Origin of the sequence: Stenotrophomonas sp. CASM106 (assembly GCF_049384825.1) — a bacterium.
GTDB lineage: Bacteria > Pseudomonadota > Gammaproteobacteria > Xanthomonadales > Xanthomonadaceae > Stenotrophomonas > Stenotrophomonas muris.
On the sequence record NZ_JBMRFS010000010.1, the window covers coordinates 57,672 to 113,725 of the forward strand.

Genomic DNA, 56,054 nt, shown 5'->3' on the forward strand with positions numbered 1-56,054 from the left:
GCTGCCCTTCCGGGTTCAGTGCCCAGGCCATGGCAACCGCGTCGGCGGTGTACCAGCGGCCGCCCTTGCTGTCTTCGGACAGGCCCCGGGTCTTGCGCGAAATCAGCTCGTAGAAGCGGGCGCGATCGGAATCGGCCTGCAGCCATTTCTCGGCTTCTTCCAGTGGCAGGCCGTGGGCGACGGTGGCCTCCCAGTCCGACACCAGCAGATGCTTGAACGAGGTGAACACCACATGCGCCGCTTCCGGATCGAAGGCGATGTTGAATTCGGCCGCCGGGGTGATGTTGCCGTGGCAGGTGACCGCGCCGCCCATCACCACGATGCGCTTGATGCGCTGGGGCAGGGTCGGGTCCAGCTTCAGTGCCAGCGCGAGGTTGGTCAGCGGGCCAAGCATCACCAGCATCAGTTCGCCGGCATGCGCGTGCGACAGGCGCAGGATGGCCAGCGCAGCATGCTCGGCTTCGGCCTGGCGGCTCGGCGGCGGCAGGTCCACGTCGCCATAGCCATCACGGCCATGCACGTGGGCAGCGTCTACGGAAGGATGCAGCAGCGGATCCGGGCTGCCGGCAAACACCGGCACGTCGGTGCGGCCGACGATGTCGCAGAGCTTGATGGCGTTGCGGACGGTGTACTGCAGGCCGACATTGCCGGCGGCGATGGTCAGGGCGACCACGTCATGCCGTTCATCGGCAAAGGCCATCAGCAGGGCCAGGGCGTCGTCCACACCGGGGTCGGTGTCGATCAACAGGGGGATCTTGTGGGTCATCGTTGCCGTCTTCAGATCGGCAACGAAGTGTGGACCGGGATGATGACCGTTGCAAGTATGGGGGGCGGCAGGGCTGCGACCTGCACCCGCGGTAGTGCCGGCCGCTGGCCGACAACTTCAACAGCAACGCCGAAAACGGGTTTCCCGCGGATGGCAGGGAAGAGCTCTCTGTAGAGTCGAGCCATGCTCGACTCCCGCGCGCAACGCGCACAGCAGCCGAGCGTGGGCTCGGCTCTACAGTGGATCTACGCCGTGCGTGGATGAGCGTCCCGGGGATGGGGTCAGAGCCCCTTGCTGTGCAAAGGGGCCTGACCCCGCCACTTACGCCGAGGCGTAGCGCACGGCGGTGCCGATCCAGCGCTGCACCACGCGATCGGCCAACGCGGGCTGCTGGGCCAGCAGCCGCTCGGCCAGGTCATGCACGCCGGGCAGCAGGCCGGCATCGCGGGCCAGGTCTGCAATGCGGAAACCGGCCAGGCCGGTCTGGCGGGTGCCCAGCAGTTCGCCGGGGCCGCGCAGTTCCAGATCCTTCTCGGCGATGACGAAACCATCGTTGGTTTCGCGCATGGTCTGCAGGCGCTCACGCGCCATCTGCGAAAGCGGAGCCTGGTACAGCAGCACGCAGCGCGATACCGCCGAACCACGCCCCACGCGGCCGCGCAGCTGGTGCAGCTGGGCCAGGCCGAGGCGTTCGGCGTTCTCGATCACCATCAACGAAGCATTGGGTACGTCCACACCTACTTCGATGACCGTGGTCGCGACCAGCAGGTCGATCTCGCCGGTCTTGAACGCCACCATCGTCGCCAGCTTTTCGGCGGCTTTCAGGCGTCCGTGCACCAGCCCCACGCGAACGCCGGGCAGCAGTGCCTGCAGCGATTCGTAGGTGGCCTGCGCCGGGGTGGCATCCAGTTCTTCGCTTTCCTCGATGAGCGTGCACACCCAGTACACCTGCCGCCCTTCCTCGCAGGCCAGCGCAATGCGCTCGATCAGTTCCGGGCGACGGTCATTGTTGAGGGCGACGGTCTGCACCGGCGTGCGTCCCGGTGGCAGTTCATCGATGGCCGACACATCCAAGTCCGCGTACTCGGACATCGCCAGCGTGCGCGGAATCGGCGTGGCGGTCATCACCAGCTGGTGCGGCACGCTGTTGCCGCCCGCGCCCTTGTCGCGCAGCGCCAAGCGCTGGTGCACGCCGAAGCGGTGCTGTTCGTCGACGATGGCCAAGGCCAGATCCTGGAACACCACCGCCTCCTGCATCAGCGCGTGGGTACCGACCACCACCTGCGCTTCGCCGCTGGCGACCTGCTCCATCACCTTGGCGCGCGCCTTGCCGGTGACCTTGCCGGCCAGCCAGGCGATACGCACACCGAGCGGCTCCAGCCAGCCGCGCAGGTTGTTGAGATGCTGTTCGGCCAGCAGTTCGGTGGGCGCTGCCAATGCGACCTGCTTGCCCTGCTCCACCGCCAGCATCGCCGCCAGTGCGGCCACCACGGTCTTGCCGGAACCGACGTCGCCCTGCACCAGCCGCAGCATCGGGCTGGGGCGCGCGAGGTCTTCACGGATCTGCTTGAACACGCGCGCCTGCGCGCCGGTAAGCGCGAACGGCAGCTGCTTCAGCAGCGCCTTGGCCAACTTGCCAGGACCAGCCAGCGCCGGCGCATGGTGTGCCTGCAAGGCAATGCGCTGGCGACGCAGGCTGAGGTGGTGGGCCAGCAGTTCTTCCATCGCCAGGCGGCGCTGCGCCGGGTGGGTGCCGGCGGCCAGCGCGGCGAGGTCGGCATCCGGCGGTGGCCGGTGCACGGTCAGCAGCGCGCTGCGCAGCGACGGCAGGCCCAGGCCATCGAGCCAACCGCTGGGCAGCAGTTCCAGCGTGCTCTCCTCGGGCAGGCGATCCAGGGCCTGGCCGATCAGCTTGCGCATCGTCATCGGGCCCACGCCTTCGACGGTGGGATACACCGGGTCGAGGCGGTCGCCGAGTTCGGGATCATCGTTGCGGCCCAGCACCTGGTAGCTGGGATGGACGATTTCCAGGCCGAGGTGGCCGGGCTTGGGCGTGCCGAAGCAGCGCAGCCGGTTGCCGACCGCGAACTGGCCGACCTGCTGCTGGCGGAAATGGAAGAAGCGCAGCACCAGGGTGCCCTGCCCTTCGTCCTCCACCGCGACCTTCAGCATCGGTCGATAGCGCATGCCGCGCTCGACCGCGACCACCCGCCCTTCCACCTGCGCCGGCACGCCGTTGCGCAGGTCTTCGATGCGGGTCAGCCGGGTCCGGTCTTCATAGCGCAGGGGCAGGTGAAGCCAGAGATCCTGCAGGGTGGCCAGGCCACGCGCCTGCAGTTTGGCGGCCACGGCCGGACCGACGCCGGCGAGCATCGCCAGGGATGCTTCGCCGGACGGTGACAGGACCGGGGTGACCGCCGCCTTGCGTGCCACGTGGTGGTCAGTCGATGACCATCACCGCGTCGACCTCGAAGCTGGCGCCCTTCGGCAGGCCGGAGACTTCGATGGTGGAACGGGCCGGGTACGGGGCCTGGAAGTAGTCCTGCATGACCGCGTTGACCTTGGCGAACTCGCCCAGGTCGGTCAGGTACAGGCCCAGACGCACGACCTTGTCCAGCGAGCCGCCGGCGGCTTCGGCCACGGCCTTGAGGTTGTCGAAGGCGCGACGGGCCTGCGCTTCGACGTCGCCAGCGCCGACGATGTCGCCGGTGGCCGGGTCAAGCGGGATCTGGCCGGAGAAGTACACGGTGTTGCCGGCGCGCACGGCCTGCGAGTACGGGCCGATGGCGGCGGGGGCCTTTTCGGTGTTGATGATCTGGCGGGACATGGGTCGCTCCGGTGCTTTGGGGGAAAACAGAGCGGTGATTGTACCGGGTGGGCGCGGCATCGGCTGGGGGTCGGATCCGTTTCCCGGCGGGAAACGGACCCGACCCCGTATGTCGTGTGCGCGGAACGTCATCCACGCATGGCGTGGACCTACTGGCGGCGTACCGACTGCACGACCGACAGGCGGCGCAGGCGGCGCATCACTTCGGCCAGGTGGTTGCGGTCGCGCACCTGGATGTTGAACGCCAGCACCGCGGCGTTGAAATCGCGATCCAGGTAGTCCACGCGCTCGATGTTGGAGTGGCTCTGCGCGATGGCAGCGGCCAGCTGTGCCAGCACGCCGGTGCCGTTCTCCACTTCAACCACCAGCGAGGTGTCGTAGTCGCCGGAGACGGTGGTGTCCCAGCCGATCGGCACCCAGCGCTCGGGCGACTTGCGCAGCTCGGCCAGGTTCGGGCAGTCCATGCGGTGCACCACGATGCCCTTGCCGGCGGTGTGGTAGCCCATGATCTCGTCGCCGGGAATCGGCTGGCAGCAGCCGGCGAAGGTGACCACGCCACGCTCGCTGCCGTTGATCAGGATCTTTTCCTGCGAGTGGTGGCGCGAATGCGGGCCGCCACGCAGTTCGGCGTAGGCCATCAGCGCCTGCGCGGCCTGGGTCGGCATCCAGTTGCCCAGTGCGACCTCGGCCAGCAGGGCTTCTAGGCGCGGGAAGCGGTGTTCGGCCAGGAACGCATCCAGGCGCCCCTTCGGCAGCCGCTCCAGCGACGAATCCATCGCTTCCAGCGCACGGTCGAGCATGCGGTGGCCCAGCTGCACGGCATCCTCGTGCTCCAGCTGCTTGAGCTGGTGGCGGATGGCGGTGCGCGCCTTGCTGGTAACCACGAATTCCAGCCACTGCGGTTTCGGCGTGGCCGAGCGTGCGGTGATGATCTCCACCGACTGCCCCGACACCAGCTTGGTGCGCAGCGGCACCAGTTTCTTGTCCACGCGCGAGGCCACCGCCATGTTGCCGACGTCGGTATGCACGGCGTAGGCGAAATCGAGCGCGGTGGAGTTGCGCGGCAGGGCCAGGATCTTGCCCTTTGGCGTGAACAGGTAGACCTCGTCCGGGAACAGGTCGACCTTGACGTTGTCCAGGAACTCCAGCGAGGAACCGGCGGCACGCTGCGAGTCGATCAGTTCGACGATCCACGCGTGGGCACGGCTCTGTGCGCTGTTGGGCGAATCGCCGCCGAACTTGTAGGTCCAGTGCGCGGCCACGCCGCGTTCGGCGATCAGGTCCATTTCCTCGGTACGGATCTGCACTTCGATCGGCGAGCCATACGGCCCGAACAGCACCGTGTGCAGCGACTGGTAACCGTTGGCCTTGGGAATGGCGATGAAGTCGCGGAAACGGCCATCCAGCGGCTTGAAGGTGGCATGCACCGAACCCAGCGCGTGGTAGCAGCTGGGCACGCTGCGCACGACCAGGCGGAAGCCGAACACATCCATCACCTGGTCGAAGGATTTGTTCTCGTCGCGCATCTTGTTGTAGATGCTCCACGGGGTCTTGATGCGGCTGATCAGCCGATGCTCGATCCCCTCCTTGGCCAGGCGCTGCGACAGCTGCACTTCCACCTGCGCCATCGCCTCGCGACGCACCACCGGCTGGCTGCGGATGTGCTTCTCGATGATGGCGTGGCGCCACGGGTACAGCGCCTTGAAACCGAGGTTCTGCAGCTCGCTCTTGACCAGGCTCATGCCCAGGCGCTGGGCGATGGGCGCGTAGATCTCCAGCGTCTCGCGGGCGATGCGGCCGCGCGCTTCGCGGCTCTGCGCACCCAGCGTGCGCATGTTGTGCAGGCGGTCGGCCAGCTTGATCATGATCACGCGCAGGTCGCGCGACATCGCCAGCAGCATCTTGCGGAAGCTCTCGGCGGCCGCCTCCTGGCGGTCGCGGAACTTCAGCTTGTCCAGCTTGGTGACGCCGTCGACCAGTTCGGCCACGGCTTCGCCGAACTCGGCGGCCAGCGCCTCGCGGGTCAGCGGCGTGTCTTCGATGGTGTCGTGCAGGATCGCGGCGATCAGCGCTTCCACGTCCAGGCCGAGCTCGGCCAGCACCTGGGCCACCGCCACCGGGTGGGTGATATAGGGCTCACCCGACTTGCGCGTCTGCCCAGCGTGCGCGGAGGCTCCGACTTCCCAGGCACGGCGCAACAGCGGCAGCTGTTCCGGCGGCAGGTAATGGGCGGCGCGTTCAAGCTGGAGGACGTAGTCGGGTACGGCGGCAGTGGGGGCTGCGGCGACCTTGGCAGTGGGGCCTGGGTTCATGCCCGCAGCCTATTCCAGCGCGACGTTTACGGCAAATCCTGAATGCGAAACAGCCCGCACGGGGCGGGCTGTTCGGTGTATCCAACGATTACGTTGATCGATGCGATCAATCGTCGTTCTTGGACATGTCTTCGTCAGCGACCACTTCGGCGGCAGCCCACTCCAGCGCTTCGCGCTCGGCGCGCTCACGCTCGGCCTTCTCGACTTCGTCGATCAGCGCGTTGTCGATCTTGCGGGCGGCGATTTCGCGCAGCGCCAGCACGGTCGGCTTGTCCTCGGTCTCGCTGTTGTCCAGCGTGGCCTGCACGCCGTTGGCGAGCTGGCGGGCACGCTTGGATGCCATCATGACCAGTTCGAAACGGTTGTTAACGACTTCCAGGCAATCTTCTACGGTGATGCGGGCCATACGGGCTCCCGGCGACCGGTCGGCCGCTCAGTCGAATGAGGGAAAGGGGACGGAGTGTACTGGCAGGGGCTGGACAAAATCAAGCCAACCCCTACCCGATTCTTTTGGAATCAGTCAGTTGCGCCCGGATCGGGAGTCAGCAGGGCCTGGATCAGGCCGGCGTGGCGGACCTTCTGGGCCTCCCGGCGCAGGCGGCTGGCGGTGAAGATGGCGCACAACTCGTCCACGGCGGTGTCGAACACCTCGTTGACGATGACGTAGTCGAACTCGTTGAAGTGCAGCATTTCATCGCGCGCCGCGCCCAGGCGCTGGGCGATGACCGCCTCGCTGTCCTGGCCGCGGTTGCGCATGCGATCCTGCAGGGCCTGCTTGGACGGCGGCAGGATGAACACGGTGACCGTGCCCGGCACCAGCTGGCGCACCTGCTGCGCGCCCTGCCAGTCGATTTCCAGCAGCACGTCCTGGCCGGCGGCCAGCTGCGGCTCCACCGACTGCCGGGCCGTGCCCTTCCAGTCGCCGTGCACCCACGCATGCTCGAAGAAGTCGCCGGCGGCGATCATTTCTTCGAACCTTTCCGCAGAGACGAAATGGTAGTGCTGGCCGTTCACTTCCCCCGGGCGCATCGCGCGCGAGGTGAAGGAGATCGACAGCGCGATCTGCGGGTCACGCGCCAGGGTGGCATTGACGATGCTGCTCTTGCCGGCGCCGGAGGGGGCGGCAACGATGTACAGCGTGCCGCGCGCAACGGCGTCCGACGGCTTCGACGGGGCGCTCATGCGCGGAACCCAACTGGTTGATTTCGCAAAATTTTTCCTCGGTGTTCCAGATCCGGCGCGGAGGATCGCGCCAGGACGGCGGGGGCTGCGCGGAACATCCTGGAACCAGGCCCGGCAGACGCTTCCCCGGGGGGCGGGCACGCAACTTTACCAGAGCGGCCCCGTTGCGCGCCCGCCCCGCCGGCGCCGGGCCTTGTGCCACATGGGCGTGCGGGGGCCTGTGCTATAACCGGGCCGTACCCAACGACAGCCCGGAGGCCCGTGCCTCCCCGCCATCCCAGGAGAACGGCATGCCATCGATGAGCCGCCGCCAGTTCCTGAAAGTGACCGGGACAACCCTGGTCGGCTCCAGCCTGGCATTGATGGGCTTCGCGCCCGGCATCGCGCTCGCGGAGGTCAGGCAGTACAAGCTGACCCGCGCGACCGAGACCCGCAACACCTGTACCTACTGTTCGGTGGCCTGCGGCATCCTGATGTACAGCCTCGGCGACGGCGCCAAGAACGCCGAGCCGAGCATCTTCCATATCGAGGGTGACCCGGACCATCCGGTCAACCGCGGCACGCTGTGCCCGAAGGGCGCCGGCCTGGCCGACATCATCCACAGCAAGTCGCGCCTGCTCTACCCCGAGTACCGCGCGCCGGGCTCGAACGAGTGGAAGCGGCTGAGCTGGGACGATGCGCTGGACCGCATCGCGCGGCTGATGAAGGAAGACCGCGATGCCAACTTCGTGCAGAAGAACGAGGCCGGGCAGACGGTCAACCGCTGGCTGACCACCGGCATGCTGGCGGCCTCGGCCACCAGCAATGAAACCGCGGTGCTGACCCACAAGGTCGTGCGCTCCCTTGGCATGTTGGCATTCGACAACCAGGCACGTGTCTGACACGGCCCGACGGTGGCAGGTCTTGCCCCGACGCTAGGCCGTGGTGCGATGACGAATCACTGGGTCGACATCAAGAATGCCGACCTGATCCTGATCATGGGTGGCAATGCCGCCGAGGCGCACCCGTGCGGGTTCAAATGGGTGACCGAGGCCAAGGCACACAACAAGGCGCGCCTGATCGTGGTCGATCCGCGCTTCAACCGCTCGGCCGCGGTGGCCGACGTGTACGCGCCGATCCGCACCGGTACCGACATCGTGTTCCTGGGGGGCCTGATCAACTACCTGTTGACCGAGGACCGCATCCAGCACGAGTACGTGCTGAACTACACCGACATGTCGTTCCTGGTGAAGGACGAGTTCGCCTTCAAGGACGGCCTGTATTCGGGCTACAACGAAGAGAAGCGCAGCTACGACCGCTCCAGCTGGGACTACGCCTACGGTGACGATGGCTTCGTGCGCAGCGACCCGACGCTGAAGGACCCGCGCTGCGTCTACAACCTGCTCAAGCAGCACTATGCGCGCTACACGGTGGAGATGGTCGAACGCATCTGCGGCACGCCGGCCGACAGCATCCGCCAGATCTGGGACATGATCGCGTCCACCGCCGGCAAGGACAAGGCGATGACCATCCTGTACGCGCTGGGCTGGACGCAGCACTCGATCGGCGCGCAGAACGTGCGTGCCGGCACCATGGTGCAGCTGCTGCTGGGCAACATCGGCGTGGCCGGTGGCGGCATGAACGCCTTGCGCGGGCATTCCAACATCCAGGGCCTGACCGACATCGGCCTGATGTCCGACCTGCTGCCCGGCTACCTGACCCTGCCGAAACAGGACGAGCAGGACTACGAGGCCTACATCGCCAAGCGCACGCAGAAGCCGCTGCGCGCCAACCAGATGTCGTTCTGGCAGAACTACCCGAAGTTCCACGTCAGCCTGATGAAATCGTGGTGGGGCGACGCCGCCACCGCCGACAACAACTGGTGTTTCGATTACCTGCCCAAGCTCGACAAGCCGTACGACATGCTGCAGGCGTACGAGCTGATGAACGAAGGCAAGATCCACGGCTACATCTGCCAGGGTTTCAACCCGCTGGCCTCGGCGCCGAACAAGGGCAAGCTGATCAGCGCGTTCTCCAAGCTGAAGTTCATGGTCAGCATGGACCCGCTGGAAACCGAGACCATCGCCTTCTGGCAGAACCACGGTGCGTTGAACGACGTCGACCCGAGCACGATCCAGACCGAAGTATTCCGCCTGCCGACCACCTCCTTTGCCGAGGAGAACGGCGCGGTGGTGAATTCCTCGCGCTGGCTGCAGTGGCACTGGAAGGGTGCCAACCCACCGGGAGAAGCGCGCAGCGACATCGAGATCATGTCCGAGCTGTTCCATCGCATCAAGGCGATGTACGAGAAGGACGGCGGTGCGTGGTGGGAGCCGGTGCGCGACCTGGCCTGGAAGTATTCCAACCCGGAGCTGCCGACGCCGGAAGAGCTGGCGATGGAATACAACGGCAAGGCGCTGGCCGACGTGTTCGATCCGAAGGATCCGACCAGGCTGGTGCGCAAGGCCGGCGAGCAGTTGGCCGCATTCGGCGACCTGCGCGACGATGGCAGCACCGCGTCGGGCTGCTGGATCTACATCGGTGCCTGGGGCCCGACCGGCAACATGATGGCGCGGCGTGACAACAGCGACCCCACCGGCATCGGCAACACGCTGGGCTGGGCCTGGGCGTGGCCGGCCAATCGCCGCGTGATGTACAACCGCGCGTCGTGCGACGTGGCCGGCCAGCCGTTCGACCCGCGCCGCACGCTGCTGGCCTGGAACGGCAAGAACTGGGGCAGCGTGGACGTACCGGACTTCAAGGCCGACGAAGATCCCGCCGGCGGGATGGGCCCGTTCATCATGAACCCGGAAGGCATCGCCCGCTTCTTCGCCAAGGCCGGCATGGCCGAAGGGCCATTCCCGGAGCACTACGAGCCATTCGACACGCCACTGCGCAGCAATCCGCTCAGCCCCGGCCAGGCACTGACGCTGAACAACCCGGCCGCCCGCGTATTCGCCAGCGATCGCGCACAGATCGGTTCGCCGGACGAGTTCCCGCATGTGGCCACCACCTACCGCCTGACCGAGCACTTCCACTTCTGGACCAAGCACGGCAAGTTGAACGCCATCATCCAGCCCGAGCAGTTCGTCGAGATCGGCGCGGCCTTGGCCGACGAGCTGGGCATCAGCAACGGCAGCCGCGTGCGGGTCAGTTCCAAGCGTGGCCACATCGAAGCGGTGGCGATGGTGACCAAGCGCATCAAGGCCCTGCAGATCGATGGCCGGACCGTGCACCAGGTGGGCGTGCCGATCCACTGGGGTTTCCTCGGTGCGGCCAAGCCTGGATACATCGCCAATACGCTGACCAACGCCATCGGTGACGGCAACTCGCAGACGCCCGAATCGAAGTGCATCCTGGTCAAGGTCGAGAAGGTGTAGGAGACACGCCATGTCACTGCAATCGCTGGACATCATCCGCCGCTCGGCCACCACCACGCCCTCGCCGGAAGCGCGCGGTGCGCACACCGGCCAGGTCGCCAAGCTGATCGATGTGAGCAAATGCATCGGCTGCAAGGCCTGCCAGGTCGCCTGCATGGAATGGAACGACCTGCGCGACGAGGTCGGCAGCTGCGTTGGCAGCTATGACAACCCGCCCGACCTGAGCGACCAGTCGTGGACGGTGATGAAGTTCCGCGAGTACGAGGACGAGAAGGGCAAGCTGGAGTGGCTGATCCGCAAGGAGGGCTGCATGCACTGCAGCGACCCGGGCTGCCTGAAGGCCTGCCCGTCGCCGGGCGCGATCATCCAGTACGCCAACGGCATCGTCGACTTCCAGGAAGAGAACTGCATCGGCTGCGGCTACTGCGTGACCGGTTGCCCGTTCGACGTGCCGCGCATTTCCAAGAAGGACCACAAGGCCTACAAGTGCACGCTGTGTTCGGACCGGGTGGCGGTGGGCCAGGAACCGGCCTGCGTGAAGACCTGCCCGACCGGCGCGATTACCTTCGGCAGCAAGCAGGCGATGACCGAGCATGCGGCCGGACGCGTGGAAGACCTGAAATCGCGCGGCTACGGGAATGCCGGCCTGTACGACCCGCAGGGCGTGGGTGGCACCCACGTGATGTACGTGCTGCAGCATGTGGACAAGCCGGAGCTGTACGCCGACCTGCCCAAGGACCCGCGCATCAGCCCGATGGTGGAGGTGTGGAAGGGCGTGGCCAAGCCGCTGGGCGTGCTGGCGATCGCCGCCACCGCCTTCGCCGGCTTCCTGCATTACATCGGCATCGGCCGCAACACGGTCAATGACGAGGAAGAAGAGGAAGCCGAGCACGAGGCGAAGAAGATCGAAGAGGAGCAGCGGCCATGAAGTACGCCCCGCACCCGCGCCAGATCATCCGCTACCGCGCACCGACCCGCATCAACCACTGGATCGTGGCGATCTGCTTCGTGCTGACCGCGCTGTCCGGGCTGGCGCTGTTCCACCCTGCCCTGTTCCCGTTGACCCAGCTGTTCGGTGGCGGCCCGTGGACGCGCATCCTGCATCCGTTCATCGGGCTGGCCATGGTGGTGGGCTTTGCGCTGCTGGCGTTCCGCATGTGGCGCGACAATCTGCCGACCGCCGACGATCGCGCATGGATGCGCGGCATGCGCGATGTACTGCGCAACGAGGATGAGAAGCTGCCGCCGGTGGGCCGCTTCAATGCCGGCCAGAAGCTCCTGTTCTGGGCGATCATTGGTTGCCTGTCGGCACTGCTGCTGACCGGCTTCGTGATCTGGCGGCAATACTTCAGCCATCTCTTCCCGATCGGGCTGATCCGCTTCTCGGTGCTGGCCCATGCGTTGTTCGGTTGGGTGCTGGTGTGCGCGATCGTGGTGCACATCTATGCGGCGCTCTGGATCAAGGGCTCGGTGCGGGCGATGACCCAGGGCAAGGTGACCTATGGGTGGGCGTACAAGCACCACCGGCAGTGGTTCCGCGACATCCTGCGCGGACGTCGGGAAGAGGGATAACGGCTGGGCCTGCGGCCCTGCACCTGCAGAGGCGCCTTCGACAGTTCCCCGGTGCTTTTGGTAGGTGTCGACCTTGGTCGACACGATGAACACGGCAACAACCGATGGGGTCAGATCCGTTTTCCTGTGGAAAACGGATCTGGCCCCGACCATTTCAAATGGCCTACAGTGCGCTGGACGCCAGCGCTGACAACGGCGAGGATGGAGGCTGGTTCTTCTGGCTGGCCCTGCATGGCGCAACGCATCCTTGAACCCGGTGAGATCGAGACGCTCGCCTCGCGCGACGTGCCGCGCATCATCCTGCCTGATACCAGGTCGCTGTTCGCCACACGCGCGGCGCGCCTGCGCAGCCTGGCCGCGTACAGCGCCATCGGCGGTTACCTGCAGCTGCTGGCGGCATTGGCCGATGCACAGCAGGCGCTGCTGGAGGAATTGACACCCCAGCAACGCGAGGCGCTGCAGGACCACGCGCGCGCGCAGCAGTCCAGCGCGGCCGCCAGTGCCGGCATGCCGTTGCGGCCCGCCAACACGCTTCATCTGGACGGGCGCTGGCGCGACTGGCTGCGCACGCTGTGCCGGCACTGCGCCGACGAAGCGGGGCTACCGGCGGAAACACGGCAGGAATTGCTGCGCGTCGCCGCCGCCGACGACACCTGGCTGGATGCGCAGGCCCACGCCGTGCTGGAACGCGCTGACGCGCCCCCGGTCGACGCGGTCGCTGCGCTGCTGGTGATGAATGCGTTGCAGGTGTATTGGGCAGTACTGGCGGCCAGCTTCCGCCCCAGCGACCTGAAGCCGCTGGCCGATGCGCCAGGGCTGTGCCCGCTGTGCGGCACCCTGCCGGTGGCCAGCATGGTGCAGGCCCGCCCGCCCTATGCCTCCTACCGCTACCTGTCGTGCTCGTTGTGCGCCTGCCAGTGGCACTACGTGCGCGTGCAGTGCAGCCAGTGTGGCGCCGCTGGCAAGGACATCGCCTATCGCGCCCTGGCTGATGCCGACGGCGATACCGGCCAGGCGGTGCGCGAGAGCGCGGTACGTGCAGAAACCTGCGACCACTGCCACAGCTACCGCAAGATCCTGTATCTGGAAAAAGATCCGTCGCTGGAACCGGTGGCTGATGACCTTGGCACGCTGGCGCTGGACCTGCTGCTGGGCGAGGAAGGCTATGCACGCGCCAGCCAGAATCCGCTGCTGTGGCAGTCCGACGGCGAGTGAGGCGATGACAGCCACGCCCCCCACCCCGGCATCGGCTTCCGCGCTGCCCTCGCTGGACCGGTTGCTGCGCCTGCCTGCCTTGGCAACACTGATCGAGGGCCACGGCCGCAGCCGCATCACCCAGTTGCTGCGCGTACATCTGCAGGCGCTGCGTGAGCGCATCAGTGCCACGCAGCTCTCGGCCGAGCAGTTGCATCAGGCCATTGAAGGCCCGGCACTGGTCGCGGCGCTCGACGCCGCACTCATCGCCGATGCACGGCTGAACCTGCAGCCGATGTTCAACCTGACCGGCACCGTGCTGCATACCAACCTGGGTCGCGCCCTGCTGCCCGAGGCCGCGGTGCAGGCCGTCACCCGCGCGATGACCGCACCGGTTGACTTGGAATTCGACATCACCCGCGGCCGCCGCGGCGACCGCGATGCACGGGTGCAGGCGCTGGTCCGCGAGCTGACCGGTGCCGAAGCCGCCACCGTGGTCAACAACAATGCGGCGGCGGTCCTGCTGCTGCTCAACAGCCTGGCCAACCGCCGCGAAGTGGTGGTGTCGCGCGGCGAACTGGTGGAGATCGGCGGTGCCTTCCGCATTCCCGATGTGATGCGCAGTGCCGGCGCGCGGCTGCTGGAAGTGGGCACCACCAACCGCACCCACCCGGCCGACTTCGCCCATGCCATCGGCGCGCGTACCGCACTGCTGATGGAGGTGCACGCCAGCAACTACGCGATCACCGGCTTCACCGCCAAGGTCGACACCGCGGCGATGGCAGCGATCGCGCACGACCATGGCCTGCCGTTGGTGGTGGACCTGGGCAGCGGCAGCCTGTGCGACCTGGCGGCCTTCGGCCTGCCACACGAGCCGACCGTGCAGGAAACACTGGCGGCCGGTGCCGACCTGGTCTCGTTCAGTGGCGACAAGCTGCTGGGTGGGCCGCAGGCCGGCATCATCGCCGGCCGCGCCGACCTGATCGCGCGGATCAACCGCAACCCGCTCAAGCGTGCGCTGCGCATGGACAAGATGGGCCTGGCCGCGCTGGAGGCGGTACTGGCGCTGTACCGCGAGCCGGAGCTGCTGGCGCAACGGCTGCCGACACTGCGTACGCTCTCGCGCACGCAGCAGGACGTGGATGCGCAGGCCCAGCGCCTGCTGCCGCCGCTGCGCTCGGCGCTGCCGACCGGCTACATGCTTGAACAGGCACGGATGCACAGCCAGATCGGCAGTGGTGCGCAGCCACAGGCGCAGCTCGGCAGTGCCGGCTTGCGCATCACCACTGCGCGACGTGGCGGCCTGGACCGCCTGGCCAAGCGCCTGCGCCAGCTGCCGCGACCGGTGCTGGGCCGCATCGGCGAGGACGCATTGTGGCTGGACCTGCGTTGCCTGGAACCGGCCGACGAAGCGGACTTCCTCGCCCAATGGAGCACGCTGCAACCATGATCGTCGGCACCGCCGGGCATATCGACCATGGCAAGACGCGCCTGGTGCGGGCACTGACCGGCATCGAAACCGATCGCCTGCAGGAAGAACGCACGCGCGGCATCTCCATTGAACTGGGCTATGCCTATGTCCCGGTGGAAAGCGCGAACGGCACGGGCCCCGCCGCAACGCTGGGTTTCGTCGATGTGCCGGGTCATGAGCGCTTCGTCCACACGATGGTGGCCGGCGCCACCGGTATCGATGTCGCCCTGCTGGTCGTCGCCGCCGACGACGGCGTGATGCCGCAGACCCGCGAGCATCTGGCGATCCTGCAGCTGCTGGGCGTGGATCGCGGCGCGGTGGCGCTGACCAAGATCGACCGCGTGGACGCCGCGCGCATCGCCCGGGTCGAAATCGAGATTGCCGCTTTGCTGGCCGGAACGCCGCTGCAGGATTCCCCCGTATTCGCCTGCAACAGCACGTCCCCCGATGACGCAGGCATCAACGCCCTGCGCGCCCACCTGCACGCATGGGCCGCCGGCGAGGCCAACGCGCGCCAGGCCGCGCTGCGCAGCGAGCTGTTCCGCATGCCGGTGGACCGCGTGTTCTCGCTGGCCGGGCACGGCACATTGGCGACCGGCGCGGTACATGGCGGTGTCGCCGCGGTGGGCGAGCATCTGCAGCTGATGCCCGCCGCCACTGAAGTGCGCATACGCAGCATCCACGCGCAGAACCAGGCCAGCGAACACGCGATGGCCGGACAGCGCTGCGCGTTGAACCTGGCCGCCATCGCCCGCGACGAGATTCATCGTGGCGACTGGATTGCCGACCCGCGCGCGCTGCTGGCCACCACCCGCGTCGATGTGCGCCTGCGCCTGTCCGCACGGGCAGCACCACTGCGCGACTGGGCACCCCTGCACATCCACTGGGGCACGATGCACCGGCAGGCCCATGTGGTGCTGCTGGAGGACCGTGACCAAGGTGATGGGCAGTTGGTGCAGCTGGTCTTCGATGCACCGGTCTGTGCGATGTGTGGTGATCGCTTCATCGCCCGCGATTCCGCCGCGACCCACACGCTGGGCGGTGGCGTCGTGCTCGACCCGGACCCGCCACAGCGGCGCCGGCGCAGCCCGGCACGGCTCGCCTGGCTGGGCGCACTGGAGCAGCTGGCCACAGGTGCGGGAATCGGCCCGCTGTTGCAGCAGGCGCCCTTCGGCATTGCCATGGCCGCGCTGCAACGCTACTGCCGGCGCGCGGCCGACCGGATCGATCTTCCTCCAGACGCACAGCGCATCATCACCCGCGAGGACACGGTGGTCATCCTTGCCTCGCACTGGCAGGTGCTGCGCGAGCAGGTGATCACATCGCTGCGTAGCTGGCATGAGCGACGCCCGGACGAACCCGGTGTCGACAGCGGGCGCCTGCAGCGCAGCATCCTGCCCGCGCTTGCGACGGGGCTCTGGAATGCGCTGCTGCAGGAGCTGCTGGACGACGGCAGCGTGCAACGCGTGGGCGCCTGGTGGCGCCTGCCCGGCCATGACCATGCGCCACCGGAACGCGAGCGCCTGCTGCTGGAACGCGTGCTGCCGCAACTGCACGCCGGTGGCTTCGATCCGCCGTGGGTGCGCACCCTTGCTGTCGAGATCGGCTTGGCCGAGGACGAAGTCCGCACCCTCCTGCGCCGCGCCGCCGCACGTGGCGAACTGTTCCAGGTGGTGCCGGACCTGTTCTATGCACCCGCGCGCATTGCGGAACTCGCCGCGATCGTCGCGCAGCTGTCACAGGCCAGCGGCGCGGTGGATGCGGCGGCCTTCCGCGATGCCATCGGCCTGGGCCGCAAACGCAGCATCCAGATCTTGGAGTTCTTCAATCGCGTTGGCTACACTCGACGCGTCGGTGACCAGCATCGGCCGCGCGGCGACCTGCAGTGGAACGCAGCCCGCGACTGAGCCCACCGGTACCGCCGTACTTTCGGAAGGCATGCGCATCCGGGCATGCGGCTGGGCTTCAAACCCAGTAGGGGGCGTCGATCGTTCCCTGGTAGGTTCGACTCCTGCTGCCTTCCGCCATTCGTGTTTCCGCAGGAGATGTCGGCATGGCCACGCACGCGCAGTCACCCGCCCCATCCACGGCCGATGCCCCGCAACGACTGACCTCTCTCGCGCATGGCGGCGGCTGCGGCTGCAAGATCGCGCCGGGTGCGCTGTCCGAACTGCTGCGCGGCGTTCCAGCACTTCCCGCACCGGCCGAACTGCTGGTCGGCCGCGAGACCAGCGACGACGCCGCGGTGTACCGCCTCGATGATCGCCAGGCAATCGTCGCTACCACCGATTTCTTCATGCCCATTGTCGACGACCCGTTCGACTTCGGCCGCATCGCCGCCACCAACGCGTTGTCGGACCTGTACGCGATGGGCGCGCGGCCGCTGTTCGCGCTGGCCATCGTCGGCATGCCGATCAACACCCTGCCGCAGGACACCATCCGCGGCATCCTGCAGGGCGGCGAGCGTGCCTGCGCCGACGCCGGCATCGTGGTGGCCGGCGGCCACAGCATCGATTCGGTGGAACCGATCTATGGTCTTGCCGCGATCGGCGTGCTCGATCCGCAGCGGCTCAAGCGCAATGCCGATGCCCGCGCCGGCGATGTGCTGGTGCTGGGCAAGCCGTTGGGCGTGGGCGTGTACTCGTCGGCGCTGAAGAAAGAAGTGCTGGATGCAGAGGGCTACCGGCAGATGATCGCGTCGACCACCCGCCTGAACAGCGTGGGCGTGCCGCTGGCCGCGCTGGACGGCGTGCACGCGATGACCGACGTCACCGGCTTCGGCCTGCTCGGCCACCTGCTGGAAGTGTGCCGCGCCAGCGGCGTCGCTGCCGAAGTGGACAGTACACAGGTGCCGCTGCTGCCGCAGGCGCTGGAGCTGCTGCAGCGCGGCTGCGTGACCGGCGCCTCCAACCGCAACTGGGCCTCGTACGGCGCCGAAGTGCGCTTCGCCGAGCGCTTGGCCGGCCACTGGCAGCCACTGCTGACCGATCCGCAGACCAGTGGCGGGCTGTTGGTGTCCTGTGCACCGGAGGCAGTGAATGCGGTGCTGGCCTGCTTCCACGACGCAGGGTTCGGCCAGGCGGCCGTGGTCGGGCGATTGGGTGAAGGAGCGCCGGGCGTCAGCGTGCGCTGATGCGCTGGAACGACAAGGGCGCCCGAAGGCGTCCCTGCTGTATCGCTGGATGCAACATCATTCGATGTTCTGCACCTGCTCGCGGATCTGGTCGATCAGCACCTTCAGCTCCACCGCGGCATTGGACGTGCGGCTGTCCACCGACTTCGAGCCCAGCGTATTGGCTTCGCGGTTGAACTCCTGCAGCAGGAAGTCCAGGCGGCGGCCGACCGGCTCGCGCTGCTTGAGCACGCGGCGGATCTCGACGATATGGCTGCCGAGCCGGTCCAGCTCTTCATCCACGTCCAGCTTCTGCAGCCACAGGACCAGCTCCTGCTCCGCACGGCCCGGGTCGACAGGGTGCGGCAGGTCAGCCAGACGGGCGGCCAGCTTGGCGCGCTGGCCGTCGCGAATGGCCGGAATCAAGGTGCGCACTTCGGTGGCGATGCGTTCGATGCCGTCCACGCGTTCGCTGATGGCCGCAGCCAGCTTGCCGCCTTCGCGCTCACGCGCTTCGACGAAGCCGTCCAGCACCTGGTCCAGCAGGGCCAGCGCCTCGACCTGCAGGGCGGCGGCATCCGTGGCCTCGCCGCGGGTCACGCCCGGCAGCTGCAGCAGATCGGTGAAGCTGACCTGCAGGTTCGGGAAATCGGAGGTCAGGCGGTGGGCCAGGCGGCCCAGCTGGCCCAGCAGGGCCTCGTCCACCTGCAGGTTGGCAGCCGCCTCCGGCGCGCGCAGGCGCATCACCAGATCCAGCTTGCCGCGGCTCAGGCGCGCGGCGATACGCTCGCGCAGCTGCGGTTCGAGCGCCCGCAGTTCCTCGGGCAGGCGGGTGCCGACCTCCAGGAAGCGGTGGTTGACCGAGCGCAGCTCGCAGCCCAGCGTGCCCCACGGGGTGACCCGCTCGCCGCCGGCATAGGCGGTCATGCTTCGAATCATGGAATGTGTCCGGTGCGTGCAAAGGGGGAATGGTACCCTAGCGCCCTCACCAGAGCCCCCTTGCCCGCCCCGTGAAGGCCGCGGGCGTGGCGGCGTACTCCCTCGCCATTACGGAACCCGCACCATGTCCGATTCCCGCCCCAGCGGCCGCCAGCCCGACCAGCTCCGCCCGGTCGTCATCCAACGCGGCTTCACCCGCCACGCCGAAGGTTCGGTGCTGGTGTGCTTCGGCGAAACCCGCGTGCTGTGCACCGCCAGCGTCGAGAACCGCGTGCCGGGCTTCCTGCGCGGCAAGGGCGAAGGCTGGGTCACCGCCGAGTACGGCATGCTGCCGCGCGCCACCCATACCCGCAGCGACCGCGAAGCGGCCCGTGGCAAGCAGGGCGGCCGCACGCTGGAGATCCAGCGCCTGATCGGCCGCAGCCTGCGTGCCTGCGTGGACCGCAATGCGCTGGGCGAACGCACCATCACCCTCGACTGCGACGTGCTGCAGGCCGACGGTGGCACCCGCACCGCCGCCATCACCGGCGCCTATGTGGCCCTGGTCGATGCGGTGAACGTGCTGATGAAGCGTGGCGACATCAAGCGCAACCCGGTCCTGGGCGCAGTTGCAGCGGTGTCGGTGGGCGTGTACCGCGGCACCCCGGTGCTGGACCTGGACTACGCCGAAGACAGCGACTGCGACACCGACATGAACGTGGTGATGAACGACGGTGGCGGCTTCATCGAGCTGCAGGGCACCGCCGAAGGCCACGCCTTCCGTCGCGATGAACTGGACGCGCTGCTGGGCCTGGCCGAGAAGGGCGTGGCCGAGCTGCTCGCCGCGCAGCAGGCGGCGCTGTCGGCATGAACCGGCGCATCGCCCTGACCACCCTGGTGGTGGCCGACTATGACGAAGCCATTGCCTGGTACACCGGCAAGCTCGGCTTCGCATTGCTCGAAGACATCGACCAGGGGCACAAGCGCTGGGTGGTGGTCGGCCCGACCGACGGCAGCGCCGCCGCCCTGCTGCTGGCCCGTGCCAGCGACGAGGAACAGCGCAGCCGCATCGGCAACCAGACCGGTGGCCGCGTTGCCTTCTTCCTCAACACCGACGACTTCCACCGCGACCACGCGGCGATGCTGGCCGCCGGCGTCGAGTTCCTGGAAGCACCGCGCGAAGAACCCTATGCAACGGTCGCGGTATTCCGCGACCTGTATGGCAACACCTGGGACCTGTTGGAGCCCCGTCAATGAAGAAACTGGTACTGGCCAGCCACAATGCCGGCAAGCTGGTGGAGATGCAGGAGATCCTCGCCGACCTGCCGCTGCAGATCACCTCGGCCGCCGAGCTGGGCCTGGGCGACGTGGAAGAGACCGGCCTGACCTTCGTCGAGAACGCGCTGCTGAAGGCACGCGCCGCCTGCGAAGCGACCGGCCTGCCGGCGCTGGCCGATGATTCCGGCCTGATCGTCGATGCCCTGGGTGGTGCACCGGGCCTGTACAGCGCGCGCTATGCCGGCCACCCGACCAACGCCGCTGCCAACAACGCCAAGCTGCTGGACGCGATGGCCGGTGTTCCCGATGGCCAGCGCAGTGCCCGCTTCTATGCGGTGATCGTGCTGTTGCGCCACGCCACCGACCCGCAGCCGCTGATCTGCGAAGGCCGCTGGGAAGGGCAGATCATCCGTGAGCTGCGTGGCACGAATGGTTTCGGCTACAACCCGGTGTTCCTGGACACCACCCACGGCCTGACCGCCGCGGAAATGGAGCCGGCGCTGAAGAACGCCATCAGCCACCGTGCCATTGCCCTGCAGCAGCTCAAGCAGCAGCTGGCGACGCTGTACTGACGCCCGACCTGATCGAACCAGGGAAGCCGGCCAACGGCCGGCACTACCGATGAAGCCCATGCCGCACGCCCACGACCACTGCAACCACCTGCCCGGCGAAGCCTGCTCCGCTGACCACGACGGCGCACCGCGGCTGGTGCCGCCACCGCTGTCGCTGTACGTGCACCTGCCGTGGTGCGTGCGCAAATGCCCGTACTGCGATTTCAATTCGCACCAGGCCAGGGGCGAGTTGCCGTTCGAGGCCTACATCGATGCACTGCTGCGCGACCTGGACCAGGACCTGCCGCTGGTCTGGGGCCGGGTGGTGCACAGCGTGTTCTTCGGCGGCGGTACGCCCAGCCTGTTCCCGCCGGAGGCGATCGACCGCTTCCTGCAGCAGGCCAGCGCGCGCCTGCGCTTTGCCCCCAATGCCGAGATCACCCTGGAGACCAACCCGGGCACCGCCGAGCATGGCCGTTTCGACCGCTACCGCGCGGCCGGCGTGAACCGCCTGAGCTTCGGCATCCAGAGTTTCGACGACGCCATGCTCAAGCGCCTCGGCCGCATCCACGACAGTGGCGAAGCCGAGCGCGCGGTGAAGATGGCGCAGGACGCGGGCTACGACAATTTCAACATCGACCTGATGTATGCGCTGCCGGAACAGACCCTGGCCGGCGCCGAGGCCGACCTGGAGCGTGCGTTCGCGCTGCAGCCGGCGCACATCTCGCACTACCAGCTGACCCTGGAACCGAACACGGTGTTCTTCGCGCGGCCGCCGCAGGGCATTCCCGACGAAGACAACGCCTGGGACATGCAGGAACACTGCCAGGCATTGCTGGCACAGGCTGGTTTCGGCCAGTACGAGGTCAGCGCCTATGCGCGCCCCGGCCGGCAAAGCGCGCACAACCTGAACTACTGGCGTTTCGGCGATTACCTGGGCATCGGTGCCGGTGCGCACGGCAAGATCAGCTCGGGCGCCGAAGAACACGTGCTGCGCCGCTGGAAGCTGAAGCATCCGCAGGCCTACCTGGACAGCGCTGGCACGCCGGCCTCTTTCGGGGGTGACGATGTGATCGCAGCCGAGCGCCTGCCGTTCGAGTACATGCTCAACCTGCTGCGCCTGCACGAAGGGTTCGGCCTTCGCGATTTCGAGTCGCGCACCGGGCTGCCGCGCGGCGTGCTGGACGCTCCGTTGGCCGAGGCCGTCCAGCGCGGCTGGCTGGAGGTGGCGGAGGGTCATGTGCAGCCGACCGAGCTGGGCCGCCGGTTCACCAACGATGTGGTGAGCCTGTTCCTGGAGGAATAAGCCTTCCGCCATACCGGGTAGTGCCGGCCGCTGGCCGGCACTCTGGTAAAGACAGCGCTGCCGGCCAGCGGCAGGCACTACCGTTCATCCGTCGGCCCTGCCCGATGAACGTGAGACACGTTCAGCCTAAAGTAGCGCCGACTGCGGCCGACACGGTAGATTCACAGGATCGATCCGCGGGAATCCGGGTACCGCTCGCCGATGTCAGCTGTCTTTTCCATCACCTCTGCCGACAAGGCACGCCTGGCCGCCAGCGACCTGCCACCGCGGGTGCGTGAGCTGCTGGGTGCGTTGATCGGCCTGTGCCGGCAAACGCTGGCCGCGCCCCTGATCCTGACCGTCGAAGCGCTGGAGCAGACGCTGCTGCACGACGCCGACCGCGCACGCAATCCGATGCAGCAGGCGGACCTGATGGCCCAGCGTGGCCAGCTGCACGCCTTCGCCGGCCATTTCGCCGACCGCATGCTCGATGCCGTGGCCGAAGCGCTGGCGGGCCTGCGCGAGCCGTCCACCGCCGCTGCGGCGCCTGCTTCGCCGCCGCCGCTACCGGGCACGCTCGGCCTGTCGCTGGTCGATGAGCACGAGGTGGATCGCGACCTGCTGCTGACCGAAATGATCCGGCGCGAGACCCTGCGTTCAACCAATACGTTGAACCTGCTGGGACAGCGCCTGGGCGTGCTCGCGGCGGCGCCGGCGTTCGAGGCCGACACCCTGCCACTGGCACCGCAGGCCCTGTGCGCGATGGTGCGCCGGATCGCCGAACAGGACGCCCTTGGCGTGGAGGTGCAGCTTGCGCTGTACCGCAGCTTCGAGCGGCAGGTGCTGGAACGCCTGGGCGATGTGCTGGACCGCGCCAATGCGCTGCTGGCCCAGCATGGCGTGCTGCCGGGCCTGGTCTACACCCCGTACCTGGCACGCTCGTCGAGCACCCGGCGGATCATCACCCAGTCGGTGGGCGGCGGCCGCACGACCCAGCCTGCCAAGCGTTCCGCCGCGCCGTTGACCGGCTGGAACGGCTCCGCTCCGGCCGGTTCCTGGTCGAACCTGGTGCAGGACGCATTCAACAACGCGGGTACGCCGGGCGCAGCCACCGCTGGCGTGACCACGTCCACCGGCAGTGCGCTGCATGAATTGCTGCAGCAGGCCCGCCATGCCACTGCCCCTCCTGCGGACACCGCTGCCGTGCCCAGTGCGGCCGTCGATGCGGTCCTCGCGCGACTGCAGGCCCAGTCCAGCGCGGCCACCGGCGTCGCCGACCTGCAGGCTGCGGTGGTCGCCCAGCTGCGCAGCGAGCACGGCGCGCAGGCCCAGCTGGGCAGCCACGACCGCGACAACCTCGACCTGCTGCGCCTGCTGATGCAGCAGGTGCAGCAGCAGCAGCGCCCCGACCCGGTGCCGGCCGCCCTGCTGGCGCGCCTGCAGGTACCACTGGCGCGTGCGGCGATGGCCGACCCCGGCTTCTTCGTGCGCGACGAACACCCTGCACGCGAACTGCTCAACCAGATTGCCGAAGTCGGCGCCAACTGGCTGGGCGACGATGACGTGGATCCCCAGCTGCTGCAGCGCATGGCGCAGAGCGTGCAGGGTCTGCTCGGCCAGGATGCACGCTCGCCCGAGGCCTTCGCCACCGCCAACGAGGACGTGCAGCAGCATCAGCGCGCGGCGGCCCATCGCGCCGAACTGGCCGAGCGCCGCCACGTCGAGGCCGCGCGTGGCAAGGAACGGCTGGAACTGGCGCGTCGCCAGGCCAATGCGCAGATCGACCAGTGCTGCGAGACACAGGCGCCGCCGCGCTTCGTGCAGACCCTGCTGCGCCAGGCCTGGGCCGATGCACTCACCCTCACCCGCCTGCGCCATGGCGAAGATTCGCCGCAGTGGCAGGAACGCCTGCTACAGACCGAGCGCATCGCCGCGGTGACCGCGCAGGCCGTCGATGCCAACGGTGGCACCGATGCAGTGCTGGCCAACGAGGTGGAATCGGCGCTCGTGCAGGTCGGCTATCACGCCGAGGAAGCCGCCGCCGTTGCGCGCCGCCTGGCCACGCCAGGAGGCGAGGATGAAAGCACCTCGCGCACCGAGCTCAGTGCGCGCCTGAAGGCACGTGCACGACTGGGCGAACATGCTGCCAGCGGCAGCGCCGACGCCCCGCGCACGCCGCGCAGCAGCGCCGAAGAGGCGGCCTACCAGCAGCTCGTGACCCTGCCCTTTGGCAGCTGGTTCGACATCGACAACGGTGACGGCACCCTGCGCCGCCAGCGCCTGTCCTGGTACAGCCTGCTGACCGGCCACGCCCTGTTCGTCAATCCGCGCGGGCAGAAGATCGCCGATACCGACCTTGATACGCTGGCCCGGCAGCTCAGCGCTGGACGTGCGCAGCTGGTCACCGAAGACAAGGGGCGGCTGGTCGATCGCGCATGGCAGGCCAGCCTCGGTGCGCTGCGTGCGCTGGCCGGCGGCCGTTACAGGGAGGCGTCCGTTTGAACGTGCAACCGCCGCAGGACACCCGCCGCGCGCCGCGTCGCCAGGTCTCGGACCTGGTACCGGTCACCGACCAGATGCGCGAATGCGTGGTGGGCCGGCTCGGCAATGTCTCCGAGACTGGCATGTTGATGCTGGCCAGCACCCCGCTGCGCGAGGACGCGCTGTACCAGTTCCGCTTCCCGTTGCCGATCGGTGACGGCCGCCACGAGGCCATTGACGTGGGCGTGCACCTGCTGTGGAGCGAGCCGGCGCATGTGCCCGGCCAGAGCTGGACCGGTTTCCGCTTCCTCACCCTGTCACGCGAACATCGGCAGCTGCTGCGCCAGTGGATAGGCGAAGACAGCGACGAGGCACCGGTTTCGACGGCCTGAGTGCCGGTTCCAGCACAGCGGTTTTTCCCGGTATGCGGCAGAATCTAGGGCCGTTTTCCGTGTCGAGCCACCGCAATGATCCAGCAAAACCCCGGCGCCCTGTACCCCGACCACCTGGCCGTGCTGTGCCGACGTGCCGAACAGGCGTTGGCCCGCGGCGGCTTCGACCATCTGGTCGTGCCCAGCGGCACCCTGCACTACCAGGTGTTCGACGATCGCGACTACCCGTACGCGGTCAATCCGCAGTTCAAGGCCTGGCTGCCGCTGACCCGGGTGCCCAACAGCTGGATCGTGTTCACCCCGGGCAAGCGCCCGGCGGTGATCTTCCACCAGCCCTTCGATTACTGGCACGTGGTACCGGACGCACCGAGTGGCTGGTGGGTGGAGCACTTCGACATCCACATCATCCGCAAGCCCGAAGAGGCGCTGGCCCTGCTGCCGGCCGACCCGTCGCGCTGCGCGATCCTCGGCGAGCCGCAGAGCGCGCTGGGCAGCTACGTGCCGAACAACCCGGCACCGGTGGTGAACTACCTGGAATGGCACCGCGGCAGCAAGACGCCGTATGAGATCGCGCTGATGCGCCAGGCGCAGGTGCTGGGCGTGCGCGGCCACCGCGCCGCCGAGGCCGCGTTCCGCAACGGTGCCGACGAATTCAGCATCCACATGGCGTACTGCCAGGCCGTCGGCCAGGATGCCAACGAGCTGCCCTACGGCAACATCGTGGCGTTGAACGAACACGCCGCCGTGCTGCATTACACCGAGCTGGGCCGCAAGGCACCGCAGCCGCTGCGCAGCTTCCTGATCGATGCCGGCGCCAGTGCGCACGGCTATGCCAGCGACATCACACGCACCTACGCCGCGCAGGGCCACGACGAATTCGCCGCGATGATTGCTGCCGTCGACGCCGCCCAGCAGCAGATGTGCGCAGCGGTGCGCCCGGGCTTCGACTACAGGCAGCTGCACGTGGACGCACATCTTTCGCTGATGGGCGTGCTGAAGGACTTCGGCGTGATCAAGGTCTCGCCGCAGACCGCGCTGGAGACCGGCGTCAGCGCCGCATTCTTCCCGCATGGCATCGGCCACCTGATCGGCCTGCAGGTGCACGACGTGGCCGGTTTCGCGGCCAGCGACGAGGGCGGCCGCATCGAGCGCCCGGCGGGCCACCCGTACCTGCGCCTGACCCGTGTACTGGAACCGGGCATGGTGGTGACCATTGAACCGGGCCTGTACTTCATCGACATGCTGTTGAACGAAGTGAAGGATGCCGGCCATGGTGATGCGATCAACTGGGACCGCGTGGATTTCTTCCGTCCGTATGGTGGCATCCGCATTGAAGACGAAGTGCTGTGCACCGAGGGCGAGGCGGACAACCTGACGCGGCCGGCGTTTGCGGCGGCGAACGGCTGAGCCCCTCGTGGTTGGGCGCTGATATCAAAGGCCGCGCTTGGCCGGGCGGGGTGGGTTTGCAGGACACGCCGTAAACCCATCCATGGGGGCTCGATGGCGCCATCCATGGCGCCAACGGTCCTGCAAACCCACCCCGCCCGTCCTTTGACAGTTTCCTGCTGCGTCCAACCACGGAAAAAGAAGAAAGAAAAGCAGAAGCGGGTCGCTCGCTGCGCTCGCTCCGTGTCGACCAAGGTCGACACCTACCAACAGCCGCGCGTGCCAATAACCGCGGTTGCCAACAGCCGCGTGAACCTGTCGAAGGCGGGGTACTGTGGGTTTGCGGGGTGTGAGCGGCATGGATGCCGCGACCAAGCCCCCATGGATGGGTTCACGGCGTCCCCGCACACCCACAGTGCCCCGCCATCCCACGGAATGCGCGCTGTTGCTGTTGCTCTTGCTGTTGCCTCTGCGGGTGCAGGGCTGCAAGCCCTGCAGAACACCCCTTACCCCGCCATCACCGCTTCGATCTCGTCGGCGCTGCGCGCCAGGCCTTCGGTCAGCACGCGATGACCGTCATCGGTGATCAGCACATCATCCTCGGTACGGATGCCGATGCCGCGCCAGCGCGGTTCCACCGTCGTATCGTCCACGCCGATGTACAGCCCCGGCTCGATGGTGAATGCCATGCCCGGCTCCAGCAGCCGCGAATCGCCCGCCAGGCGGTAATCGCCCACATCGTGCACGTCCAGCCCGATCCAGTGCCCGGTCTTGTGCCGGTAGAAACGCTGGTACAGGCCTTCGGACAGGTTCTTTTCCAGCGTCCCCTTCAGCAGGCCCAGCCGCAGCAGGCCCTCGGTCAGGGTCTGCACCGCGGCCAGGTGACCGGCCTCGTACGGCACGCCCGGCCTGGCCTGGGCCAGCGCGGCGGCCTGTGCATCGCCGACCAGGTCGTGCAGTGCACGCTGCTCGGCGCTGAAGCGGCCATTCACCGGAAACGTGCGGGTGATGTCGCTGGCGTAGCCACGGTACTCGGCACCGGCGTCGATCAGCACCAGCTCGCCGTCGCGCGAACGCGCGTTGTTGTCCCGGTAATGCAGGATGCAACCGTTGCGGCCCGCACCGACGATGCTGCAATACGCCGGCACCGCATCGCTGGCGCGGAACACGCGTTCCAGCTCGGCCTGCAGCTCGTATTCGTGGATGCCGGCCCTGGCAGCCTTCATCGCCGCCAGATGTGCACGCACGCTGATCTGGGCGGCGTGGTGCATCAATGCAACTTCCGCACCGGACTTGAACAGGCGCTGCTCGTGCAGCAGATGGCCCAGTTCAAGGAATTCATGCGGCGGCTGCGCGCCGTGGCGCACCTGCGAACGCACGCGGTTGACCCAGCCGATCAGCTTCAGGTCGAAATCGGCGTCGCGACCGAAGTGGTAGTAGACGCGCGAACGGCCTTCCAACAGGCCCGGCAGGATGTCGTCCAGATCATCGATCGGGTACGCATCGTCCATGCCGTACTGCGCCACCGCGCCTTCCTGGCCGGCACGGCTGCCGTCCCAGGCTTCGCGCTCGGCATCACGTTCGCGGCAGAACAGGATGGCCTCGCCGTGGCGCCGGCCCGGGATCAGCACCAATACCGCCTCCGGCTCCGGGAAACCGCTCAGGTACTGGAAGTCCGAGTCCTGGCGGAACGGGTAATGGGTATCGAGGCTGCGCACCTTCTCGGCCGCGGCCGGCAGCACCAGGATCGCGTCCTCGCCGGCCATGTCCATCAGCTGGCGGCGCCGACGCTTGTATTCGCCGGCCGCGATGCCGGTGCGCTGCTTGATGTCCATCAGTTCAGGCGCTGCCGATGGCGCGAGGCCAGCACCACGTCACCGTGCAGCAGCAGTACCGCCACGCGGATGAACTCCTCGATCTCCGACAGTGCTTCGTCGTCATCATCGCCACCCGCTTCGAAATCCTCGCTGGAGGCGCGTGCCAGGCTGGCCATGTCGGTCAGCGCTTCTTCACCCTCTTCGGACAAGGTCGGGCGACGGCCGCCGCTGCCCAGGCCGAAACCACCCAGGAACGAGCGGGTCCAGCTGAACATGGCATCGGCCTGCGCGGACACATCGTCGCCGTCTGTCAGCAGCAGTTCGAAGGCGAAGTCGCGGTCTTCCAGCTGCTTGATGGTCGCCTGCAGCAGCTGCCCCAGCACGCTGTCGGCAGCCACCGGCGGCAGGTTGTCGTCGGCCAGCACCCGTGCCGGCCAGTCGTTGCCGGGGGCGCCACCGGCGGCCAGCCAGCCACACAGCGCACCGTGCAGCTCGGCAGCGGTAGCGCCCAGGCCCAGTTCCTGGCTGGCGCGGGTAACGTCGTCGACGGAGGGAAGTTCGGTCATCGTGCGGCTCGTTCGGAAAGGAAACCCGGGGCGCGCACGCGCGCGCCCGTGAGACCCCGTAGTGTAGCAACCCGGCGGCGTCCTCTCTGCGGCCGCCAGGCCTTGCTGCGACAACGCTTGACCGCCCTTGCCCGGCTTGCCTATCGTGCCCGCATGGAACCCGCCGATCCCCTTGCCCAGCTGCAGGACTTCGCCGCCCGCGTGGAAGCGTTGCTCGAACGCAACCAGCGCCTGGCCGAGGAGAACCGCAGCCTGCGCCACCAGCAGGAACAGCTGGTGGCCGAGCGTTCCACGCTGCTGGCCAAGAACGAGCAGGCACGCTCGCGGGTGGAAGCAATGATCAGCCGGCTCAAATCCCTGGAGCAGCACACATGAGCGCCGAACCGGTCAGTGTCCGCATCCTCGATCGTGAATACACGGTGGGTGTCGGCGGCGATGAACGCGACAGCCTGATGGCCGCCGCGCGCCTGCTCGATGCGCGCATGCGCGAAATCCGCGGCAGCAACCGCATGGCCGCCGTCGACCGCGTCGCCGTGCTGGCCGCACTGAACCTGGCCCACGAACTGCAGCTGCTGCGCGACGAGAACGCCCGCCAGGCCGTGGCCCTGCAGCAGACGCTGGCCGACCTGAACAGGCGCCTCGACCGCGCGATCGACGGCACCCCCTAGAAAAAGGGGACGGAGGGGATTAAGGCGCATTCGCCCCATCCGTGCCGGAAACGTCTTAATCCCCTCCGTCCCCTTTTCGCATATCTGAATTGGCACGGACTGTTGCCGACGAACGGCCTATCCAGATCCTGCACGCTGGCTATAATGGCCACGCGTTCTCTGCGGTACTCGACGGCATGTGCAAACATTCGCCTTGTCCCTTAAGAACGACACCGGGAGCGCGACAGCGCCGGGAGTGCAGGTCCGCCTTGTAGCGGGAAGCCCGATGGTTCTCCAGCGTTCCCACTTGAGCCCCCGGGTTCAAGGTCGTTTCGCATGCATCGACATTGCGGAGAATGCAATATTCCAGCAAGGGCGGCGTCTTCGGGCGTCGCCCTTGTTCTTTCCGGCACAATGGCGGCTGATCCTTGCCGCACGCTGCCATGACCGACCCGCGCCAGGCCCTGCGCCACGACCTGCGGCAACGCCGCCGCGACCTTTCCGCCGGTGAGCGCATTGCTGCCGCCGAATCCCTTGCCGATGCCCTGCTCGCCCTGCCGTTCGCCCCGCGCGAAGGCGCCGTGGCCGGCTACTGGGCGCTGGATGGCGAAATCGCCCTGCACCGCTGGCAGCTGCAACTGCCCGAAGGCCTCACCTACTGCCTGCCGGTGCTGGCCGGCGACGTGCTGCGCTTCGCGCCGTGGCGGCCGGGGCAGGCGCTGACCAGCAACCGCTACGGCATTCCCGAACCGGACGTAGCGCTGGACGATACGCTGGAACCGGCGCAGATGGCGCTGGTGGTGGCCCCGCTGGTGGGCTTCGACGCACAGTGCCGGCGGCTGGGCATGGGGGGCGGCTGGTATGATCGCAGCTTCGCCTTCCGCCATGACCGGCCGGCGCCGCCCTGGCTGGTCGGTGCTGCGTTCGCGGTGCAGCAGGTCGAGTCCTTGCCGGTGGCGTCGTGGGACGTGCCGGTGGATGCGATCTGCACCGAAGACGGCACCCTGTTCCCCTCCGCTGCCCCCGTGAACGCATGACCGCCCGCAAGCGCTACTGGCTGATGAAGTCCGAACCGGACGCCTTCTCCATTGATGACCTGGCCAAGGTCAAGGTCGAACCCTGGAACGGGGTGCGCAACTACCAGGCGCGCAACTTCATGCGCGATGGCATGCAGGTGGGCGACGGCATCCTGTTCTACCACTCCAATACCAAGGTGCCGGGCATCGTCGGCCTGGCCACGGTGGCCAGCACCGCCTATCCGGACGACACCCAGTTCGATCCAAAATCCGACTACTACGACCCCAAGAGCACGCGCGAGAACCCGCGCTGGATGCTGGTGGACGTGGCCTTCGACCGCAAGCTGAAGCAGGTGATCGCGCTGGACGAGATCAAGCTGCACGCCGAGGAACTGGGCGAAGGCTTCCCGCTGGTTGCCAAGGGCAACCGCCTGTCGGTGTTCCCGGTGACTGCCGCGCAGTGGAAGCTGCTGCTGTCGCTGGAAAAGAAATCCTGATTCCCTGCCTGAGAGTTCTCCCATGTCCGAAGCCAAGCGCCTGGCCGCCGAGAAAGCCATCGAATACGTCGAAGACGGCATGATCGTCGGTGTCGGCACCGGTTCCACCGTGGCCTATTTCATCGATGCCCTGGCCCGCATCCAGCACCGCATCAAGGGCGCCGTGTCCAGCTCCGAGCAGAGCACCGCGCGCCTGAAGCAGCACGGCATCGAAGTGATCGAGCTGAACCACAGCGGCAACCTGTCGCTGTACGTGGACGGCGCCGATGAGTGCGATCCGAACAAGTGCCTGATCAAGGGCGGCGGGGCCGCACTGACCCGCGAGAAGATCATCGCCGAGGCCAGCGAGCGCTTCATCTGCATCGTCGACCCGAGCAAGCAGGTGCCGGTGCTGGGCAGGTTCCCGCTGCCGGTGGAAGTGATCCCGATGGCGCGCAGCCTGGTCGCCCGCCAGATCCGCGACATGACCGGCGGCCAGCCGACCTGGCGCGAAGGCGTGGTCACCGACAATGGCAACCAGATCCTGGACATCCACAACCTGCAGATCACCGATCCGGAAAAGCTGGAGCGCGAGCTCAACCAACTGCCGGGCGTGGTCTGCGTGGGCCTGTTCGCGCGCCGTCGCGCCGACGTGGTGATCGTCGGCGGCGAGCCGCCGGTCGTGCTCTGACCCTTCCGAAGGATCCTGACGATGTCGCTGTTGCGTTCGCTGCTGATGCTTCCGCTGCTGGCCCTGGCCGGCTGTGCCACCGACGCGGCCCGCCATTGGGTCGAACTGGATGGCGCCCGCTACCAGGTGGAGCTGGCCACCAACGATGAAACCCGCGCGCGCGGGCTGATGTTCCGCGACCAGATGGCGGCCGACCACGGCATGCTGTTCATCCACGACCGCGAAGAAATGCAGGCGTACTGGATGAAGAACACCAGGATCGCGCTGGACATCCTGTACTTCGACAGCCAGCGCAGGCTGGTCAGCCAGCAGCGCGACGTACCGCCGTGCTCGGCCGGCGACATGTGCCCGCCCTACCCCAGCGGTGGCCCGGCGCGCTACGTGCTGGAACTCAACGCCGGCCAGGCCGAGAAGCTGCAGTTGAAGGACGGCACGGAGCTGAAATTCGGCCCGGGCATCGAAAAGTAAGGTACGGCCGGGCTGCGCCCGGCACCCGCAGTAGTGCCGGCCGCTGGCCGGCAACCCTGCAGGGGTCAGATCCCTTTCGCACGCGAAAGGGATCTGACCCCTGCATTTTTCACGCGGCACCGCTTGAAACGGCCTGCGAATGACGCCAGTCTGTGGCCATGCAGGACCGGATCACACTCCCCGACTGGGATGCACTGGCCGACCTCGAAGACGAGGCGCTGCCACTGTTGCCGACCGCGCTGCTGATCGCGCGCGATGAATACCCCGATCTGCAGCCGTCGACCTACGATGCGCTGATCCAGAGCCATGTCGACCACCTCCGCTCGGAAGTGGAGAGCATCGACAACAGTCCATTGAAGATGGCGGCGATCAACCGCCACCTGTTCGACGAGCTGGGCTACAGCGGCGACCACGACGAGTATTACGACCCGCGCAACAGCTACCTCAACCAAGTATTCGAGCGCCGGCTGGGCAACCCGATCTCGCTGGCGCTGGTGCAGATGGAAGTCGCGCGGCGGCTGGGCATTCCGCTCGACGGCGTATCCTTCCCCGGCCACTTCCTGGTGCGCCTGCCGGTGGACGACGGCGTGCTGGTGATGGACCCGTTCAATGGTGGTCGCCCGCTGGACGTGGACGAACTGCGCGAACGCGCCAAGTCACACCTGGGCGGGCAGATGCCCGACGACCAGGTGCTGGCGCAGATTCTGGACCCGGCGCCGGCGCGCGCGATCCTGATGCGCATGCTGCGCAACCTGCACGGCGTGTATGCCGAAGCCGGCGAATGGGACCGCGCCGCGCGCAGTGCCGACCGCCTGCTGAAGCTCGCCCCGGAGCAGGACGATGCGCTGCGTGACCGCGGCCTGGCCTACCTGCAACTGGAGTACCTGGCCGGTGCCCGCCACGACCTGGGGCAGTACCTGAAGCGCAACCCGGAAGCCAGTGATGCGCAGTGGCTGCGCGAGAAGCTGATCGACCTCGGCGGACCGATGCCGCGGCTGCATTGAGGGTGTCGGTGTGTGGACCAACGGTCCACACCTACCCTCATCAATCGACCTCGACCATCTCGAAATCGGCCTTGGTGACCCCGCAGTCCGGGCAGGTCCAGGTCTCCGGAATGTCCTCCCAGCGCGTCCCCGGCGCGATGCCCTCCTCCGGCAGGCCCTCCGCTTCGTTGTACAGGAAGCCGCAGACCACGCACATCCAGGTGCGCAAGGTGGTGGGGGTGGCATCGCTCATCGGATAATCAGGGCTGGATTCACGGGCCGCCATTGTCCCATCGCGGTCCACTCACCGGTAGCCATCGATGACTTCTGCTTCCCCGGCGCCCCGCGGCGTCTACCTGATCACCCCGGACGAGCCCGATACCGCATGCCTGCTGGCCCGTACCGCGCCGCTGCTGGCCGCTGGCGCCACCTGGCTGCAGTACCGCAACAAGACCGCCAGTGACGCGCTGCGGCGGGAGCAGGCCACCGCCCTGCAGGCGCTGTGCGCGGAACACGGCGTGCCGCTGATCGTCAACGACGACCCGGCGCTGGCCAAAGCCGTTGGCGCGGCGGGGGTGCACCTCGGCGGCACCGACGGTGACATCCCCAGCGCACGCGCCCTGCTCGGTGCCGAGGCCATCATCGGCGCCTCCTGCTACGACCAGCTGGCCAATGCAGAGAAGGCCGTGGCCGCCGGCGCCAGCTACGTGGCCTTCGGCGCGTTCTTCCCGACCACGACCAAGGTCACCAGCAGCCGCGCGCATACCGACCTGCTGCGGCAAAGCGCCGCACTGGGCGTGCCGCGGGTGGCGATCGGCGGCCTGACGCCGGACAATGTCGGTCCCATCATCGACGCCGGCGCCGATCTGGTCGCCGTGGTCAGCAGCGTGTTCGCCGCCGAAGACCCGGTCGCGACCCAGCGCGCCTACCTCGCCCAGTTCGCGTAACGCCCAGGAAAGCCCCATGAACCACGACCAGTCCCACGCCCTGTTCTCCCGCGCCCAGCAACTGCTGCCGGGCGGCGTCAATTCGCCGGTACGCGCGTTCAAATCGGTCGGTGGCGAACCGTTCTTCGTCGAGCGCGCCGACGGCGCCTACCTGTACGACGTCGACGGCAACCGCTACATCGACTACGTCGGTTCCTGGGGCCCGATGATCGTCGGCCACAACCACCCGGCCGTGCGCCAGGCGGTGAAGAAGGCGATCGACAACGGCCTGTCCTTCGGCGCGCCGTGCGCAGCCGAAGTGACCATGGCCGAGACCATCACCCGCCTGGTGCCGTCGTGCGAGATGGTGCGCATGGTCAACTCCGGCACCGAGGCCACGCTGTCGGCGATCCGCCTGGCGCGTGGTGCGACCGGCCGCAACCGCATCGTGAAGTTCGAAGGCTGCTATCACGGCCATGGCGACTCGTTCCTGGTCAAGGCCGGCAGCGGCATGCTGACCCTGGGCGTGCCGACCTCGCCGGGCGTCCCGGCCGGGCTGAGCGAACTGACCCTGACCCTGCCCTACAACGATTTCGAAGCGGCCACTGCGCTGTTCGCGCAGCAGGGTGACGACATTGCCGGCCTGATCATCGAGCCGGTGGTCGGCAACGCCAACTGCATCCCGCCGCGCGAGGGCTACCTGCAGCACCTGCGCGAACTGTGCACGAAGCATGGCGCGCTGCTGATCTTCGACGAGGTGATGACCGGCTTCCGCGTCGCCCTCGGCGGTGCGCAGGCGCACTACGGCATCACCCCGGACCTGACCACCTTCGGCAAGATCATTGGCGGCGGCATGCCGGTCGGGGCCTACGGCGGCCGCCGCGAGCTGATGCAGCAGATCGCCCCGGCCGGCCCGATCTACCAGGCAGGTACGCTGAGCGGCAACCCGGTGGCGATGGCCGCCGGCCTGGCGATGCTGGAACTGATCCAGCAGCCGGGCTTCCACGCCGACCTGGCCGAGCGCACCGCGCGCCTGTGTGCCGGCCTGGAAGCGGCCGCCGCCGAAGCCGGCGTGGCCGTGACCACCACCCGCGTGGGCGCGATGTTCGGGCTGTTCTTCACCAGCGAGAAGGTGGAGACCTATGCGCAGGCCACTGCCTGTGACATCCCGGCGTTCAACCGCTTCTTCCATGCGATGCTGGACCAGGGCGTGTTCCTGGCGCCGTCGGCGTACGAAGCCGGTTTCCTGTCCAGCGCGCACGACGATGCGGTGATCGAGGCCACCCTCGCCGCTGCACGCGTGGCGTTCAAGGCCACCAAGGGCTGATCGCAAAAAGGGGACGGAGGGGATTAAGTCGTTTGTGCACAAACGACTTAATCCCCTCCGTCCCCTTTTTTTCTAACCGAAGAGGAACTTGCCCTTCATCATCGCGAAGTGGCCGGGGAACGAACAGAAGAAGGTGTAGTCGCCACCTTTCTGCAGGCCCTGGGTAGAGAAACGCACGCGCGTGGTCTCGCCGCCGCCGATCACCTTGGTGTGCGCCAGCACGCGCTTGTCGGCCTTCGGCAGGTAGCTGTCAGCCAGGGTCATGCGCATGCCCGCCATCGCCACCGGCTGGTAATCAGCGCTGCGGGTCAGCACCCAGTTGTGGCCCATCGCGGTGACCGCCAGCTTGCCGGTATGGCGCAGGGTCAGGTCCACGGCGGTGCAATCAGCGGCAACCTTGATCTCGCGGCTGCTGAAGCTCATCTGGTCGGTGCTGTCGATGCTCACCGCACACACCCGCGCCATCGCCGACGGCGCCAGCATCAGCGCACCCAGTCCCACTGCCACCCTCCAAGCCTTCATCATTGCATCTCCTGCGGATTCAAGCGCCATTCTAGGCAGCCCCCTGCGGCGCCGTCTGCGACCGTCTGTCGCATGCCAGCTCCAGGGTTTCCCGCGCACTCATCGCAATGGCATGCTCAGCCGATGCGGATCGACCTGTTGCTGCTGGATGTGGATGGCGTGCTGGTGCAGTACCAGCGCGGGCAACGCGTGCTGCATCTGGCCCGGACACTGCAGGTTCCGACGCACGCCGTACAGGCCGCGCTGTACGACAGCGGTCTGGAAGCAGCGCATGACAATGGCACGCTGGACGGCCCGGCCTATCTGGCGCAGCTGGGAGAGCTTCTGGGCACGACTGTCGATGTGGCTGCATGGACCGCGGCGCGACGGGCCGCCAGCCATCCTCAGGCGGCCGTGTTGCAACGATTGCAGGCCCTGCAACTGCCAATCGCGGTGCTGACCAACAACGGCGCGCTGATGCAGCAGGCATTGCCCACCCTGCTGCCGGAACTGTTTCCTGCCCTGCAGGCGCGCGTGTTCTGCAGTGCGGATTTCGGCCTGCGCAAACCTGCGCCGGCGGTGTTTCTGCGCACGCTGGAAGCGCTGGGCGTGGCACCTTCGCGCACGCTGTTCGTCGATGACCTGTTCGCCAATGTGCGTGGCGCGCGCGCTGCCGGCCTGCACGCGGAAACCGTGCGCGATGGCCGGGGATTGGGCAAGGTGTTGAAGCGCTACCGGATTGCGTGAACTACTGTAGAGCCGAGCCCATGCTCGGCTGCTGTGGCCTGGCATCGCGATGAACCGAGCATGGGCTCGGCTCTACGGGCATTCCTCAGCAACGGGGTCAGAGCCCTCTCCGCAGAAGAGGGATCCGACCCCGGCACGATGGCCTCAGCGCGCGGCGATGAACGCGGCAATCGCCGCGCGCAGGCGCTTCAGGCCTTCGGCCACTTCTTCGTCGGTGATGTTCAGCGACGGCACGAAGCGCAGCACGTCCGGGCCGGCCTGCAGGGTCAGCAGGCCCTGCTCGGCGGCGTGGTCGAGGATCGCACCGGCCTGGCCGGCGAAGTCCTTGCTCAGCACCGCGCCCAGCATCAGGCCACGACCACGCACGTCGCTGAACACACCGAACTCGTCGTTGATGCGGGCGAAGCCATCGCGCAGCGCCTTGGACTGGCGACTGACGTTGGCGGCGATCTCCGCCGAGGCCAGCTTGCGCAGCGCCACGCGGGCCACCGCAGCAGCCAGCGGGTTGCCACCAAAGGTGGTGCCGTGCGCGCCGAACTGCATGGTCTCGGCCACCTTCGGGCCGGCCAGCATCGCGCCGATCGGGAAGCCGCCACCGAGTGCCTTGGCCAGGGTAACCATGTCCGGCACCACGTCGTCCTGCCAGTGCGCGAACAGCGTGCCGGTGCGGCCCATGCCGGCCTGGATCTCGTCCAGCACCAGCAGTGCGTTGTGCTGGTCGCACAGTTCGCGCACGCGCTTGAGGAAACCGGACTTGGCCGGCATCACGCCGCCCTCGCCCTGGATCGGCTCCAGCATCACCGCCGCCACGTCGCCGGCGGCCATCGCGGTTTCCAGCTGTACTTCATCGTTGAAATCGATGTAGCGGAAGCCGCCGGGCAGCGGCTCGTAGCCTTCCTGGTACTTCGGCTGGGCAGTGGCGGTCACCGCGCCCAGGGTGCGGCCGTGGAAACTGCCACGGAAGGTGATGATCACCCGCTTGTCGGCCGGGCGGCCCTGGCTGGAGGCCCACTTGCGGACCATCTTGATCGCCACTTCGTTGGCTTCGGCGCCGGAGTTGCACAGGAACACGCGCTCGGCGAAGCGGCTGGCCTTCACCAGCTCCTCGGCCAGGTGCAGCGGCGGCGCACTGTAGAACACGTTGCTGGTGTGCCAGAGCTTGCCGGCCTGCTCGACCAGTGCGGCCACCAGGTCCGGATCGTTGTGGCCCAGCCCGCACACGGCGATGCCGGCGGCCAGGTCGATGAACTCACGGCCCTGGCTGTCCCACACGCGGGCGCCCTGGCCTCGCTCCAGTACCACCTGACGGGGCTTGTAGACCGGCAGGTAATAGTGCGAAAGGGAGATCAGCGGATCGGTAGCGGCGGTCATGGCAGTCGGCAGGGTTCAGGAATCCCCATTCTCGCGCCGGAACCCCTGCGGCACAATGCGCCCATGCGACCGTTTTCTGCCCCCCAGCTGAACCCCGCCACCGAGACCGGCTGGCGCCGCCGGTGGTTCGACATCATCTACCGCCACGACTCGCGGCCCTCGCGCAATTTCGACCTGATCCTGGTAGTGGCGATCGTCGCCAGCATCCTGGTGGTGATGATCGACAGCGTGCAGCACCTGCATGCCGAATGGTCCACCGGCCTGTACATCCTGGAATGGGCCTTCACGATCATCTTCACCGCCGAGTACCTGCTGCGGCTGGCCGTGGTCAAGCGTCCGCTGCGTTACGCGGTGAGCATCTGGGGCATCATCGACCTGCTGTCGATCCTGCCCGCCTACCTGTCGATGTTCATTCCTGGCGCGCAGAGCCTGCTGGTGGTACGCGCGCTGCGCATCCTGCGCGTGTTCCGCATCCTCAAGCTGACCCGCTACATCGAGGAAAGCGGCGTGCTGATGACGTCGCTGTGGCGCAGCAGGCGCAAGGTGCTGGTGTTCCTGTTCACGGTGATCACCATCACCATCATCGCCGGCGCGCTGATGTACGTGATCGAGGGCCCCGAACACGGCTTCACCAACATCCCGGCCAGCATGTACTGGGCGGTGGTGACCATGGCCACGGTCGGCTTCGGCGACATCGTGCCGCAGACCGTGCTTGGCCGCTTCGTCACGTCGGTGCTGATCCTGATCGGCTACAGCATCATCGCCGTGCCCACCGGCATCTACACCGCGGAGCTGGCCAGCACCATGCGCGAAGCCGAGCTGGCCGCGCGCCGCGATGCGCGTGGCTGCCCGCACTGCGGGCTGGAAGGCCACGAGCCGGATGCCCGGCATTGCCGCAAGTGCGGGGGTGAACTACCGGATGCATTCAGCCATTGAGGCACATGCCGGCCAGCGGCCGGCACTACCAAACCCGCAGGGTGCGTGCCGGGCGTGACCCGGCACTACCCTCGGTAGCTCCATGCCATGCGTGGATCCTCCTCAACGCATGCGGTTGCTGGTGGTCACCAGGTCGTTGTAGGCATCCAGGATCGTCGACTGCGCGCCCTCAGGATCGGTGGTGAGCCAGCTGCCCGACGCCTTGCGCTCGGCGGCCAACGCATCGGCGGTGATCGGCTTGCCCTGCTCCAGACGTTCGACACCGCGACCGGCGGTACGCACCAGCTTGTCGGCCGAACGCTGCACATGACCCCACATCGGGTCGTCCTTGCCGACACCACTGTTCTGGATTTCCGTCACCAGCGCCTGATAGTCGGCCAGCTGGCCGCGCAACGCCGCAACGTCCGGTGCGTCGCTCTGGAACGCCATCGCCAGCTGCTTGCCATCGCCGACAAGGCGCAGGTGGTAATAGGCCAGCGAGCGGCCTTCGCTTTCCTCGATCTGCTTCAGCTGGGCGGCGCGGCGATCGTTCTCGTTCTTTTCCAGCGCAGCATCCATCGCTTCGCTGGCCTTGAAGAAATCAGCATAGGCCTGCATCAGCGGGGTATGCTGGCTGCGCATCCCTTCGCCACCATCGCGACGATAGTCCTCGCGGGTGAAGTACCCATCGGCACGCTCGATCAGGGTGTTCAGTGCCTGGAATGCCCGCTGGTACTGTCGCGCTGGTGCATCCAGCGGCGTGGCAGGGGTCTTTGCCAGCGCATCGGTCAGCGGCTGGCCGCAATAGTCGACCCGGTGCGACAACAGCTTGCCGGGTGAACGCGGCTGCGCTTCCTTGCCGGTCGGGCCGGCCTCGGGATCCTTCATCCAGCCCGTATAGGTCTGGAAACCCTCGCGGATGGGCTGTTCGACGCCGTTGTAACACTCGATGTAGGCGTTCACCTTCCCCAGCCCGGGGTCGGCGACCGCCAGCCCCGCCGGGTTGTTGCAGCCGGCCAGCGCGCCAAGCAGGAGAACGGGAATCAGGCGTGTGGATGCGTTCAAATCAGTTCCTTGCACCAGTGAAAACTGCAGGCATCTTCATGCATGGCGCGGGCGCGCGCTCCAGCACCTCGGGAAGGTGCTGGCATTCGGGGCTGCGGGGCGCGTCATGTCGCAATCATCCTGCTCGATCGCGACAAAAATAACGTTGAGCTTCGCTACTGGCGGTTGCTCTGGAAAACCAGCGAGTTGTATTCCTGCATCAGCTTGTTGGCGGAGCCACGCGGCGCCATCGACGGCGAATCCAGCATGCGTCGTTCGAAATCGCTGTAAGGCTTTTTCTCGCTGACGCGCTGCAGCCGCTCCTTGCCTTCGCGACGGAAGTTCTCGGCTTCACGCTCGAAGCTGTTCCAGTCCAGCTTGCCCGGCTCCTGATCAGCCACCTTCGCATGCGCTTCGTCGGAAATGCGGTTGAACGCATCCAGACGCTCGCGCGCCTTGGCCTGATCGAAGTCATCCTCACTCATCAGATCCATGATGGCCTTGGCTTCCAGCATCATTGCCAGACGGTAGTACTCGCGCGTGCGTCCCTCGGCCTGTTCCAATACCTTGAGCTGCTCGCGCTGGGCGGCGTCGTTCTGGCGCTCCAGCTCGGCGTTGAACGTTTCGCTGGCAGCCACGAACTCCTTGAAGGCGGCCATCAAGGGCGCGTGCAGCTGCTTTCCCTTGGCGAACTGGTCGTCTTCGTAGTCCTGGCGATCGTAATAGTCGTGCGCGTCCTTGCTGAGCGGCACCAGTGCCTTCAGCGCCTGCTGGTAATGGCCAGCAGCGGCATCGAGCTCAGCCAGCGCCGGCTTGGCAGCCATCGCCTCGGTCACGGGGCCATCGCACTGCTTCATGTCGTAATCGCTGATCTCGAACGGACCGTACACCTGGGTCTCGCGCCCGCTCGGGCCGGCCTCGACGTCCTTGATCCAGCGCGTATAGGACTCGATGCTGCCGTGGGTCTTCGAATCCAGCGTGTTGAAGCAGCCGATGTAGGCGTTGAGCTTGGCGGTCAACTGCTGCTGTGCGTCGGACGGCGCCGCGCTGGCGTCGGGCGTGCTGGAAGGGCCGGCGTCGCCAGTGGTTGCGGGTGCCTTGCCGCCGCAGGCAGCCAGGACAATCGACAGCGAAGCGGCCAGCGCCGCGACGGAAAGAGTGCGTGACATGGGTTCACGTCCTTGTTGAAAACGATTACAGCCTCGCATTCTAGCGCAGCAGGCCGAAGGTCGCAGCCCTCGGCCTCTGCCGGCGACGCGCGATCATTCCAGGAACAGATCCGGCAACAACGGACGCGATGGATCCACCGCATAGCCGGACAGATCGGTGATACCCGCCTGTGCCAGCACGTCATCGTCGATCAGGAACTGGCCGTGGAAACCCGCCGCCTCGCGCACCAGCACCGCGTGCGCAGCATCGGCCATGATCTGCGGCGTGCGGCAGCCGGCCGCATCGACGCCCGGAATCATGTTGATCGCATCGGTGGCGATCACCGTGCGCGGCCACAGCGCGTTCACCGCCACACCCTGCGGGCCGAATTCCGCGGCCAGGCCGAGCGTGACGAAGCTCATGCCCATCTTCGCCAGCGTGTAGCCGGTATGCGCGCCCCACCACTTCGGTTCCAGGCTCGGCGGCGGCGCGAGAGTGAGGATGTGCGGGTTCGGCGCCTGCAGCAGGTATGGCAGGCAGGCCTGCGCGCACAGGAAGCTGCCGCGCGAATTGACCTGCTGCATCAGGTCGAAGCGCTTCATCGGCGTATCCAGCGTGCCACGCAGCCAGATCGCGCTGGCATTGTTGACCAGGATGTCGATGCCACCGAAGGTGTCGACCGTGGCCGCAACCGCCGCGTGCACCTGCTCTTCCTCGCGGATGTCGCACTTCAGCGCCAGCCCCTGGCCGCCCGCTGCTGTTACCGCTTCGGCCGCGGTATGGATGGTGCCTGGCAGCTTCGGATTCGGCACCGATGACTTGGCCGCAATGGCCACATTGGCGCCGTCGCGCGCAGCGCGCAGTGCGATGGCCAGGCCGATGCCGCGCGAGGCACCGGTGATGAAAAGCGTTTTGCCCTGCAGACTGCCCACGTTCCACACTCCAGCGTATGCAATAAGCCGCTAGTATGCCGCGCCGACGTGGAGTTCACCCGGCCTTGACGATACTCGGGCCTCCAGTCAACGCACGAGGTCCACGCCATGCGCCGTTCCCGCCTGTTGCTGCCTGCCCTGGGGCTTGCCCTGCTGACTGCCTGCCAGGGCCGTTCGCCGGAACCCGGCAAGGAGCCGCCTGCCGGTGACACCCCCAGCGCAGAGAAGGCCGCCGCCGACGGCAAGCTGCGCTGGAGCGAGGCAGTGGTGTGGGATGGCGACCTCAACGCCTGCCGCCAGGGCGAGAACGCCGCCACGCGTGATTGCCTGCGCGATGCGATGCGCGCCGGCGGCGCCAGCGCCGATGCGATCACCGCCGCCGAACAGCTGTCCACCGGCGGCGAGCTGGCCTACGTGACGGCCTGGCACGAGAACGAAGGCCTGGGCATTGCCACGGTCGAATATCCGTTCCGCGCCAACACCAACGAGGGCACCCGCCTGGTCGACGCCACCGGCAAGCGCATTGATGTGGATGCCGTGCAGCTGGACGACACCCTGCGTGCCGATCCCACCGTGCAGGCCCTGCTGAAGGACCACCCGCAGGCCACGCCGTTCGCACCGGCGCAGTCGGCCGGGGCCACGCCGCTGGAGAACGACGGCATCCGCGTGATGTACCGCACGCCGCTGCGCGACTGCCACGCCTGCCCGGATGTGGGCCAGCTGCAGATCGCGTACGACTTCGACGCCAAGCGCAACTTCATTGGCCAGCAGGTGGTGCCGGCGACGCCGTAAGGTCACCCGCCTCTGTAGAGCCGAGCCATGCTCGGCTCTACATTTCCATTCCTGGTACAGCACTTCCACGCCATCACCACGGGCAAGACGTCTCACCTGATCCAACGTATCCACCGCCATGACGGAGTACGTGACCTCCACACCGGAGTGCAGGCGTCCCTCGGCAGGGTCCTCATCAGTCTCTACTGATATCAGCTTGCGGATTCCGGCGCATCGATAGAGGGGCGCTCTACCGTCTTCACCCATCAGGCGGCCGCTCGGATCCTCATACCCGCGAGCAAGCGCGTTTGCATTCTCAAGAGCGCGCTCGTCGTTATCGGCACTGATCAGGTACACGTTCTCATGCACCAGGAGCGAGTCCTGCCCTTGGCTCTCGTAATAGAGGATGGCGTGTGCGCAGTCCCACATGCATTACCTCAACAGCACTCTGGTCAATCAACCTCATCGACCTTTGATGTGCGCGATATGAAAGGCGCCCTCAGTTCGCCCACGCAGGCACCGTTCACTGCCCCCCCCGCGTAATACATCCCCTGGAGCATGACAAAGTACAGGCCTGGCTCGATGCCACGCACGGAGTCCTCGTACTCCGCGCCACTCAGATCGACCAGCGCATCGGCGGAGGGGCCGAGGGCATCACTGCTTCCACCCTCATGGAGCAGGTAGCCGAACGCAGCAAAGTGCCCGCCATCATAGCCGCCCGAGTTCGCAAGAAGCGCCTGCAGCGGTGTCTGGCAGGACTGCACATCATTGCGCGACCCACTCATTCCTTGGCAGATGCCTGGATGCTTGTCTCTGGAAAAGGCGGGAACCAGACCCGTCCCACCCGCTGCCAGCAGCAGGGATATACCAAGTGCTCTATTCAAACCGTTGCACGTCGACCACTTTCCGTTGTGATGGGCAGACCCCTTTGACAGCCATCAGCCACCGACGGATTGATGACCATATGACCCTTCAGAGCTGAGCCGACTCTCGATCACCGATCTGACATAGGCAGCCCTCGCTGTGCCAGACCCGGAGTGCTCAGCCAGGAGCTCCATCGCCTCAGACCTCATCTCAGCACCGCCAGTGGCCACGAACACAGAAAATGCTGGCTCCAGGTAGCCAGGTGCCTCACAGATGAACCGCTTGCGTTCATCAAGCGGGAAATCGATGGCGTAGTCCGCCCACTCGATGTAGCGCTTCCAGAAAGCTGGCGCCGCGCGCTGCTGATCCTGCTGATCCTGCTGATCCTCCATCCGCATCAGCAGGGATAGCTGATCAGCGCACGCATCCACAACGTCCCCAGGCAAGTCCAATGCGGCGACGCGCCCGGGATCAACGGCCTGCCAACAGAACACCATGAAGTCGGCGACGAACGCCGCATCGCTTCGTTCAAGCATCAAGCGCTGATACATCGCAAGCGCTTCCGCGACATCCACTGGCTCTTCGAGGCTGGCATTCTGCACATTGCCCTTGTCGTCACCAGAATCCTTCTTCGCCACCTCATGCATAGCAGACCACGCTCTCGATCTGCGGAGATATCAGCTCGCCACCATCCCAACGAATGATCTCCAGCTCCAGTAGCCGGTCGTTTGCGTCCGCATGAAGAATCGGCGTGAGTTCAGCACCATCTGCGTCCTGCATCTGCAGCTCGACGGGATATGCGTGCTGCCCTAGATACGGCGGACGCTCATATCCAGAAATGACGAATCCCACCCGAGCTCCACCCAGACTGGTTTCCACAGCGCTTGCGGAAGCCAGGTCGGCTTGAAGCTGCGAAGCAGAGGCCGCAGGCAGGCAGACTGCCACAGCTTCAATCAGCGCTCTTTCAACGCTGGAAACGGTATGCATTGGGTTGCTCATTTCGTTCTGTTGCCAGCTTCCAAACTCAGCGACGCCATCTACCCTTCAAGGCATCTACAAAATATGACGACAGCAGAAAGGCTTGAAACACAAAAAAAGGGTAAAGAGCAATTCGAGCCGCGTTGCCAATCCCTCTGTAGTCAAGGATGACGTAGATCAGCACAAAGAACAGCACCCCTCCTATCTCATAAACTAACAAAGAACGCGTTGATGTCTTCACTTCCTTTTCTCCAGTTCCTTCTGTGCTGCCGCAGTCGCCATCTGAGCTGATGCCTGGGCAGTCTGTGACATGGTGGCCTGCCCCAAGCTCTGCTTCGGAATAGCTGCTGCAGTTGACGCGGTCGCATGGGCCATATTTGGCACTCCGGGTGCAGAGGAGGCGACCATCCTTTGTAGATTCCCTTTGGCCGCAGCTCCCGCAAAATCACCAGCAGCCACACCAATTCCGCTCGCAACTAGACCGCCACCGACACTACCCGCCATCGCTGACGCAAGCTCCGCACCGGACGTGGGCTTTCCTTCCTAGGCATTCTGAGCAAGAACACTGCCCGCCCCCGTGAAGGCGTTGGTCACCGCTTGAATCGCGACAGCTCCTCCCACTGTAACTGTCCCTCGACCAATGGCACCGATCAACGCGCCTCCGACCCCGCCGCTCACAGCTCCGCGTTGTTGCCTGGCAGGCTGACATCGGTGACGGCAAACTCACTTGCACGCGACCATTGAATTGCTTAATTCATCCACGCATGGCGTGGATCTACCGGTACGCCTGCACCTGCTTCCTCAGCAGATGCGGCACGATCAGCCGATGCACCGGGGCGACCGGCAGCATGTACACACGCCCGAACGCGTTGTGCGTATGCACTACCGTCGCCACTTCCAGCACATCGCCCTGCCACTGCAGGGCCAGCTGCACACGCAGGTGGCGGTCGTCGTCTTCCAGCACGATGGCATCGTCATCCAGCGACTGCAGGGTGAAGATGCCCAGCCGTTGCCCCGGACGCGGCTGCGCGATGTCCTGCACCGCGCGCAACGAGCCCAGGTGCTTCATGCCGAGCAGGCGCATGCCGCGATTGCGCAGCGCCATCAGCCCATCGAACCAGCCGGGAATGGTCGCCGCCATGTCGCGATAGGCCTGCAAGGCCGAGCGCCCATCGCGACGGGTCGTCGCCTGGCAGGCGTGCACGAAGTCGGCACCGGCCAGCTGTGGGCGCAGGACGCTGCCCGCGCTCGGCGGGCCGGTCACCACCTGCGCACGGCTCACGGCTTCGGCCCCTGCCCCTCGTTGTCTTCCCAATGCAGGATGCGGCGGGTGACGAAGCGGTAGACCGGCTTGCCGGTGGCGAACCACAGTTCGCGCACCCACGAGGTGCGCTTGAGCACCCGCTTTTCCACCGGGGTGAGCGACTCGCGGCAGTACATGCGCTTGTGCTTGAGCAGGTGGCGCAGGTCCTCACGGGCCAGCAGGCGCATCCAGCGCGAACGCGGGTTGCCGATCACCGCCAGCTGGAAGTCGATCAGCGCCGGGCGGCCATCGTCGGTGACCAGCCAGTTGGCTTCCTTGGCCAGATCGTTGTGGGCCACGCCATTGCGATGCAGCTGCTGCAGCAGGCGACGCGCGGCGCGGAACCAGGCCAGGTCACCGCGAGGCGGACGCTGGTACATGGCGTCGCCGGCCATGAAGCTGCGGTCGAGATGACGTCCATCCCACGCCAGCAGCTGCGGCACATCGGCCATGCCGTGGATGTGGCGCAGTGCGCGTGCTTCACGGCGGGCCAGCCACCAGGCTGGCAGCCGCAACCACAGTGGTGTGGCGCCCAGATCACGGCGTACAAAGGGGCCGGCCGGCCCTTCCACAAGGAGGATGCGACCGAAGCTGTCGGCCTTCAGGGCGTGCGAGGGCGTGTCTGGCGAATGCGGCATGTGCCCATTCTAGGCGATGGCGCCCGTTGCAAACGGTCACCAAGCGGCTGGGAACCAGTCACCTTCACGCCCCTATAATCGGGCAATGGACTCTTCATGGATCGACGCCACCCTCGCGTGGATTGCCGCTCACCCCGTGCTGGCGGGTGCCGTTATCTTCCTCATCGCCTTCTGCGATGCGGTGATCATTCTCGGCGCCATCGTGCCGGCCCTGCCGCTGCTGTTCGCGGTGGGCGTGTTCATCGGGCTGGGCCAGATCTCCGGGCCGTATGCGGTGGCGGCAGCCGCACTGGGCGCATTCGCCGGTGATGGCATCAGTTACTGGATCGGGCGCCGCTGGGGTGACCGCCTGCGTGGCGTGTGGCCCTTCAGCCGTTACCCGCAGCTGCTCGACCGCGGCGAAAACCTGTTCCGCCGCAATGCCTTCAAGAGCATCCTGGTAGCACGCTACGTGGGCGCGATCCGGCCGTTCGTGCCGGCCATCGCCGGCATGATGAAAATGCCGGCCAGCCGCTACATGCAGGCCAGTGGCATCGCCAGCATTTCGTGGGCGGTGCTGTTCCTGGCACCGGGCTGGGTGCTCGGCGAGGCCTACGACGCGGTGGCCGCCGTCGCAGGGCGCCTGGTGGTGGTGGTCGGCCTGCTGGCAGTGATCCTCGGCCTGGTCTGGGCCATCGTGCTGTACGGCTACCGCTGGTCGGCCGCGCGCATGGACAACTGGCTGGCGCGGCTGCTGGACTGGTCCAACCGACACCCGACGCTGGGCCGCTACACCGTCGGTGTGCTGGACCCGAAGCGCCGCGAGTCGGTGCCGCTGGCGATGCTGGCGCTGATGCTGCTGGTGCTGGGCTGGGGCTGGTTCGCGCTGCTGACCGTGGTGGTCGCCCATGGCGAGCCGCTGGCGATCGACCTGCTGGTGCACCAGGCCATGCTGGCGCTGCGCAATCCGCTGGCCGATTACCCGATGGCCGCGCTGGCATCGCTGGGCGCCTGGCAGGTGTTGTTGCCGGCCACCGCTGCAGCGATGGGCTACCTGATCTGGCGCCGCCGCTGGATGGCAGCCGCGCACTGGCTGGCCGCGCTTGCCTTCGGCCTGGCGTTGACCATGCTGCTCGGCGCAACGGTGGATGTGGTGCGACCGGTCGATGCCAGCAGTGGCTTTGGCTTCCCGTCGGTGTCGGTGACCATGGCCACCATCACCTTCGGCTTCTTCGCGGTGCTGATCGCCCGCGAGATGCCTGGCCGCACCCGTGTCTGGCCGTACCTGGTGTCGGGCATCGTGGTCAGCCTGATCGGCTTCTCGCGCCTGTACCTGGGCGCGCACTGGCTGAGCGATGTGATCGGCGGCATGCTGTTCGGCACGTTCTGGCTGCTGGTGCTGGGCATCGCCTACCGCCGCCGCTTCAACCGCTCGTTCTGGGTGAAGCCGGTGGCGTGGCTGTTCTACGGTGTCTTCGCCGTGGCGGCGATGTGGTACGCGCCGCGCCACATTCCGGTGAAGCTGGAACGCTTCGAGCCGACCCTGCCGGCGGCGCAGGCGATGGACATGCAGGCCTGGTGGCAGCACGACTGGGCGACACTGCCGGCGCGCCGCAACGAGTTCGACGACGACCAGCGCTGGCCGCTGGACGTGCAGGTGGCGGGCCCGCTGGCCCCGCTGCAGGCGCAGCTGGAAGCACGCGGCTGGAAGCGGCAGGAACAGGCCGGCTGGCAGGAGGCGCTGCTGATGCTGGACAAGAACACGGGTGCCGACGAACTGCCGGTGCTGCCAGCCACGCTGGACACGCGCGTGGAAGCGCTGTTGATGGTGCGCCCGGGTACACACCGCGATGAGCGCTACGTACTGCGCCTGTGGCCAGCCCCTGCGCAGTTGCAACCGGGCAGTACGCCGCTATGGCTGGGCAGTGCGCAGACCCTGCGCTACGAGCGTCATTTCGAGTGGATCGGCATGTGGCACCCGCTGCGTGGCGTCGACCCGGCGCTCAACGCAGTGAAGGACGCCGTGCAGGACCTGCCGCAGCGCGAGGACGTGCACAGCGAAACCGGGTTGCCGGTGCTGCGGTTGAAGACCACAACGCCCTGACCGGCACCGGTGCGCGATCACCCACTGTAGAGCCGAGCCCATGCTCGGCTGCTCTTCGCGGGAACCATCAAGCCGAGCAAAGGCTCGGCTCTACAGTAGATCCCACGCCGTGCGTGGATGGCATTCCACGCATGCCCCAGCGTGTGCACCAAGGTGCACACCCACCCAAGGCAGGCTGCTACGGCATCCAGCCCAGCAACTGCTGCAATCGCTGGTGCGGGTCGTCCATCTGCAGCAGCTGCAGGCGCTGCTGCTCGCTCAGCGGCAACAGCTCGGCCAGCCGCCAGCCGACCCAGCTGGCCTGGTCCAGCAACGCCGGGTTGGACGGCGCATAGGCCTCGCCGGCCTGTTCGATGATGTGCCCCAGCACCGTGGCCAGCAGCGCGTGCTGTGGTCGCAGTTCGTCGTCCGGGTCTTCCTCGCACCAGCGCACGTCGGCCACCACCAGGCCGTTGTCGCGCACGCGGGTACGCTCGACATGGAAGCGACGGGTGCCGCGCAGGCGAAGCTGCAGCACGCCATCGGCACCGACATCGAAGTCTTCGATGCGCACCTGCACACCATAGGCCGCCGGCGTCGCCGGTGCGCCGACTTCCTCGCCATCGAGGATCAGGCAGACACCGAACCCCTCACCACTGCGGCCGCTGTCGCGGACCAGGTCCAGATAGCGGCGCTCGAAAACACGCAGGCCCACCGCCGCACCCGGCACCAGCGTGGTGTGCAGCGGAAACAGCGGCAGCGGGCTGTCGACGCTCATCGGGCCTGCAACGCGGCGAGGAAGCGGCGCGGGGCGCCGTCGAAGCCACCGTTGGACATGAACACCACGTGGTCGCCGCTGCGCGCGCTGGCCTGCAGCTGTTCCAGCAACGCGTCGGTATCCGGCACCGCGTGGGCGTCACCACGTACCGCAGCGATCACCGCAGCGGCATCCCAGGCCAGTTCCGGGCGATGCAGGAACACCACTTCATCAGCCAGCGCCAGCGACGGTGCCAGTGCCTGCGCATGTGCGCCCAACCGCATCGAGTTGCTGCGCGGTTCCATCGCAACCACGATGCGCGCATCGCCGACCCTGGCACGCAGGCCCTCCAGCGTGGTGGCGATCGCGGTGGGGTGATGGGCGAAATCATCGTAGACGGTGATGCCGCCATGGCTGCCGATCACTTCCATGCGGCGCTTGACGCTGCGGAAGCGCGCCAGCGCCGGGATCACCGCGGCCGGCGCCACGCCCACTGCATGCGCAGCGGCCAGCGCGGCCAGCCCGTTGAGCACGTTGTGGCGGCCCAGCAGCGACCACTGCACGTCGCCCAGCGCCTGCCCACGATGGTGCACGCGGAACGCGCTGCCATCGGCGGCCAGCAGCTCGGCATGCCACTCCAGCGAGGGATCGAAACCAAACCGCTCGACCGGGGTCCAGCAGCCCATCGCCAGCACTTCGGCCAGGTGCTGATCCTCGCCGTTGACGATCAGGCGGCCACGCGCCGGCACCGTGCGCACCAGGTGATGGAACTGGCGCTGGATCGCCGCCACGTCCGGGAAGATGTCGGCGTGGTCGTATTCAAGATTGTTGAGGATGGCCACCAGCGGCCGGTAGTGCACGAACTTGCTGCGCTTGTCGAAGAAGGCCGTGTCGTACTCATCGGCTTCGACCACGAACTCGCGGCCCTGGCCCAGGCGCGCGGAGACTCCGAAATCCTCGGCGACACCGCCGATCAGGAAGCCGGGCGAGCGCCCTGCACTTTCCAGCAGCCAGGTCAGGATGGTGGTGGTGGTGGTCTTGCCATGGGTACCGGCCACGGCCAGCGTGTCGCGGCCCGGCAGCACCTGCTCGGACAGCCACTGCGCGCCGGATATATAGCGCTGGCCGGCATCGAGCACGGCTTCCACGGCGGCATTGCCGCGCGACAGCGCGTTGCCGATCACTACCTCGTCGGTGCCGGCCGGCACGCTGTCGGCACGGTAGCCCTGGTCCAGGGTGATGCCCAGCTGTTCGAGCTGGGTCGACATCGGCGGGTAGATGGCCTGGTCGCTGCCGCTGACGGAATGCCCGAGTTCCCGCGCCAGGGCGGCCACGCCGCCCATGAAGGTGCCGGCAATTGCAAGGATATGTACGCTGCTCATGACCGAGGATTGTGACCGATGACGGCTGTATAGGGCCAATGTCCGCTATCGGTAAGACAACCCCTACACGGGATGTGAGAAAACTCCAATCAGCTGTCAGGGAATTCCCGATAGCGATGTTCTGTGAACCCGGACACAATTCGAACTGCCAGCCGCAGTACCCGAACCGGTCCTACTCCCCAAGAGGCCATCCCCAAGGGAGCTCATGCTGCGGGGCCCTGAGCAAGCCCTTCGCTGGCGCCTGTCAAACGACACAGGCCTGATCCTCGCGGACCAGGCCTGTGTTTTTTTGCGCCCGGGGAGCCGGCAATTCGCGCCGGCCCGGCCGGATCAGGCCTTGATCGCCGCCAGGATGCGGGCTTCGATCTCGTCCAGCTCACCGACGCCATCGACGCGGGCCAGGGTGCCACGGCCGGCGTAGAAATCGACCACCGGGGCGGTCTGCTCGTTGTAGACCTGCAGGCGCTGGCGCACCGCTTCCGGATTGTCATCGGCGCGGCCCTGCTCCTTGGCACGACCGGCGATGCGATCCACCAGCAGCTCGGTGGCCACGTCCAGCTGCACCACGGCGTCCAGCGGCTGGCCGATCTTGGCCAGCAGGCCGTCCATCGCATTGGCCTGGGCCACGTTGCGCGGGTAGCCATCGAGGATGAAGCCCTTGGCGACATCAGCCTGGGTCAGGCGCGACTCCAGCATGCCCAGCAGGATGTCGTCCGACACCAGGTTGCCGGCATCCATCACCGTCTTGGCCTGCTTGCCCAGCTCGGTGCCGGCGGCGATTTCCGCGCGCAGCATGTCACCGGTCGAAATGTGGGCGATGCCCAGCTTTTCCTTCAGGCGCGTCGCCTGTGTCCCCTTGCCCGAACCGGGCGGTCCCAACAGAACCAATCGCATTGACCTGACTCCAACGTGTTGAAAACAAAGAAGGTTCGCGTCCCGGACGGTCCGGTATCGCTGCACCGCAATAGCGCCACTTTACCGCATCCGGGTAATGTCCCTGCAATGTCCCCTCCCCCGAGCAGGTAGAAGCATGCGCAACGGTACTCTCCTTTATGCCCAGTCCGGCGGTGTCACCGCCGTCATCAACGCCACGGCGGCGGCGGTGATCGAGCAGGCGCGGGCCAAGGGCATCAAGGTCCTGGCCGCCCGCAACGGCATCCTCGGCGCCCTGCGCGAGGAGCTGATCGACACCAGCAAGGAGAGTGCCGCGGCCATCCGCGCGCTGGCCCATACCCCGGGCGGTGCCTTCGGCTCGTGCCGGGTCAAGCTGAAATCGCTGGACGCCGACCGTGCCCGCTACGACCGCCTGCTGGAGGTGCTGCGCGCGCACGACGTGCGCTGGTTCCTCTACAACGGCGGCAACGACTCGGCCGATACCGCGCTGAAGGTCTCGCAGCTGGCCAAGGCCTCCGGCTACGACCTGACCTGCATTGGCGTGCCCAAGACCATCGACAACGATCTGGCGGTGACCGACACCTGCCCCGGCTTCGGCTCGGCGGCCAAGTACACCGCCGTCTCGGTGCGCGAGGCGGCGCTGGACGTGGCGGCGATGGCCGAGACCTCCACCCGCGTCTTCATTTACGAGGCGATGGGCCGCCACGCCGGCTGGCTGGCCGCGGCCGCCGGCCTGGCTGGCAACGGTGATGACGAAGCACCGCACATCATCCTGCTGCCCGAGCGCGCCTACGACGAGGCCGCATTCCTGGCCAAGGTGAAGGCCGTGGTCGAGCGCGTCGGCTACTGCGTGGTGGTGGCGTCGGAAGGTATCGCGACCGCAGATGGCCGCTTCGTCGCCGACGCAGGCGGCGGCAAGGACTCGTTCGGTCACTCGCAGCTGGGCGGCGTGGCGGCGCACCTTGCTGCACGGGTCAAGGACCAGCTGGGCCTGAAGGTGCACTGGGCGCTGCCCGACTACCTGCAGCGCTCGGCCCGCCACCTGGCCAGCAGGACCGACTGGGAGCAGGCACAGGCGGTCGGCAAGGCCGCCGTGCAGCTGGCACTGAAGGGCCAGAACGGCGTGATGCCGGTGATCGTGCGCAGCAGCGATGCGCCCTATCGCTGGAAGATCGAAGCGGCCCCGCTGTCGAAGATCGCCAACCACGAGAAGAAGATGCCAGCCGGCTTCATCCGCCGCGATGGCTTCGGCATCACCGCCAAGGCGCGCGCCTACCTGTCGCCGCTGATCAAGGGCGAAGCGCCGCTTCCCTATGGCACCGACGGCCTGCCGAAGTACGTCACTCTGAAGAACGTGGCGGTGAAGCAGAAGCTGCCGGCCTTCGAGGGCTGAAGTGTGCCTGCGTCCTGTGCGGCGCACAGGGCGCATTGCGGCGGCCGCCGAAGCGCCCCACAATCGGGCTCCGGCCCGGGGCAAAGGGGCCGCTGCAAGCCAGATTCGACGCTGCCCGGCCCTCAAGGCCCGGGCCCGTGCTGCCATTTCACAAGGACTGTAACCATGAAGCACCCGATCCTGATCGCCGCGCTGCTGTGCGGTGCTGCCGCGCCGGCCTTCGCTGCGACCTGCGAAAGCAACTTCCAGAAGAAGGGCAATCCCTTCGTCGGCACTACCTTCACTTCATCGGTCACCCATCCGGACCTGACCGTGGCCAGCGCCATCGGCCAGATGCGGGTAATCGCCAAGAACGCCAACATGGACGTCCTCAGCGAGGACGTGGAAGGCGGCTCGATGCTGATCGAAGAGCCGGAATCCATGGCCCACAAGCCGATTCCGATGATCATCAGTGCCACCTCCGAAGGCGGCCAGGGCACCGTCGGCATGGTGGTGAAGGTCAACAAGGGCGCCATCGCCCCGGCCGACGGCGTGCGCGAAGAAATGTGCAAGCTGCTCAACCAGATCAAGCCAGGCAAGGCGGGCGAACAGGCGGCCAAGGCCACTCCGCAGGCCTCGGTGGTGACCATTGCCGCCGACCGCTTCGGCTTCCAGCTGCGCAACCAGAACAAGGACAACCCGGCCGCGGTCGAGCCGCGCTACAAGGGCAAGACCTACGCCATCACCGGTCGCATCACCACCGTGCTGCGCAGTGGCGGCACCTACAACACCAGCTTCGACCTGCCCAGCGATGGCAGCATCGATTTTGAGCGTGTGGCCATTTCCTGCTCGTTCGCAGCCAACCAGGCCGCGTATGCGCTGGCCCTGCGCCCGCGCGAGAAAGTCACGCTGACCGGCGTGGTCGACAGCTACGACCAGATCGGTCGCGTGTTGTGGCTGAAGGACTGCCGCGGCAACTGACCGCTGCCGGCATGGGAAAAGGCCCGGGTGCGCAGGCGCCTGGGCCTTTTCGTTTCCCCAGCGGTTCACGTCTGGCGCACGTGCATCGCAGGATGATGGACGCCCCGCTTGGAGGTCATCATGGCACTGCGTGTTGTTCGTCTCGGCAGCCCGCGCCAACCCGGTGAGGGCCTGCGCATCGGCACCGTGCGGCGACCACCGCGCGGCGTGCCCCGCAGCGAATTCGCGAAACGGGACTGGTACGACGTCTGGTTCCCGACTCTGTCACCCGGCGCGGAGCTGGTGAAACAGGCCCATGAGGCGAAGACCGCCGCCGACTGGACTGCGTTCTTCCGCCACTACAAGGCCGAGATGAAAGCGCCCGATGCTGCGCACGCGCTGGACCTGCTGGCCGCGATGTCGCAGCACAGCGACCTCAGCGTGGGCTGCTACTGCGAGGACGAAGCGCACTGCCATCGCAGGGCGTTGCGCGAGCTGCTGGTGGCGCGCGGGGCGACGCTGGCGGAGTGAGATCAGCCGGATGCCGGCCAGCGGCCGGCACTACCACGTGGACGACTGCGTGCGCGCAGCGCACGCATCATCTCAATTGCAGGCCTTTCCTTCCATCTGCAGCTGCGCGGCGAACATCGTCACCTGCGGAATCTGGCCGGCTGCCGCCTGCTTCTTGGCCTCTTCCAGATAGATGCGCGACTGGCCCTGCCCATCCAGCTCGACCTTGTTGCTCGACGGCAGGCGCCACACCCGCACCACCGCCTGCTGCGCCGGGCATGCCGCGTTGGGCACGCGGATCACATCGTTGAGCTTCCAGCCCTTGTCGGCACTCGGCTGTGCCTTGGTGTAGTCGACGAAGCGCGCACGTGGCTGGCACTGCTCGCTGGTACGCACGGCGGAGAAGCGGTACGGGGCGGCGGCATCGCCGGTGAACGCACCTTCCAGGCGTGCGCAGGCCTCGGGAATCTGCCGCAGCGTATGCACCGCGCCCACCGCCTGGGGTGCGCCCACGGCACGCTGCAGCTCCGGGGTTTCCGCAGCGAGTGCCGGCACGGCCGGGGCCAGGGCGGCGAGCATCAACAGGGACAGGCGCATGGGGGATCTCCATCGGGACTCCGCGCAGGCTTGCAGAGGCTGGCTTAACGGGGTGCAAAGGCCGGTGGCTCGCAAATCATGCCCTTGCCTGGCGGCGGGTCCGCGCGCATGTCGACGCGTTCATTGGCAGGGCGCCCACGGGTCATGCGGCGCGGCTCCCACGGGCCAGTCGAGCATGGCTCGACTCTACAAAGAGCGGCACGCATACTGCAGGCACCAGGGAATGCTGAACACCGCCATACGTCGGACGACCACCAAGGTCGGTACGGGTTGGTTCCAGGCTGCAGCCCGTCGTCCCCCTCGTGGTGCCGTTCATCGCCACTGGATGCCTACATCCATTCTGCGGAGGGGTCTAATGCTGGAACGTCACGGGCTGTCACTGGCGCTGGGCTGCGCCATTCTCGCGATCCTGTTCGGAATCGTCTCGGCGCGCTGGATCCTGCGCCAACCCACCGGCAATGAACGCATGGTTGCGATCGCCACCGCGATCCAGGAAGGTGCGCGTGCCTACCTCAACCGTCAGTACCTGACCATCGGCATCGCCGGCGTGGTGCTGTTCGTGCTGGTCGGGGTGTTCCTCAGCTGGTACACCGCGATTGGTTTCGCGGTCGGTGCGGTGCTGTCCGGCGCCGTCGGCTACATCGGCATGAACGTGTCGGTGCGCGCCAACGTGCGCACCGCGGAGGCGGCGCGCCAGGGCATCAGCGCGGCGATGGACGTCGCCTTCCGCGGCGGCGCGATCACCGGCATGCTGGTGGTCGGGCTGGGCCTGCTGGGCGTGGCAGGCTACTACGCACTGCTGCTGCGCATGGGCCTGCCGATGGAGCAGGCGCTGCACGCGCTGGTCGGGCTGGCGTTCGGTTCGTCGCTGATCTCGATCTTCGCGCGGTTGGGCGGCGGCATCTTCACCAAAGGAGCCGACGTCGGCGCCGACCTGGTCGGCAAGGTCGAAGCCGGTATTCCCGAAGATGATCCGCGCAACCCGGCGGTGATCGCCGACAACGTCGGTGACAACGTCGGTGACTGCGCCGGCATGGCCGCCGACCTGTTCGAGACCTACGCGGTGACCGTGATCGCCACCATGCTGCTGGGCAGCCTGATGCTGGCCGAGGCCGGCGCCAACGCGGTGCTCTACCCGCTGGTGCTGGGCGGCGTATCGATCATCGCCTCGATCATCGGTGCGCTGTTCGTCAAGGTGAAGCCGGGCGGCTCGATCATGGGGGCGCTGTACAAGGGCGTGATCGTCTCCGGCGTGCTGGCGGCGATTGCGTTCTATCCGATCACCACCGGGCTGATGTCCGACA

At 67.1% G+C, this 56,054-nt stretch carries 55 protein-coding genes, 1 tRNA gene and 1 other RNA gene (2 of these 57 cut by a window edge); 33 read left to right on the forward strand and 24 right to left on the reverse strand.

Annotation, left to right across the window (positions count from 1 at the left end):
* The 6 genes from VG556_RS18830 to gmk form a co-directional block, all read right to left on the reverse strand.
* Positions 1-766, reverse strand: the 5' portion of a protein-coding gene (locus VG556_RS18830) for a nucleoside hydrolase (protein ID WP_100450555.1). It extends 173 nt beyond the left edge of the window; 766 of the gene's 939 nt are visible here — the first part of the coding sequence; it begins with the start codon at positions 764-766; its stop codon lies beyond the left edge, outside the window.
* Positions 767-1,087: 321 nt separating this feature from the next.
* Positions 1,088-3,199: an ATP-dependent DNA helicase RecG gene (gene recG, locus VG556_RS18835; protein ID WP_069117956.1), complete on the reverse strand. Its 2,112-nt coding sequence runs from the start codon at positions 3,197-3,199 to the stop codon at positions 1,088-1,090.
* A 7-nt stretch (positions 3,200-3,206) separates the two neighbouring features.
* Positions 3,207-3,593, reverse strand: coding sequence for a RidA family protein (locus VG556_RS18840; RefSeq protein ID WP_005418954.1), 387 nt, complete (start codon positions 3,591-3,593; stop codon positions 3,207-3,209).
* A 149-nt stretch (positions 3,594-3,742) separates the two neighbouring features.
* Positions 3,743-5,905: a RelA/SpoT family protein gene (locus VG556_RS18845; protein WP_005418955.1), complete on the reverse strand. Its 2,163-nt coding sequence runs from the start codon at positions 5,903-5,905 to the stop codon at positions 3,743-3,745.
* Between the two features lie 106 nt (positions 5,906-6,011).
* A complete protein-coding gene (gene rpoZ / locus VG556_RS18850) occupies positions 6,012-6,311 on the reverse strand; it encodes a DNA-directed RNA polymerase subunit omega (RefSeq protein ID WP_005410877.1) in 300 nt (99 codons plus the stop codon).
* Positions 6,312-6,421: 110 nt separating this feature from the next.
* The gene (gene gmk / locus VG556_RS18855; RefSeq protein WP_423180037.1) at positions 6,422-7,087 is read right to left on the reverse strand and encodes a guanylate kinase; all 666 of its coding nucleotides are present in this window, start codon (positions 7,085-7,087) and stop codon (positions 6,422-6,424) included.
* Positions 7,088-7,377: 290 nt separating this feature from the next.
* Here gmk and fdnG point away from each other — a divergent pair, with 290 nt between their 5' ends.
* From fdnG to selD, 8 genes are all read left to right on the forward strand, one after another.
* A complete protein-coding gene (gene fdnG, locus VG556_RS18860) occupies positions 7,378-10,446 on the forward strand; it encodes a formate dehydrogenase-N subunit alpha (protein WP_146257719.1) in 3,069 nt (1,022 codons plus the stop codon).
* Positions 10,447-10,456: 10 nt separating this feature from the next.
* Positions 10,457-11,374: a formate dehydrogenase subunit beta gene (gene fdxH / locus VG556_RS18865; RefSeq protein WP_014648273.1), complete on the forward strand. Its 918-nt coding sequence runs from the start codon at positions 10,457-10,459 to the stop codon at positions 11,372-11,374.
* Entirely contained in the window at positions 11,371-12,018 is a 648-nt protein-coding gene (locus VG556_RS18870; RefSeq protein ID WP_100450557.1) for a formate dehydrogenase subunit gamma, read from the forward strand. Before fdxH ends, VG556_RS18870 begins: the two co-directional genes overlap by 4 nt.
* 231 nt (positions 12,019-12,249) lie before the next feature.
* A complete protein-coding gene (gene fdhE / locus VG556_RS18875) occupies positions 12,250-13,233 on the forward strand; it encodes a formate dehydrogenase accessory protein FdhE (protein ID WP_100450558.1) in 984 nt (327 codons plus the stop codon).
* Between the two features lie 4 nt (positions 13,234-13,237).
* A complete protein-coding gene (gene selA / locus VG556_RS18880; RefSeq protein ID WP_100450559.1) occupies positions 13,238-14,662 on the forward strand; it encodes an L-seryl-tRNA(Sec) selenium transferase in 1,425 nt (474 codons plus the stop codon).
* On the forward strand, positions 14,659-16,590 hold the full coding sequence (selB, locus tag VG556_RS18885) for a selenocysteine-specific translation elongation factor (RefSeq protein ID WP_100450560.1): 1,932 nt from the start codon (positions 14,659-14,661) through the stop codon (positions 16,588-16,590). The genes selA and selB overlap by 4 nt, the downstream gene beginning before the upstream one ends.
* Positions 16,591-16,614: 24 nt before the next feature.
* Positions 16,615-16,710: transfer RNA gene (locus VG556_RS18890), tRNA-Sec, on the forward strand.
* A gap of 26 nt (positions 16,711-16,736) precedes the next feature.
* Positions 16,737-17,816 (forward strand): selenide, water dikinase SelD, encoded by a 1,080-nt coding sequence (gene selD / locus VG556_RS18895; protein ID WP_100450561.1) that lies wholly within the window; start codon positions 16,737-16,739, stop codon positions 17,814-17,816.
* A 57-nt stretch (positions 17,817-17,873) separates the two neighbouring features.
* On the opposite strand, the gene VG556_RS18900 is transcribed toward selD, so the two are convergent.
* Positions 17,874-18,734 (reverse strand): YicC/YloC family endoribonuclease, encoded by an 861-nt coding sequence (locus tag VG556_RS18900; protein WP_005410888.1) that lies wholly within the window; start codon positions 18,732-18,734, stop codon positions 17,874-17,876.
* A 124-nt stretch (positions 18,735-18,858) separates the two neighbouring features.
* Between VG556_RS18900 and rph the strand changes: the two genes are divergently transcribed.
* The 7 genes from rph to pepQ all read left to right on the forward strand — a co-directional run bounded on the left by rph (position 18,859) and on the right by pepQ (position 26,107).
* The gene (gene rph, locus VG556_RS18905; protein ID WP_014648280.1) at positions 18,859-19,584 is read left to right on the forward strand and encodes a ribonuclease PH; all 726 of its coding nucleotides are present in this window, start codon (positions 18,859-18,861) and stop codon (positions 19,582-19,584) included.
* Entirely contained in the window at positions 19,581-19,970 is a 390-nt protein-coding gene (locus VG556_RS18910; protein WP_032956062.1) for a VOC family protein, read from the forward strand. The genes rph and VG556_RS18910 overlap by 4 nt, the downstream gene beginning before the upstream one ends.
* Positions 19,967-20,563 (forward strand): RdgB/HAM1 family non-canonical purine NTP pyrophosphatase, encoded by a 597-nt coding sequence (rdgB, locus tag VG556_RS18915; RefSeq protein WP_014648282.1) that lies wholly within the window; start codon positions 19,967-19,969, stop codon positions 20,561-20,563. Before VG556_RS18910 ends, rdgB begins: the two co-directional genes overlap by 4 nt.
* Positions 20,564-20,621: 58 nt before the next feature.
* Positions 20,622-21,848 (forward strand): radical SAM family heme chaperone HemW, encoded by a 1,227-nt coding sequence (gene hemW / locus VG556_RS18920; RefSeq protein ID WP_100450918.1) that lies wholly within the window; start codon positions 20,622-20,624, stop codon positions 21,846-21,848.
* 201 nt (positions 21,849-22,049) lie between these two features.
* Positions 22,050-24,329 carry a DUF1631 family protein gene (locus VG556_RS18925; RefSeq protein ID WP_423180038.1) on the forward strand — a complete coding sequence of 760 codons (2,280 nt, stop codon included), beginning with the start codon at positions 22,050-22,052 and terminating at the stop codon, positions 24,327-24,329.
* The gene (locus VG556_RS18930) at positions 24,326-24,700 is read left to right on the forward strand and encodes a PilZ domain-containing protein (RefSeq protein WP_014648285.1); all 375 of its coding nucleotides are present in this window, start codon (positions 24,326-24,328) and stop codon (positions 24,698-24,700) included. The genes VG556_RS18925 and VG556_RS18930 overlap by 4 nt, the downstream gene beginning before the upstream one ends.
* A 75-nt stretch (positions 24,701-24,775) precedes the next feature.
* Positions 24,776-26,107 carry a Xaa-Pro dipeptidase gene (gene pepQ, locus VG556_RS18935; protein WP_100450563.1) on the forward strand — a complete coding sequence of 444 codons (1,332 nt, stop codon included), beginning with the start codon at positions 24,776-24,778 and terminating at the stop codon, positions 26,105-26,107.
* Positions 26,108-26,592: 485 nt separating this feature from the next.
* Here the strand turns inward: pepQ and VG556_RS18940 are convergent, their stop codons facing one another.
* Positions 26,593-27,915, reverse strand: a complete 1,323-nt coding sequence (locus tag VG556_RS18940) for an aminopeptidase P N-terminal domain-containing protein (RefSeq protein ID WP_087786593.1) — start codon at positions 27,913-27,915, stop codon at positions 26,593-26,595.
* A gap of 5 nt (positions 27,916-27,920) precedes the next feature.
* Complete coding sequence (locus VG556_RS18945) at positions 27,921-28,469, reverse strand: YecA family protein (RefSeq protein ID WP_014648288.1); 549 nt, start codon at positions 28,467-28,469, stop codon at positions 27,921-27,923.
* A gap of 153 nt (positions 28,470-28,622) precedes the next feature.
* On the opposite strand from VG556_RS18945, the gene VG556_RS18950 reads away from it, so the two are divergent.
* From VG556_RS18950 to VG556_RS18985, 8 genes are all read left to right on the forward strand, one after another.
* A complete protein-coding gene (locus tag VG556_RS18950; protein WP_005410898.1) occupies positions 28,623-28,844 on the forward strand; it encodes a TIGR02449 family protein in 222 nt (73 codons plus the stop codon).
* Positions 28,841-29,137 (forward strand): cell division protein ZapA, encoded by a 297-nt coding sequence (locus tag VG556_RS18955; protein ID WP_005410899.1) that lies wholly within the window; start codon positions 28,841-28,843, stop codon positions 29,135-29,137. Before VG556_RS18950 ends, VG556_RS18955 begins: the two co-directional genes overlap by 4 nt.
* Positions 29,138-29,290: 153 nt before the next feature.
* Positions 29,291-29,476: non-coding RNA, 6S RNA (gene ssrS, locus VG556_RS18960), on the forward strand.
* 83 nt (positions 29,477-29,559) lie between these two features.
* On the forward strand, positions 29,560-30,153 hold the full coding sequence (locus VG556_RS18965) for a 5-formyltetrahydrofolate cyclo-ligase (RefSeq protein WP_049440492.1): 594 nt from the start codon (positions 29,560-29,562) through the stop codon (positions 30,151-30,153).
* Positions 30,150-30,629, forward strand: coding sequence for an EVE domain-containing protein (locus tag VG556_RS18970; RefSeq protein ID WP_014648290.1), 480 nt, complete (start codon positions 30,150-30,152; stop codon positions 30,627-30,629). Before VG556_RS18965 ends, VG556_RS18970 begins: the two co-directional genes overlap by 4 nt.
* 22 nt (positions 30,630-30,651) lie before the next feature.
* Positions 30,652-31,299, forward strand: a complete 648-nt coding sequence (gene rpiA, locus VG556_RS18975) for a ribose-5-phosphate isomerase RpiA (RefSeq protein ID WP_014648291.1) — start codon at positions 30,652-30,654, stop codon at positions 31,297-31,299.
* A gap of 21 nt (positions 31,300-31,320) precedes the next feature.
* Entirely contained in the window at positions 31,321-31,767 is a 447-nt protein-coding gene (locus VG556_RS18980; protein WP_014648292.1) for a DUF192 domain-containing protein, read from the forward strand.
* 158 nt (positions 31,768-31,925) lie between these two features.
* Positions 31,926-32,771 (forward strand): SirB1 family protein, encoded by an 846-nt coding sequence (locus VG556_RS18985; protein WP_024957828.1) that lies wholly within the window; start codon positions 31,926-31,928, stop codon positions 32,769-32,771.
* Positions 32,772-32,811: 40 nt separating this feature from the next.
* On the opposite strand, the gene VG556_RS18990 is transcribed toward VG556_RS18985, so the two are convergent.
* On the reverse strand, positions 32,812-33,036 hold the full coding sequence (locus VG556_RS18990) for a rubredoxin (RefSeq protein ID WP_075076014.1): 225 nt from the start codon (positions 33,034-33,036) through the stop codon (positions 32,812-32,814).
* 34 nt (positions 33,037-33,070) lie between these two features.
* On the opposite strand from VG556_RS18990, the gene thiE reads away from it, so the two are divergent.
* The gene (gene thiE / locus VG556_RS18995) at positions 33,071-33,697 is read left to right on the forward strand and encodes a thiamine phosphate synthase (RefSeq protein ID WP_032956049.1); all 627 of its coding nucleotides are present in this window, start codon (positions 33,071-33,073) and stop codon (positions 33,695-33,697) included.
* A 16-nt stretch (positions 33,698-33,713) separates the two neighbouring features.
* Positions 33,714-35,003 (forward strand): glutamate-1-semialdehyde 2,1-aminomutase, encoded by a 1,290-nt coding sequence (gene hemL / locus VG556_RS19000; protein WP_049407023.1) that lies wholly within the window; start codon positions 33,714-33,716, stop codon positions 35,001-35,003.
* Positions 35,004-35,075: 72 nt separating this feature from the next.
* Here hemL and azu read toward each other — a convergent pair whose 3' ends face one another.
* Positions 35,076-35,525 (reverse strand): azurin, encoded by a 450-nt coding sequence (gene azu / locus VG556_RS19005; RefSeq protein WP_032956045.1) that lies wholly within the window; start codon positions 35,523-35,525, stop codon positions 35,076-35,078.
* Positions 35,526-35,648: 123 nt separating this feature from the next.
* On the opposite strand from azu, the gene VG556_RS19010 reads away from it, so the two are divergent.
* Positions 35,649-36,251 carry an HAD-IA family hydrolase gene (locus tag VG556_RS19010; protein WP_014648298.1) on the forward strand — a complete coding sequence of 201 codons (603 nt, stop codon included), beginning with the start codon at positions 35,649-35,651 and terminating at the stop codon, positions 36,249-36,251.
* A gap of 144 nt (positions 36,252-36,395) precedes the next feature.
* Here VG556_RS19010 and VG556_RS19015 read toward each other — a convergent pair whose 3' ends face one another.
* Entirely contained in the window at positions 36,396-37,622 is a 1,227-nt protein-coding gene (locus VG556_RS19015; RefSeq protein WP_049440495.1) for an acetylornithine transaminase, read from the reverse strand.
* Positions 37,623-37,685: 63 nt separating this feature from the next.
* Here VG556_RS19015 and VG556_RS19020 point away from each other — a divergent pair, with 63 nt between their 5' ends.
* Positions 37,686-38,558: an ion transporter gene (locus tag VG556_RS19020; protein WP_014648300.1), complete on the forward strand. Its 873-nt coding sequence runs from the start codon at positions 37,686-37,688 to the stop codon at positions 38,556-38,558.
* Positions 38,559-38,660: 102 nt separating this feature from the next.
* Here the strand turns inward: VG556_RS19020 and VG556_RS19025 are convergent, their stop codons facing one another.
* The 3 genes from VG556_RS19025 to VG556_RS19035 form a co-directional block, all read right to left on the reverse strand.
* A complete protein-coding gene (locus VG556_RS19025) occupies positions 38,661-39,602 on the reverse strand; it encodes a YiiG family protein (RefSeq protein ID WP_069117945.1) in 942 nt (313 codons plus the stop codon).
* 155 nt (positions 39,603-39,757) lie between these two features.
* Positions 39,758-40,750: a YiiG family protein gene (locus VG556_RS19030; protein WP_100450565.1), complete on the reverse strand. Its 993-nt coding sequence runs from the start codon at positions 40,748-40,750 to the stop codon at positions 39,758-39,760.
* Between the two features lie 93 nt (positions 40,751-40,843).
* Positions 40,844-41,662, reverse strand: coding sequence for an SDR family oxidoreductase (locus tag VG556_RS19035; protein WP_014648303.1), 819 nt, complete (start codon positions 41,660-41,662; stop codon positions 40,844-40,846).
* A gap of 108 nt (positions 41,663-41,770) precedes the next feature.
* Here VG556_RS19035 and VG556_RS19040 point away from each other — a divergent pair, with 108 nt between their 5' ends.
* A complete protein-coding gene (locus VG556_RS19040) occupies positions 41,771-42,454 on the forward strand; it encodes a hypothetical protein (protein ID WP_069117940.1) in 684 nt (227 codons plus the stop codon).
* Positions 42,455-42,885: 431 nt separating this feature from the next.
* Here VG556_RS19040 and VG556_RS19045 read toward each other — a convergent pair whose 3' ends face one another.
* The 5 genes from VG556_RS19045 to VG556_RS19065 all read right to left on the reverse strand — a co-directional run bounded on the left by VG556_RS19045 (position 42,886) and on the right by VG556_RS19065 (position 46,216).
* Entirely contained in the window at positions 42,886-43,218 is a 333-nt protein-coding gene (locus VG556_RS19045) for a hypothetical protein (protein WP_032956035.1), read from the reverse strand.
* 153 nt (positions 43,219-43,371) lie between these two features.
* Positions 43,372-43,944: a hypothetical protein gene (locus VG556_RS19050; protein ID WP_146257729.1), complete on the reverse strand. Its 573-nt coding sequence runs from the start codon at positions 43,942-43,944 to the stop codon at positions 43,372-43,374.
* Entirely contained in the window at positions 43,937-44,284 is a 348-nt protein-coding gene (locus VG556_RS19055) for a DUF6984 family protein (RefSeq protein WP_032956031.1), read from the reverse strand. The genes VG556_RS19050 and VG556_RS19055 overlap by 8 nt, the downstream gene beginning before the upstream one ends.
* Before the next feature lie 766 nt (positions 44,285-45,050).
* Entirely contained in the window at positions 45,051-45,557 is a 507-nt protein-coding gene (locus VG556_RS19060; RefSeq protein WP_032956030.1) for a DUF2867 domain-containing protein, read from the reverse strand.
* Positions 45,554-46,216 (reverse strand): serine/threonine-protein kinase, encoded by a 663-nt coding sequence (locus VG556_RS19065; protein WP_032956028.1) that lies wholly within the window; start codon positions 46,214-46,216, stop codon positions 45,554-45,556. Before VG556_RS19065 ends, VG556_RS19060 begins: the two co-directional genes overlap by 4 nt.
* Before the next feature lie 85 nt (positions 46,217-46,301).
* On the opposite strand from VG556_RS19065, the gene VG556_RS19070 reads away from it, so the two are divergent.
* Positions 46,302-48,299, forward strand: coding sequence for a bifunctional DedA family/phosphatase PAP2 family protein (locus tag VG556_RS19070; RefSeq protein ID WP_100450567.1), 1,998 nt, complete (start codon positions 46,302-46,304; stop codon positions 48,297-48,299).
* Positions 48,300-48,477: 178 nt separating this feature from the next.
* Here the strand turns inward: VG556_RS19070 and VG556_RS19075 are convergent, their stop codons facing one another.
* From VG556_RS19075 to VG556_RS19085, 3 genes are all read right to left on the reverse strand, one after another.
* Positions 48,478-49,056: an LON peptidase substrate-binding domain-containing protein gene (locus tag VG556_RS19075; RefSeq protein ID WP_032956024.1), complete on the reverse strand. Its 579-nt coding sequence runs from the start codon at positions 49,054-49,056 to the stop codon at positions 48,478-48,480.
* Positions 49,053-50,417, reverse strand: coding sequence for a UDP-N-acetylmuramate:L-alanyl-gamma-D-glutamyl-meso-diaminopimelate ligase (mpl, locus tag VG556_RS19080; RefSeq protein WP_049407684.1), 1,365 nt, complete (start codon positions 50,415-50,417; stop codon positions 49,053-49,055). The genes VG556_RS19075 and mpl overlap by 4 nt, the downstream gene beginning before the upstream one ends.
* Before the next feature lie 330 nt (positions 50,418-50,747).
* Positions 50,748-51,311 carry an adenylate kinase gene (locus tag VG556_RS19085; RefSeq protein WP_032956019.1) on the reverse strand — a complete coding sequence of 188 codons (564 nt, stop codon included), beginning with the start codon at positions 51,309-51,311 and terminating at the stop codon, positions 50,748-50,750.
* 136 nt (positions 51,312-51,447) lie between these two features.
* On the opposite strand from VG556_RS19085, the gene VG556_RS19090 reads away from it, so the two are divergent.
* The 3 genes from VG556_RS19090 to VG556_RS19100 all read left to right on the forward strand — a co-directional run bounded on the left by VG556_RS19090 (position 51,448) and on the right by VG556_RS19100 (position 54,174).
* Positions 51,448-52,704, forward strand: coding sequence for a 6-phosphofructokinase (locus VG556_RS19090; RefSeq protein WP_014648312.1), 1,257 nt, complete (start codon positions 51,448-51,450; stop codon positions 52,702-52,704).
* 165 nt (positions 52,705-52,869) lie between these two features.
* On the forward strand, positions 52,870-53,664 hold the full coding sequence (locus VG556_RS19095; protein ID WP_046432358.1) for a hypothetical protein: 795 nt from the start codon (positions 52,870-52,872) through the stop codon (positions 53,662-53,664).
* A 120-nt stretch (positions 53,665-53,784) separates the two neighbouring features.
* Positions 53,785-54,174 carry a DUF488 domain-containing protein gene (locus tag VG556_RS19100; protein WP_100450919.1) on the forward strand — a complete coding sequence of 130 codons (390 nt, stop codon included), beginning with the start codon at positions 53,785-53,787 and terminating at the stop codon, positions 54,172-54,174.
* Between the two features lie 72 nt (positions 54,175-54,246).
* On the opposite strand, the gene VG556_RS19105 is transcribed toward VG556_RS19100, so the two are convergent.
* Positions 54,247-54,750 (reverse strand): hypothetical protein, encoded by a 504-nt coding sequence (locus VG556_RS19105; RefSeq protein ID WP_014648314.1) that lies wholly within the window; start codon positions 54,748-54,750, stop codon positions 54,247-54,249.
* A 355-nt stretch (positions 54,751-55,105) separates the two neighbouring features.
* Between VG556_RS19105 and VG556_RS19110 the strand changes: the two genes are divergently transcribed.
* Positions 55,106-56,054 carry the start of a sodium-translocating pyrophosphatase gene (locus VG556_RS19110; protein WP_100450568.1) on the forward strand. 1,079 nt of this gene lie beyond the right edge of the window, so the window shows 949 of its 2,028 coding nt (coding positions 1-949); it begins with the start codon at positions 55,106-55,108; its stop codon lies off the right edge, out of view.

What these genes read in the sequence shown, in the direction of transcription:
- VG556_RS18840 (WP_005418954.1), bottom strand. Translation starts at nt 3,593, where the DNA reads ATGTCCCGCCAGATCATCAACACCGAAAAGGCCCCCGCCGCCATCGGC.
- VG556_RS18845 (WP_005418955.1), bottom strand. Translation starts at nt 5,905, where the DNA reads ATGAACCCAGGCCCCACTGCCAAGGTCGCCGCAGCCCCCACTGCCGCC.
- rpoZ (WP_005410877.1), bottom strand. Translation starts at nt 6,311, where the DNA reads ATGGCCCGCATCACCGTAGAAGATTGCCTGGAAGTCGTTAACAACCGT.
- gmk (WP_423180037.1), bottom strand. Translation starts at nt 7,087, where the DNA reads ATGAGCGCCCCGTCGAAGCCGTCGGACGCCGTTGCGCGCGGCACGCTG.
- fdxH (WP_014648273.1), top strand. Translation starts at nt 10,457, where the DNA reads ATGTCACTGCAATCGCTGGACATCATCCGCCGCTCGGCCACCACCACG.
- VG556_RS18870 (WP_100450557.1), top strand. Translation starts at nt 11,371, where the DNA reads ATGAAGTACGCCCCGCACCCGCGCCAGATCATCCGCTACCGCGCACCG.
- fdhE (WP_100450558.1), top strand. Translation starts at nt 12,250, where the DNA reads ATGGCGCAACGCATCCTTGAACCCGGTGAGATCGAGACGCTCGCCTCG.
- selA (WP_100450559.1), top strand. Translation starts at nt 13,238, where the DNA reads ATGACAGCCACGCCCCCCACCCCGGCATCGGCTTCCGCGCTGCCCTCG.
- selB (WP_100450560.1), top strand. Translation starts at nt 14,659, where the DNA reads ATGATCGTCGGCACCGCCGGGCATATCGACCATGGCAAGACGCGCCTG.
- selD (WP_100450561.1), top strand. Translation starts at nt 16,737, where the DNA reads ATGGCCACGCACGCGCAGTCACCCGCCCCATCCACGGCCGATGCCCCG.
- VG556_RS18900 (WP_005410888.1), bottom strand. Translation starts at nt 18,734, where the DNA reads ATGATTCGAAGCATGACCGCCTATGCCGGCGGCGAGCGGGTCACCCCG.
- rph (WP_014648280.1), top strand. Translation starts at nt 18,859, where the DNA reads ATGTCCGATTCCCGCCCCAGCGGCCGCCAGCCCGACCAGCTCCGCCCG.
- VG556_RS18910 (WP_032956062.1), top strand. Translation starts at nt 19,581, where the DNA reads ATGAACCGGCGCATCGCCCTGACCACCCTGGTGGTGGCCGACTATGAC.
- rdgB (WP_014648282.1), top strand. Translation starts at nt 19,967, where the DNA reads ATGAAGAAACTGGTACTGGCCAGCCACAATGCCGGCAAGCTGGTGGAG.
- hemW (WP_100450918.1), top strand. Translation starts at nt 20,622, where the DNA reads ATGCCGCACGCCCACGACCACTGCAACCACCTGCCCGGCGAAGCCTGC.
- VG556_RS18925 (WP_423180038.1), top strand. Translation starts at nt 22,050, where the DNA reads ATGTCAGCTGTCTTTTCCATCACCTCTGCCGACAAGGCACGCCTGGCC.
- pepQ (WP_100450563.1), top strand. Translation starts at nt 24,776, where the DNA reads ATGATCCAGCAAAACCCCGGCGCCCTGTACCCCGACCACCTGGCCGTG.
- VG556_RS18945 (WP_014648288.1), bottom strand. Translation starts at nt 28,469, where the DNA reads ATGACCGAACTTCCCTCCGTCGACGACGTTACCCGCGCCAGCCAGGAA.
- VG556_RS18950 (WP_005410898.1), top strand. Translation starts at nt 28,623, where the DNA reads ATGGAACCCGCCGATCCCCTTGCCCAGCTGCAGGACTTCGCCGCCCGC.
- VG556_RS18955 (WP_005410899.1), top strand. Translation starts at nt 28,841, where the DNA reads ATGAGCGCCGAACCGGTCAGTGTCCGCATCCTCGATCGTGAATACACG.
- VG556_RS18965 (WP_049440492.1), top strand. Translation starts at nt 29,560, where the DNA reads ATGACCGACCCGCGCCAGGCCCTGCGCCACGACCTGCGGCAACGCCGC.
- VG556_RS18970 (WP_014648290.1), top strand. Translation starts at nt 30,150, where the DNA reads ATGACCGCCCGCAAGCGCTACTGGCTGATGAAGTCCGAACCGGACGCC.
- rpiA (WP_014648291.1), top strand. Translation starts at nt 30,652, where the DNA reads ATGTCCGAAGCCAAGCGCCTGGCCGCCGAGAAAGCCATCGAATACGTC.
- VG556_RS18980 (WP_014648292.1), top strand. Translation starts at nt 31,321, where the DNA reads ATGTCGCTGTTGCGTTCGCTGCTGATGCTTCCGCTGCTGGCCCTGGCC.
- VG556_RS18985 (WP_024957828.1), top strand. Translation starts at nt 31,926, where the DNA reads ATGCAGGACCGGATCACACTCCCCGACTGGGATGCACTGGCCGACCTC.
- VG556_RS18990 (WP_075076014.1), bottom strand. Translation starts at nt 33,036, where the DNA reads ATGGCGGCCCGTGAATCCAGCCCTGATTATCCGATGAGCGATGCCACC.
- thiE (WP_032956049.1), top strand. Translation starts at nt 33,071, where the DNA reads ATGACTTCTGCTTCCCCGGCGCCCCGCGGCGTCTACCTGATCACCCCG.
- hemL (WP_049407023.1), top strand. Translation starts at nt 33,714, where the DNA reads ATGAACCACGACCAGTCCCACGCCCTGTTCTCCCGCGCCCAGCAACTG.
- azu (WP_032956045.1), bottom strand. Translation starts at nt 35,525, where the DNA reads ATGAAGGCTTGGAGGGTGGCAGTGGGACTGGGTGCGCTGATGCTGGCG.
- VG556_RS19010 (WP_014648298.1), top strand. Translation starts at nt 35,649, where the DNA reads ATGCGGATCGACCTGTTGCTGCTGGATGTGGATGGCGTGCTGGTGCAG.
- VG556_RS19015 (WP_049440495.1), bottom strand. Translation starts at nt 37,622, where the DNA reads ATGACCGCCGCTACCGATCCGCTGATCTCCCTTTCGCACTATTACCTG.
- VG556_RS19020 (WP_014648300.1), top strand. Translation starts at nt 37,686, where the DNA reads ATGCGACCGTTTTCTGCCCCCCAGCTGAACCCCGCCACCGAGACCGGC.
- VG556_RS19030 (WP_100450565.1), bottom strand. Translation starts at nt 40,750, where the DNA reads ATGTCACGCACTCTTTCCGTCGCGGCGCTGGCCGCTTCGCTGTCGATT.
- VG556_RS19040 (WP_069117940.1), top strand. Translation starts at nt 41,771, where the DNA reads ATGCGCCGTTCCCGCCTGTTGCTGCCTGCCCTGGGGCTTGCCCTGCTG.
- VG556_RS19045 (WP_032956035.1), bottom strand. Translation starts at nt 43,218, where the DNA reads ATGAGTGGGTCGCGCAATGATGTGCAGTCCTGCCAGACACCGCTGCAG.
- VG556_RS19050 (WP_146257729.1), bottom strand. Translation starts at nt 43,944, where the DNA reads ATGCATGAGGTGGCGAAGAAGGATTCTGGTGACGACAAGGGCAATGTG.
- VG556_RS19055 (WP_032956031.1), bottom strand. Translation starts at nt 44,284, where the DNA reads ATGCATACCGTTTCCAGCGTTGAAAGAGCGCTGATTGAAGCTGTGGCA.
- VG556_RS19065 (WP_032956028.1), bottom strand. Translation starts at nt 46,216, where the DNA reads ATGCCGCATTCGCCAGACACGCCCTCGCACGCCCTGAAGGCCGACAGC.
- VG556_RS19070 (WP_100450567.1), top strand. Translation starts at nt 46,302, where the DNA reads ATGGACTCTTCATGGATCGACGCCACCCTCGCGTGGATTGCCGCTCAC.
- VG556_RS19075 (WP_032956024.1), bottom strand. Translation starts at nt 49,056, where the DNA reads ATGAGCGTCGACAGCCCGCTGCCGCTGTTTCCGCTGCACACCACGCTG.
- mpl (WP_049407684.1), bottom strand. Translation starts at nt 50,417, where the DNA reads ATGAGCAGCGTACATATCCTTGCAATTGCCGGCACCTTCATGGGCGGC.
- VG556_RS19085 (WP_032956019.1), bottom strand. Translation starts at nt 51,311, where the DNA reads ATGCGATTGGTTCTGTTGGGACCGCCCGGTTCGGGCAAGGGGACACAG.
- VG556_RS19090 (WP_014648312.1), top strand. Translation starts at nt 51,448, where the DNA reads ATGCGCAACGGTACTCTCCTTTATGCCCAGTCCGGCGGTGTCACCGCC.
- VG556_RS19095 (WP_046432358.1), top strand. Translation starts at nt 52,870, where the DNA reads ATGAAGCACCCGATCCTGATCGCCGCGCTGCTGTGCGGTGCTGCCGCG.
- VG556_RS19100 (WP_100450919.1), top strand. Translation starts at nt 53,785, where the DNA reads ATGGCACTGCGTGTTGTTCGTCTCGGCAGCCCGCGCCAACCCGGTGAG.
- VG556_RS19105 (WP_014648314.1), bottom strand. Translation starts at nt 54,750, where the DNA reads ATGCGCCTGTCCCTGTTGATGCTCGCCGCCCTGGCCCCGGCCGTGCCG.